50 protein-coding genes (1 of these 50 running past the window's edge) are annotated in these 56,884 nt (G+C 72.3%); 16 read left to right on the forward strand and 34 right to left on the reverse strand.

Annotated features, from left to right (window positions below; genetic code table 11):
- From HD595_RS09800 to HD595_RS09830, 7 genes are all read right to left on the reverse strand, one after another.
- Window positions 1-46 carry the start of a substrate-binding and VWA domain-containing protein gene (locus HD595_RS09800; protein WP_253767751.1) on the reverse strand. Its footprint begins 1,616 nt before the window's first position, so only the first 46 of its 1,662 coding nucleotides appear in the window; it begins with the start codon at window positions 44-46; its stop codon lies beyond the left edge, outside the window.
- A gap of 172 nt (window positions 47-218) precedes the next feature.
- Entirely contained in the window at window positions 219-2,810 is a 2,592-nt protein-coding gene (locus HD595_RS09805; RefSeq protein ID WP_253767753.1) for a bifunctional FO biosynthesis protein CofGH, read from the reverse strand.
- A 56-nt stretch (window positions 2,811-2,866) separates the two neighbouring features.
- On the reverse strand, window positions 2,867-3,760 hold the full coding sequence (locus HD595_RS09810) for a DNA-3-methyladenine glycosylase family protein (RefSeq protein ID WP_253781115.1): 894 nt from the start codon (window positions 3,758-3,760) through the stop codon (window positions 2,867-2,869).
- A gap of 138 nt (window positions 3,761-3,898) precedes the next feature.
- The gene (gene manB / locus HD595_RS09815; protein ID WP_253767756.1) at window positions 3,899-4,978 is read right to left on the reverse strand and encodes a mannose-1-phosphate guanylyltransferase; all 1,080 of its coding nucleotides are present in this window, start codon (window positions 4,976-4,978) and stop codon (window positions 3,899-3,901) included.
- A 32-nt stretch (window positions 4,979-5,010) separates the two neighbouring features.
- Window positions 5,011-6,129, reverse strand: a complete 1,119-nt coding sequence (locus HD595_RS09820) for a glycosyltransferase family 4 protein (protein WP_253767757.1) — start codon at window positions 6,127-6,129, stop codon at window positions 5,011-5,013.
- A 95-nt stretch (window positions 6,130-6,224) separates the two neighbouring features.
- Entirely contained in the window at window positions 6,225-7,118 is an 894-nt protein-coding gene (locus HD595_RS09825) for a lysylphosphatidylglycerol synthase domain-containing protein (RefSeq protein ID WP_253767759.1), read from the reverse strand.
- Window positions 7,115-7,933 carry a class I SAM-dependent methyltransferase gene (locus tag HD595_RS09830; protein WP_253767761.1) on the reverse strand — a complete coding sequence of 273 codons (819 nt, stop codon included), beginning with the start codon at window positions 7,931-7,933 and terminating at the stop codon, window positions 7,115-7,117. The genes HD595_RS09825 and HD595_RS09830 overlap by 4 nt, the downstream gene beginning before the upstream one ends.
- 115 nt (window positions 7,934-8,048) lie before the next feature.
- Between HD595_RS09830 and HD595_RS09835 the strand changes: the two genes are divergently transcribed.
- Complete coding sequence (locus HD595_RS09835; protein WP_253767763.1) at window positions 8,049-9,008, forward strand: lysylphosphatidylglycerol synthase transmembrane domain-containing protein; 960 nt, start codon at window positions 8,049-8,051, stop codon at window positions 9,006-9,008.
- Here HD595_RS09835 and HD595_RS09840 read toward each other — a convergent pair.
- From HD595_RS09840 to HD595_RS09850, 3 genes are all read right to left on the reverse strand, one after another.
- Complete coding sequence (locus HD595_RS09840; RefSeq protein WP_253767765.1) at window positions 8,909-9,970, reverse strand: glycosyltransferase family 4 protein; 1,062 nt, start codon at window positions 9,968-9,970, stop codon at window positions 8,909-8,911. The genes HD595_RS09835 and HD595_RS09840 overlap by 100 nt on opposite strands.
- Window position 9,971: 1 nt before the next feature.
- On the reverse strand, window positions 9,972-10,865 hold the full coding sequence (locus HD595_RS09845) for a glycosyltransferase family 2 protein (RefSeq protein WP_253767767.1): 894 nt from the start codon (window positions 10,863-10,865) through the stop codon (window positions 9,972-9,974).
- Between the two features lie 140 nt (window positions 10,866-11,005).
- Window positions 11,006-13,120, reverse strand: coding sequence for a hypothetical protein (locus tag HD595_RS09850; protein WP_253767769.1), 2,115 nt, complete (start codon window positions 13,118-13,120; stop codon window positions 11,006-11,008).
- Window positions 13,121-13,424: 304 nt separating this feature from the next.
- Between HD595_RS09850 and HD595_RS09855 the strand changes: the two genes are divergently transcribed.
- From HD595_RS09855 to HD595_RS09870, 4 genes are all read left to right on the forward strand, one after another.
- Complete coding sequence (locus tag HD595_RS09855) at window positions 13,425-15,074, forward strand: hypothetical protein (RefSeq protein WP_253767771.1); 1,650 nt, start codon at window positions 13,425-13,427, stop codon at window positions 15,072-15,074.
- Window positions 15,075-15,262: 188 nt separating this feature from the next.
- On the forward strand, window positions 15,263-16,897 hold the full coding sequence (locus tag HD595_RS09860) for an LCP family protein (protein ID WP_253767773.1): 1,635 nt from the start codon (window positions 15,263-15,265) through the stop codon (window positions 16,895-16,897).
- 177 nt (window positions 16,898-17,074) lie between these two features.
- Window positions 17,075-18,544 (forward strand): acyltransferase family protein, encoded by a 1,470-nt coding sequence (locus tag HD595_RS09865; RefSeq protein WP_253767775.1) that lies wholly within the window; start codon window positions 17,075-17,077, stop codon window positions 18,542-18,544.
- Window positions 18,545-18,600: 56 nt separating this feature from the next.
- Window positions 18,601-19,593 carry a glycosyltransferase gene (locus tag HD595_RS09870; RefSeq protein WP_253767777.1) on the forward strand — a complete coding sequence of 331 codons (993 nt, stop codon included), beginning with the start codon at window positions 18,601-18,603 and terminating at the stop codon, window positions 19,591-19,593.
- Here HD595_RS09870 and HD595_RS09875 read toward each other — a convergent pair.
- The gene (locus HD595_RS09875) at window positions 19,590-20,513 is read right to left on the reverse strand and encodes a hypothetical protein (RefSeq protein WP_253767779.1); all 924 of its coding nucleotides are present in this window, start codon (window positions 20,511-20,513) and stop codon (window positions 19,590-19,592) included. The genes HD595_RS09870 and HD595_RS09875 overlap by 4 nt on opposite strands.
- The gene (locus HD595_RS09880; RefSeq protein WP_308211362.1) at window positions 20,510-20,989 is read right to left on the reverse strand and encodes an RNA polymerase sigma factor; all 480 of its coding nucleotides are present in this window, start codon (window positions 20,987-20,989) and stop codon (window positions 20,510-20,512) included. Before HD595_RS09880 ends, HD595_RS09875 begins: the two co-directional genes overlap by 4 nt.
- 68 nt (window positions 20,990-21,057) lie before the next feature.
- Here HD595_RS09880 and HD595_RS09885 point away from each other — a divergent pair, with 68 nt between their 5' ends.
- Window positions 21,058-21,771 (forward strand): acetoacetate decarboxylase family protein, encoded by a 714-nt coding sequence (locus HD595_RS09885; RefSeq protein WP_253767807.1) that lies wholly within the window; start codon window positions 21,058-21,060, stop codon window positions 21,769-21,771.
- Between the two features lie 28 nt (window positions 21,772-21,799).
- Here HD595_RS09885 and HD595_RS09890 read toward each other — a convergent pair whose 3' ends face one another.
- The 6 genes from HD595_RS09890 to HD595_RS46680 all read right to left on the reverse strand — a co-directional run bounded on the left by HD595_RS09890 (window position 21,800) and on the right by HD595_RS46680 (window position 27,755).
- A complete protein-coding gene (locus HD595_RS09890; protein ID WP_253767809.1) occupies window positions 21,800-22,684 on the reverse strand; it encodes a glycosyltransferase family 2 protein in 885 nt (294 codons plus the stop codon).
- A 186-nt stretch (window positions 22,685-22,870) separates the two neighbouring features.
- The gene (locus HD595_RS09895) at window positions 22,871-23,638 is read right to left on the reverse strand and encodes a CDP-alcohol phosphatidyltransferase family protein (RefSeq protein WP_253767810.1); all 768 of its coding nucleotides are present in this window, start codon (window positions 23,636-23,638) and stop codon (window positions 22,871-22,873) included.
- The gene (locus HD595_RS09900) at window positions 23,616-24,656 is read right to left on the reverse strand and encodes an iron-containing alcohol dehydrogenase family protein (protein ID WP_175587950.1); all 1,041 of its coding nucleotides are present in this window, start codon (window positions 24,654-24,656) and stop codon (window positions 23,616-23,618) included. Before HD595_RS09900 ends, HD595_RS09895 begins: the two co-directional genes overlap by 23 nt.
- A 60-nt stretch (window positions 24,657-24,716) precedes the next feature.
- The gene (locus tag HD595_RS09905) at window positions 24,717-25,448 is read right to left on the reverse strand and encodes a phosphocholine cytidylyltransferase family protein (RefSeq protein WP_253767811.1); all 732 of its coding nucleotides are present in this window, start codon (window positions 25,446-25,448) and stop codon (window positions 24,717-24,719) included.
- 78 nt (window positions 25,449-25,526) lie between these two features.
- Window positions 25,527-26,165 carry a DUF5941 domain-containing protein gene (locus HD595_RS46675; RefSeq protein ID WP_308211114.1) on the reverse strand — a complete coding sequence of 213 codons (639 nt, stop codon included), beginning with the start codon at window positions 26,163-26,165 and terminating at the stop codon, window positions 25,527-25,529.
- Window positions 26,166-26,252: 87 nt separating this feature from the next.
- A complete protein-coding gene (locus HD595_RS46680) occupies window positions 26,253-27,755 on the reverse strand; it encodes a CDP-alcohol phosphatidyltransferase family protein (RefSeq protein WP_308211115.1) in 1,503 nt (500 codons plus the stop codon).
- A gap of 92 nt (window positions 27,756-27,847) precedes the next feature.
- Between HD595_RS46680 and HD595_RS09915 the strand changes: the two genes are divergently transcribed.
- Window positions 27,848-29,155, forward strand: a complete 1,308-nt coding sequence (locus tag HD595_RS09915; RefSeq protein WP_253767812.1) for a bifunctional cytidylyltransferase/SDR family oxidoreductase — start codon at window positions 27,848-27,850, stop codon at window positions 29,153-29,155.
- Window positions 29,156-29,209: 54 nt separating this feature from the next.
- Here HD595_RS09915 and HD595_RS09920 read toward each other — a convergent pair whose 3' ends face one another.
- Window positions 29,210-30,250 carry a glycosyltransferase family 2 protein gene (locus tag HD595_RS09920; protein ID WP_253767813.1) on the reverse strand — a complete coding sequence of 347 codons (1,041 nt, stop codon included), beginning with the start codon at window positions 30,248-30,250 and terminating at the stop codon, window positions 29,210-29,212.
- 81 nt (window positions 30,251-30,331) lie between these two features.
- Here HD595_RS09920 and HD595_RS09925 point away from each other — a divergent pair, with 81 nt between their 5' ends.
- From HD595_RS09925 to HD595_RS09940, 4 genes are all read left to right on the forward strand, one after another.
- Complete coding sequence (locus tag HD595_RS09925) at window positions 30,332-31,801, forward strand: LCP family protein (protein ID WP_253767814.1); 1,470 nt, start codon at window positions 30,332-30,334, stop codon at window positions 31,799-31,801.
- Between the two features lie 34 nt (window positions 31,802-31,835).
- Window positions 31,836-32,186 carry an STAS domain-containing protein gene (locus HD595_RS09930; protein WP_301309483.1) on the forward strand — a complete coding sequence of 117 codons (351 nt, stop codon included), beginning with the start codon at window positions 31,836-31,838 and terminating at the stop codon, window positions 32,184-32,186.
- Window positions 32,187-32,319: 133 nt separating this feature from the next.
- Window positions 32,320-33,159, forward strand: a complete 840-nt coding sequence (locus HD595_RS09935) for an LLM class flavin-dependent oxidoreductase (RefSeq protein ID WP_253767816.1) — start codon at window positions 32,320-32,322, stop codon at window positions 33,157-33,159.
- Window positions 33,160-33,259: 100 nt separating this feature from the next.
- Window positions 33,260-34,003 carry a DUF4097 family beta strand repeat-containing protein gene (locus HD595_RS09940; protein ID WP_253767817.1) on the forward strand — a complete coding sequence of 248 codons (744 nt, stop codon included), beginning with the start codon at window positions 33,260-33,262 and terminating at the stop codon, window positions 34,001-34,003.
- Between the two features lie 63 nt (window positions 34,004-34,066).
- Here the strand turns inward: HD595_RS09940 and HD595_RS09945 are convergent, their stop codons facing one another.
- From HD595_RS09945 to HD595_RS46685, 4 genes are all read right to left on the reverse strand, one after another.
- On the reverse strand, window positions 34,067-34,894 hold the full coding sequence (locus HD595_RS09945; protein ID WP_253767818.1) for a hypothetical protein: 828 nt from the start codon (window positions 34,892-34,894) through the stop codon (window positions 34,067-34,069).
- A gap of 95 nt (window positions 34,895-34,989) precedes the next feature.
- Window positions 34,990-35,826 carry an NAD(P)H-binding protein gene (locus tag HD595_RS09950; protein WP_253767819.1) on the reverse strand — a complete coding sequence of 279 codons (837 nt, stop codon included), beginning with the start codon at window positions 35,824-35,826 and terminating at the stop codon, window positions 34,990-34,992.
- A gap of 212 nt (window positions 35,827-36,038) precedes the next feature.
- The gene (locus HD595_RS09955) at window positions 36,039-36,644 is read right to left on the reverse strand and encodes a response regulator transcription factor (protein WP_253767820.1); all 606 of its coding nucleotides are present in this window, start codon (window positions 36,642-36,644) and stop codon (window positions 36,039-36,041) included.
- Window positions 36,645-36,698: 54 nt separating this feature from the next.
- The gene (locus HD595_RS46685; RefSeq protein ID WP_253767821.1) at window positions 36,699-38,594 is read right to left on the reverse strand and encodes a sensor histidine kinase; all 1,896 of its coding nucleotides are present in this window, start codon (window positions 38,592-38,594) and stop codon (window positions 36,699-36,701) included.
- A gap of 237 nt (window positions 38,595-38,831) precedes the next feature.
- On the opposite strand from HD595_RS46685, the gene HD595_RS09965 reads away from it, so the two are divergent.
- The gene (locus tag HD595_RS09965; protein ID WP_253767823.1) at window positions 38,832-39,488 is read left to right on the forward strand and encodes a DUF1579 family protein; all 657 of its coding nucleotides are present in this window, start codon (window positions 38,832-38,834) and stop codon (window positions 39,486-39,488) included.
- Window positions 39,489-39,556: 68 nt separating this feature from the next.
- Here the strand turns inward: HD595_RS09965 and HD595_RS09970 are convergent, their stop codons facing one another.
- Window positions 39,557-40,324: a hypothetical protein gene (locus HD595_RS09970; RefSeq protein WP_253767825.1), complete on the reverse strand. Its 768-nt coding sequence runs from the start codon at window positions 40,322-40,324 to the stop codon at window positions 39,557-39,559.
- On the reverse strand, window positions 40,321-40,653 hold the full coding sequence (locus HD595_RS09975; RefSeq protein WP_253767827.1) for a PadR family transcriptional regulator: 333 nt from the start codon (window positions 40,651-40,653) through the stop codon (window positions 40,321-40,323). Before HD595_RS09975 ends, HD595_RS09970 begins: the two co-directional genes overlap by 4 nt.
- Window positions 40,654-40,797: 144 nt before the next feature.
- On the opposite strand from HD595_RS09975, the gene HD595_RS09980 reads away from it, so the two are divergent.
- Both HD595_RS09980 and HD595_RS09985 read left to right on the forward strand, forming a co-directional pair.
- Window positions 40,798-42,693, forward strand: a complete 1,896-nt coding sequence (locus tag HD595_RS09980) for a sialidase family protein (protein WP_253767829.1) — start codon at window positions 40,798-40,800, stop codon at window positions 42,691-42,693.
- Window positions 42,694-42,892: 199 nt separating this feature from the next.
- The gene (locus HD595_RS09985) at window positions 42,893-43,582 is read left to right on the forward strand and encodes a FadR/GntR family transcriptional regulator (protein ID WP_253767831.1); all 690 of its coding nucleotides are present in this window, start codon (window positions 42,893-42,895) and stop codon (window positions 43,580-43,582) included.
- A 23-nt stretch (window positions 43,583-43,605) separates the two neighbouring features.
- Here the strand turns inward: HD595_RS09985 and HD595_RS09990 are convergent, their stop codons facing one another.
- The 4 genes from HD595_RS09990 to HD595_RS10005 all read right to left on the reverse strand — a co-directional run bounded on the left by HD595_RS09990 (window position 43,606) and on the right by HD595_RS10005 (window position 49,652).
- Complete coding sequence (locus tag HD595_RS09990) at window positions 43,606-45,087, reverse strand: AAA family ATPase (RefSeq protein ID WP_253767833.1); 1,482 nt, start codon at window positions 45,085-45,087, stop codon at window positions 43,606-43,608.
- A 162-nt stretch (window positions 45,088-45,249) separates the two neighbouring features.
- Window positions 45,250-45,861, reverse strand: a complete 612-nt coding sequence (locus HD595_RS09995) for an RICIN domain-containing protein (protein ID WP_253767835.1) — start codon at window positions 45,859-45,861, stop codon at window positions 45,250-45,252.
- A gap of 241 nt (window positions 45,862-46,102) precedes the next feature.
- Window positions 46,103-47,815 carry a hypothetical protein gene (locus HD595_RS10000; RefSeq protein WP_253767837.1) on the reverse strand — a complete coding sequence of 571 codons (1,713 nt, stop codon included), beginning with the start codon at window positions 47,813-47,815 and terminating at the stop codon, window positions 46,103-46,105.
- 673 nt (window positions 47,816-48,488) lie between these two features.
- Window positions 48,489-49,652, reverse strand: coding sequence for an acyl-CoA dehydrogenase family protein (locus tag HD595_RS10005; protein WP_253767839.1), 1,164 nt, complete (start codon window positions 49,650-49,652; stop codon window positions 48,489-48,491).
- A gap of 96 nt (window positions 49,653-49,748) precedes the next feature.
- Here HD595_RS10005 and HD595_RS10010 point away from each other — a divergent pair, with 96 nt between their 5' ends.
- Window positions 49,749-51,092, forward strand: coding sequence for a UDP-glucose dehydrogenase family protein (locus HD595_RS10010; protein ID WP_253781116.1), 1,344 nt, complete (start codon window positions 49,749-49,751; stop codon window positions 51,090-51,092).
- A 216-nt stretch (window positions 51,093-51,308) separates the two neighbouring features.
- On the opposite strand, the gene purE is transcribed toward HD595_RS10010, so the two are convergent.
- The 3 genes from purE to HD595_RS10025 form a co-directional block, all read right to left on the reverse strand.
- Window positions 51,309-51,806 carry a 5-(carboxyamino)imidazole ribonucleotide mutase gene (gene purE / locus HD595_RS10015; RefSeq protein ID WP_253781118.1) on the reverse strand — a complete coding sequence of 166 codons (498 nt, stop codon included), beginning with the start codon at window positions 51,804-51,806 and terminating at the stop codon, window positions 51,309-51,311.
- 14 nt (window positions 51,807-51,820) lie between these two features.
- Window positions 51,821-52,933: a 5-(carboxyamino)imidazole ribonucleotide synthase gene (locus HD595_RS10020; RefSeq protein ID WP_253781121.1), complete on the reverse strand. Its 1,113-nt coding sequence runs from the start codon at window positions 52,931-52,933 to the stop codon at window positions 51,821-51,823.
- Window positions 52,934-53,106: 173 nt separating this feature from the next.
- On the reverse strand, window positions 53,107-53,985 hold the full coding sequence (locus HD595_RS10025) for a hypothetical protein (RefSeq protein ID WP_253767841.1): 879 nt from the start codon (window positions 53,983-53,985) through the stop codon (window positions 53,107-53,109).
- 294 nt (window positions 53,986-54,279) lie between these two features.
- On the opposite strand from HD595_RS10025, the gene HD595_RS10030 reads away from it, so the two are divergent.
- The gene (locus HD595_RS10030) at window positions 54,280-54,759 is read left to right on the forward strand and encodes a GtrA family protein (protein WP_253767843.1); all 480 of its coding nucleotides are present in this window, start codon (window positions 54,280-54,282) and stop codon (window positions 54,757-54,759) included.
- A 19-nt stretch (window positions 54,760-54,778) separates the two neighbouring features.
- On the opposite strand, the gene HD595_RS10035 is transcribed toward HD595_RS10030, so the two are convergent.
- Both HD595_RS10035 and HD595_RS10040 read right to left on the reverse strand, forming a co-directional pair.
- Window positions 54,779-56,056, reverse strand: a complete 1,278-nt coding sequence (locus tag HD595_RS10035; RefSeq protein WP_253767845.1) for a sensor histidine kinase — start codon at window positions 56,054-56,056, stop codon at window positions 54,779-54,781.
- A gap of 3 nt (window positions 56,057-56,059) precedes the next feature.
- Window positions 56,060-56,728 (reverse strand): response regulator transcription factor, encoded by a 669-nt coding sequence (locus HD595_RS10040; protein ID WP_043620820.1) that lies wholly within the window; start codon window positions 56,726-56,728, stop codon window positions 56,060-56,062.
- Between the last annotated feature and the right edge of the window lie 156 nt (window positions 56,729-56,884).

The raw sequence follows: 56,884 nt of genomic DNA on the forward strand, positions 1-56,884 counted from the left end.
CGCCGCCGCCCAGGAGCACCACGAGCGTGCCCGCGACGAGGACCACGGCGGTGACCCCCGCCAGCAGCCCTCGCCGGAGTGCCTTCCTCCGCCGCAGCTCAGCGCTTAACGCGGCGCGGTGTCGACCCAACCGCACGGTGAACCCTCTCTCCAGGGGAGTGATGATTCTCCCAGCGCCTCCGGGGCGAGACGCAAGTGCAAGTTAGAACATGTTATACCTACGCCATCGGCAGGACCCGGCGCACGCTCGTGCAGACGCCGTCGCTGGCGAGCGAGGCGGCCAGGCGCTCCTCGCCCGGCACGCCGTACTCGGTGGTCCGCTGCCGGACCGGCCGCCCGGTCGCGCCCGCCATCGCGCGCAGCTCGCTGATGGTCTTGTACGAGCCGTTCTCCGACCCGGCCATGCGGCTGATCGTCTCCTCCATGAGCGTGCCGCCGAGGTCGTTGACGCCGCCGTCGAGCACCTGGCGGCACAGGTCGTCGCCGAGCTTCACCCAGGAGCACTGGATGTTGGAGATGGCGCCGTGCAGCAGGATCCGGGCCAGCGCGTGGACGGCCCGGTTCTCGCGCGCGGTGGGCCCCGGCCGGGCGATGCCCGCCAGGTAGATGGGCGCGCTGGTGTGGACGAACGGCAGCAGCACGAACTCGGAGAAGCCGCCGGTCTCCTCCTGCAGCCGCCTGATGAGCTTGATGTGCCGGACCCAGTGCCGGTGGGTGTCCACGTGGCCGTACATCATCGTGGACGTCGTCGGGATGCCCACCCGGTGCGCCGTGGTGATCACCTCGATCCACTCGGCGGTGGGCAGCTTGCCCTTGGTGAGCACCCAGCGGACGTCGTCGTCGAGGATCTCGGCGGCCGTGCCCGGCAGCGAGTCGACCCCGGCCTCCTTGGCGGCGCGCAGCCACTCCTCGATCGACAGGTCGGCCCGGCTGGCGCCGTTGACCACCTCCATCGGCGAGAACGCGTGGACGTGCATGTCCGGCGTCCGCTCCTTGATCGCCCTGGCCAGGTCGAAGTAGGCGGTGCCGGGCATGTCGGGGTGGATGCCGCCCTGCATGCACACCTCGGTGGCGCCCGCGGCCCACGCCTCCTCCGCGCGGTCGGCGACCTGGGCAAGGCTCAGGGTGTACGCGTCGGCGTCGGTGCGGCGCTGGGCGAAGGCGCAGAACCGGCAGCCGGTGTAGCAGACGTTGGTGAAGTTGATGTTGCGGTTGACCACGTACGTGACGTCGTCGCCCACGGTGCGGCGGCGCAGGTCGTCGGCGATGGCGGCCAGCTCGTCGAGGGCGTCGCCGTCGGCCGACAGCAGCGCCACGGCCTCGTCCTCGCTGAGGCCGGCCGGGTCGCGCTCGGCCTGGCGCAGCGCCTGCCGGACGTCGGAGGGAGTGCCTGCGCCGGTTCCCGCCCCGGCCGTCGCCGCGGGCCCGGTCGCGGCGGCCGGGTCGAGGCGCTCGCGCAGGGCCTCCCAGTCGCCGTAGACGTGGTCGAAGTCGTCGCGCCGGTCGTGGGTGCGGCCCGTGGTGTCCACCTCGACGTGCAGGTCCACCCGGCCCGAGGCGGTGAAGCCGCCGTCCGGCTCCTGCCACGGCAGCCCGCGCGGCGTCACGTCCTCGCGGGCCAGGCCGGTGTCCGGGTCGGCCAGCGCCTGGACGTGCGCGAACAGCCGCGGGTCCAGCCACGGTTCCCCCGCCAGCACGTACTCGGGGTAGATGGTCAGCCGCTCGCGCAGCCGGAAGCCGGCGTCGGCGGTGCGGGCCGCGAGCGCGTCGATCTGCGGCCACGGCCGCTCCGGGTTGACGTGGTCCGGGGTCAGCGGCGACACGCCGCCCCAGTCGTCGATGCCCGCCCGGATCATCAGCTCGTACTCGGCGTCGACGAGGTTCGGCGGGGCCTGCAGGCGCATGCGCGGGCCGAGCACCAGCCGGGCGACCGCGATGGTGGCGGCCAGCTCCTCCAGGTCGGCGTCCGGCAGGCCGCGCATGGCCGTGTCCGGCTTGGCGCGGAAGTTCTGCACGATGACCTCCTGGACACCGCCGTACTCGCGCGCCACCCGCCGGATCGCGAAGATCGACTCGGCCCGGTCCTCGACGGTCTCGCCGATGCCGATGAGGATGCCCGTGGTGAACGGCACGTTGGAGCGCCCGGCGTCCTCCAGCACGCGCAGCCGCACGGCGGGGTCCTTGTCGGGCGAGCCGTAGTGGGGCTGCCCCTTCTCCTCGAACAGCCGCCGCGAGGTGGTCTCCAGCATCATGCCCATGGACGGGGCCACCGGCTTGAGCCGCTGGAGGTCGCGCCAGCCGAGCACGCCGGGGTTCAGGTGCGGCAGCAGGCCGGTCTCCTCCAGGACGCGCACCGCCATGGCCCGCACGTACGACAGGGTGTCGTCGTACCCGTGGGCGTCCAGCCACTCGCGCGCCTGGTGCCAGCGGTCCTCGGGGCGGTCGCCCAGCGTGAACAGCGCCTCCTTGCAGCCCATCGCCGCGCCCTGCCGGGCGATCTCCAGGACCTCGTCCGGGCTGAGGAACGCCGCGGGCAGCTTGTGCGGCGCGGTCGCGAACGTGCAGTAGCCGCATTTGTCGCGACACAGCCTGGTCAGCGGGATGAACACCTTGCGGCTGTAGGTGATCACGCCTTCCCGCCCCAGCGCGGCGAGCCCGGCGTCCCGGACCCGGGACGCGTGCTCCAGCAGGGTGTCCAGATGGTCGCCTCGGGCGTGCAGGAGCACGGCGGCCTCGGTGACGTCAAGGGTCTTGCCGTCACGGGCGCGGGCGAGCGCGCGGCGCAGCGCGCTGTCACTGACCAGACTCATACGAGGCACACTACGACGGCCTGAGTTCGCGCCCCGCACCCAGGGGTGGCCGGAGGTCAGAAGGAGCGGTAGTCGCGGACGGACATCCGCGGGCCGCGCGCGGGCGGGCGCAGGCCGGTGAGCATGACCAGGACGGAGGCCCGGTGCCGGTGCCCGGCGTACGGCTCCAGCAGCCGCAGCATGCCCGGGTCGTCGGTCTTCTCCCCCGTCAGCGCGTAGCCGACGAGCTTGGCCAGGTGGAAGTCGCCCACGCTGAGCGCGTCGGGGTCGCCGAGGGCGCGCTGGCGCACCTCGGCCGACGTCCACACGCCGACGCCGGGCAGCGCCCGCAGCAGCCGGTCGAGCTCCTCGGTGGTGGCGGCGGCCTCCAGCTTGGCGGCGTGCCAGGCGGCCGTGGCGATGGTCCGGGCACGCACGGCCTCGGCGCCCGCGCGGTGCCAGTGCCACGTCGGGATCTGCCGCCACACCTCGGGCTCGGGCACCACCCGCATGCCCTCGGGCGCCGGGCCCGGCGCGGGCCGGCCGTAGCGGTGCAGCAGCCACCGCCAGGCCCGCCACGCCTCACGGCCGACGACCTTCTGCTCCAGCACGGCCGGCACCAGGGCCTCCATGACGCGGCCGGTGCGCCCGATGCGCAGCCCGGCATGCCTGCGGGCGGCCTCGGCCAGCACCTCGTGCCGCACCGCGAACCCGGACACGTCGTCGTCGGCGCCCAGCCAGGCCGGCATCATCTCCAGCAGCCACCCGGCCCCGGGGCCCCACGCCCGGCCGAGCACCGCGCCGCCGTGGACGCCCACCCGCAGGGTGCCGGGGCCGTCGGGGGTCCTGGAGGTGCGCCACACGGCGCCGTCGGGGGCCTGCCGCCAGGTGGGGTCGCCCGAGCCGCGCCGGTGCGGGGCCAGCGCCAGCCCCACGTCCAGCGGCCCACCGGGCTCCCACCTGCGCTCCATCACCCGTCCAGTGTGCCGCCTCACCGACACGGCCGCGGACGCCGCCTCCCTTCGGTGAGGGATGCCCCTCCGGCGAGGGCACGCTTTCCCCGGTGAGAGGCGGCCCTCCCAGGGGGCGCGTCAGACGCCGGTGGAGGGTCAGACGTCGGTCGAGTAGCGGACGGCCCGCTCGGGCAGCTCGACGTTGGGCCACACGCGTACGCCGTGCTGGAGCTCGTTGCCCGCCCCCACCACGGCCCCGTCGCCGATGACGGCGTCGCGCACCACCGCGCCCGAGCACACCCGCGCCCCCTGACCGACGGCCGAGTCGATCACCGTCGCGCCGGAGTGCACCACGCAGCCGTCGCTCAGCACGCTGCCCGACACCACGGCCCCGGCCTCGACGACCGTGCCGGCGCCGATGGCCGAGCCGCCGTTGACCTTGGCCTCCGGCGAGACCCGCGCGCCGTCGAGCGCGAGGTACTCGCCGGGCGGGCCGGGCAGGGCGGGCGAGGCCAGGCGCCCGAGCACGAGGTCGCGCGAGCCCCGCACGAACGCCGCCGGGGTGCCGACGTCGAGCCAGTAGGTGCGGTCGGCGTAGCCGAGGACCAGTTCGCCCGACTCGATGAGCCCGGGGAACGTCTCGCGCTCGACCGAGACGACCTCGCCGCGCGGGATGCTGTCGATGACCGAGCGGGTGAAGACGTAGCAGCCCGCGTTGATGCGGTTGGTGATGGGATTGGGGGTCTTCTCCAGGAACGCGGTGACCCGGCCCTCGTCGTCGGTGGGGACGCAGCCGAACCGGGTCGGATCGTCCACCTCCGTCAAATGGAGCGTTACAGAGGCGCCCCTGGAGACGTGGTGGCGCACCTGGTCGCCGATGTCGTGCCCCGACAGGATGTCGCCGTTGAGCACCAGCACCGGATCGGAGGGCCCGCAGGTCAGCGCCTCGGCCGCGTTGCGGATGGCGCCGCCCGTGCCGAGCGGCGTCTCCTCGGTCATGTACTCCAGGGAGAGTCCGAACGCGGAGCCGTCGCCGAAGGCCGGCTCGAACATCGACGCCTTGTAGGAGGTCGCGAAGACGATCCGGCGCACTCCGAAGGAGCGGGCGCGGGCGAGCTGGTGCGCCAGGAACGGCACCCCAGCGGTCGGCAGCAACGGCTTCGGCGTGCCGAGTGTCAGCGGACGCAGGCGCGTGCCCTGGCCGCCGACCAGGAGGATCGCCTCGAGGTCTGGCAAAGAGCTCTCCATCACTCCGCGAGGTTACCGAACTATTCGACCGCGCGTTGATAGGAGGCGAGATGCGCTTCCGCGGAGGCCTCCCACGTGAACTCGCGGGCCCGCGCGAGCCCCGCCTCCTGGAGCGCCAGGCGGCGCTCGGGCGAGGCGAGCAGCCGGCCGAGCTCCAGCGCGATGCTGTCGGCGTCGGGCTCGGTGTAGGCGACGGCGTCGCCGCCCACCTCCGGCAGCGAGGCGCGGTGCGTGGTGAGCACCGGCGCGCCGCAGGCCATGGCCTCCAGGACCGGCAGCCCGAACCCCTCGCCGCGCGACGGGAACGCCACCACGAGCGCGCCGCCGAGGAAACCGGCGAGGTCGGGCATGCGCAGGAACCCGGGGCGCACCACCTTCACCGTGGCCTCGACCTCCCGGCAGGCCGCGTCGACGTCGTCCTCGTGGATGCCGCCGCCGAGCACGAGGGCGGGCGGCTCGTCGATGTTCTTGACGGCGGCGGCGAAGCCGCGGATGAGGTTGGGCACGTTCTTGCGGGGTTCGAGCGCGCCCAGGAAGGCGACGTACGGCTGGTCGTGCAGGCCGCACCGCTCGGCCGCCCGGCGCCGCTCCTCCTCGCTCGGCGGGTGGAACAGCGCCTGGTCGACGCCGTGGTAGGCGACGTCGATGCGGGTGGGGTCGGCGGCCAGCACGCGCACCATCTCGTCGCGGGTCGCCTTGGACGGCACGATGACGCGGGCGGCGTGGCGCACGGCGGTGCGGGTCGCCGAGCGGAAGAACGCCGCCTTGTCGGGGCTGTGGTGCTCGGGCTCGGTGAACCAGGTGACGTCGTGGACGGTCACGACCGTGGGCAGCCCGGCGTGCAGCGGGATCGAGTAGTAGGGCGCGTGGATGACCTCGGCGCCCGCCTGGCGGGCGAGCAGCGGCAGGCCGGTCTGCTCCCACGTGAGGCGCGCGGCGCGGTTGGTGAGCGAGACGGGGCCCGGCCGGACGTCGGCCGAGGGCGCGAGGCGGCGGTAGCGTCCGGCGTCGGGTCGCTGGCAGACCACCACGAGGTCGGTGCCGGCGGCGTCGAGGGCGGCCACCAGCCCGTCCACGTAACGGATGAGCGCGCCACGGTCCGCGGGGACGGCAGCCGCGTCGACGAGCACTCGAGGCATTACGAAGATCTTCTCCCCTCAAGATCATCGCGGGAGCCCTGGCGTCCCCCTCTGGGTTCAGCTTATGACCAGCCTCCCCCAAATCGGGGCTCAAATCACACGCCGCCGCGTCGCGCCGCGAGTCCCGCCAAACCCGCGCAGATGAGGTCGCCGATCACGATGATCACCCGGGAGCAGAGCGCCACCGCGATGGCCGATCCCCGATCGAGGACGGGCGACAGCACGGCCACCATGGCGACCTCGCGCACCCCCGCGCCGGCGGGCACGACGAAGGTCAGGATGCCCAGGCACCACGTCAGCGCGAACGCGCCGACGGCGAACACGAGGCTCGCCCGCGGGATGAGGAAGTACAGGTGGACGCCGTAGCACGCCCAGCCGGCCAGCGCCCAGCCGAGCGCGGTGAGCATGCCCCGGCGGGTGAGCGGCCGCTCCAGCGGCTCCCTCTTGAGCTTGCGCAGCCCGAAGCCGATCAGTCCGTTGACGACCTTGGGCTCCAGCATCACCAGCAGCACCGGCACGAGCAGCAGCAGCCAGCCGAAGCGGTCCCAGCCGAGCGTCACCGCGCTGACGAGCAGGCCGGTGGCGAGCTGGATCGGCATCATGAGGAAGAACGCGGCGGCGCTGCGCGCCCGCGGCACGCCGAGGTCGCGGCCCATCTCCATCTGGGCGAGCACCGGCCAGACCGCGCCGGGGATGTACTTGCCGAGCTGGCCGACGAAGAACACCTTGGCCGCCGGCCGGTACGGCAGCGGCGAGCCGAGGTCGGCCAGCAGGGTACGCCAGGTGAGCATGGCCCCGAGCAGCGCGGCCACCACGCCGGCCAGCGAGCCGGCGACCGTCGGCCAGGTCAGCGTGGCGAGCCCGGCCACGACGCCGTCCCACTGGGAGGCCACGGCCCAGCCGCCGAACCCGAGGGCGATCAGCAGGAACCCGAAGCGGACGAGCTTGCGGGCGACCGGCCGCCGCCCGGCGCCGACGTCGGTGCTCACAGCGGCTGCGGGGGTTGCGGCAGCGCGGCGCCCGCCGGGCGGCGCGGCGTCTTGGTGGCCACCCACAGGTACGTGGGCACGAGCGGCAGCGTCATCCGCAGCAGCGCGCGCGGCGCGCGGGCGAGCACCGCCTGCGCCACGCGGCCCACCGCACCCGGGAACAGCTCGGAGCCGGCGAAGCGGGTGGGGGTGGCGAGCACCGGGAGCGTGTAGTCCCACACGTGGAAGGCGCGCAGCATGCGGCGCAGCCCCCGCCGGGTGCGGAAGCGCTCGTAGTAGTGGTCGGCCCGGCCGAAGGCGCGCACGTAGCGGTCGGCCAGCGCGGGCGGCAGGTAGGACAGGAACGGCAGCTTGTAGTGGGGTTCGACGATGCCGAGCCGGTTGCCGAGGCCCAGGTAGAGCGTGCCCTTGTCGGACAGCACCCGGTGCATCTCGGCGACCACCGCGTCGGGGTCGACGACGTGCTCGTAGATGTGGTTGAACACCAGCACGTCGATCGAGCCGTCGGGGAACGGCAGCGCCGTGCCGTCGCCGCAGACGAACGCCACCCGCCCGCCGAACCGGTCGGCGGCCCTGCGCAGCCCCGGCACGTCGATGTCGACGCCCAGCGTGCGGCCCGCGCCGGCCCCGGCCAGCTCGTCGGCGATGAACCCGGCCGAGCAGCCCACGTCGCCCACGACCAGCCCGTCGAGCGGGCCGTGGAAGTGCTCCAGCACCGCGATGATCTTCGCGGCCTTGCGCCTGCGCTTGGCCTCGTCGAGCATCGCCGACTGGAACTCGGAGTACTCGAGCTGCGCGACCCGTTCCTTTCCCACGACGCCCAACAGTACCCGCGCCGGGGCCGCCCGCTCGCCCGGCGCGGATTCCCCGGCTCCCGGCGGGTGGTGCGTCCCCCTACCCGCCCGTGCTGATCACGCGTACCCTTGGCGGATGCTCCGCCGCCTGCTGCGCATCGTGCTCGCGCTGGTCGCGCTCGGTTTCCTCGGCTACGGCCTGGCCCGCAACTGGGACGAGACCACCTCCGCCGTGGCGCGGCTGTCGCCCTGGGCGCTGCCCGGCGCGTTCGCCGCGGTGCTGGCCGGCCAGCTCTGCAGCCTGCTCGCCTGGCGGCGGGTGCTGGCCGGGCTCGGCTCGCCGCTGCCGCTGCCGGTCGCGGGCCGCATCATGTTCGTGGGCCAGCTCGGCAAGTACATCCCGGGCTCGGTCTGGGCGTACGCCGCGACGATGGAGCTGGGCCGCGACCACGGCAGCCCGCCGCGCCGGACGTTCGCCTGCATCTCGCTGTCGCTGGTCATCAACCTCGGGGTGGCGCTGTCGATCGCCGCCGCCACGCTCGCCACCCAGCAGGTCGTGCGCCAGGCGTGGTACCTCCTGCTGCTGGTGCCGGTGATCATCGTGTGCCTGCACCCCAAGGTGCTCACCTGGGGGCTCAACCTGGCGCTGCGCCTGGCCCGCAGGGAGCCGCTGGAGAGCGTGCTGCCCGGCCGCGCGGTCGTGGCCGCCGTGGGCTGGACGGCGCTCGGCTGGTTCGTGTTCGGCCTGCACACCTGGCTGCTGGCCGGCCGCTGGGACCTGTACGTGGTCGCCACCGGGGCCTACGCGTTCGCCTGGGCCACCGGGCTGCTCGCGTTCTTCGTGCCCGCCGGGGTCGGGGTGCGCGAGGGCGCGATGGTGCTGGTGCTGACGCCGGTCATCGGCACCGGGGCGGCGCTCGCCGTGGCCGTGGCCTCGCGGCTGGTGTTCACGCTCGCCGACGTGACCGCCGCGGGCGTCGCTTTCCTGCTGGGCCGTCAGAGCGCGAGGAGCTCCGCGGTGTACGCCGACCAGAACGGCTCGGGATCGACCGCCTTGACCCCCGACCGCAACCTCTCCGGCTCGCCGGAGGCGTAGAAGCGCTCGATCGCCGCGCGCAGCGCCCCGGCGTCGCCCGGCTCGACCAGCAGCCCGTCCACCCCGTCGGTGACGTGGTCGGCCAGCGCGCCGACCCGGGTGGCGATCACCGGCACGCCGTGCTCGTGGCCGAGCCACACGTTCTGGCTCGCGGTCGCGCTCCGGTACGGCAGCACCAGCGCGTCGGCGCGGGCGAACAGCCCCGGCACGTCCCCGGCCGGCACGTAGCCGGGCCGCAGCTCGACCCGCTCGGCCAGGCCCAGCTCGGCGACCAGCGCCTTCGTCTCCTCCAGGCCGCCCCAGAACTCCCCGGCCACGGTCAGCGACACGCCCTCGGGCAGCGCGCGCAACAGCAGGTCGAGCCCCTTGTACGGCCGGACGATGCCGAAGAACAGCAGCCGCCGGTGCACGGTCGTGGACCGCTGGGCGTGGGTGGAGGGCAGGTGCGGCGGCAGCCCGGCCACCCCGACGGGCGCGGAGGTCAGCGACCTGGCCAGCTCGGCCTGCTGCTCGGAATGGGTCAGCACGCCGTCCACCCGCCGCAGCAGCGCCCGCATCAGCGGCCGGTCGTACGGCTTGCGCTCGTGGGGCAGCACGTTGTGGCACAGCGCGACGGCGCGGGCCCGGCGGCCCAGGCCGTACAGGATGCCGAGGTAGGCGGGCACCTGCACGGGGCTGAGCACGGCGAGGACGACCAGGTCGGCGGAGCGCAGCCGGCGGCCGGCGGCCACCCACCCGTCGGGGCGGCGCCAGTCGAGGCGGCGCTCGGTCCGGTCGTACGGCCGGCCCTCGGGCGCGGAGATCGTCTGCTGTCCGGGGTAGAGGAACGACGGGTACTGGGCGCGCCACGACTCGATGACCACGTCGTGGCCCAGCGCGGACAGCCGGTGCGCCAGCTCGGTGGTGTGCTGGGCGCCGCCGCCCTTGTACGGGTACGTCGGGCCGACGATCGCGACGCGCACGCTACTCGCCCCGCGAGCGCACGATCAGGTCGGCGAGGAGCGCGACCGAGCCGATCAGCAGCCCGGACAGGAAGATCATCACGGTGTTGGCCGGGAAGTAGAAGGGGTGGTGGATCATGTCCCAGACGCCCTTCACCGCGCCGATCGCCACCAGCCAGAGCGCCGGCGGCATGAGCACCTTGAGCGGGTTGAAGTACATGATCATCCGCAGCACCTGCAGGATGTAGCGGTAGGCGTCGGAGACGAAGCTGAACTTCGACTTGCCGGCCCGCTTGGCGTACTCGATCGGCAGGTAGTGCACGTCGTGCTGGTTCATCAGGAACGACAGCGTGATCGTGGTGACGCAGGAGAACCCGGGGGGCAGCAGCCGCAGGTAGGGCCGGGCCACCGACTTGCGGAAGGCCCGCAGCCCCGAGTTGAGGTCCGGGATGCGCTGGCCGGCGAGCATCTCGGCCACCTTGCGGATCACCCACTTGGCCGGCACGCGCAGCAGCTTGTGGGAGCCCTCCTCGGTGGTGCGCGCGCCGACGACCTGGTCGATCGTGGCGTCCTTCTCCAGGAGCTGGACCAGCTCGGGGATGCGCTCGTTGGGGTAGGTCATGTCGGCGTCGGTCCAGACGACGATCTCGCCGCGCGCCTCCTGGGTGCCGATGCGGCGCACGGTGCCCGAGCCGCCGTTGCGGTGGAAGGCCCGGATCCTCAGGTGCGGGAAGCGGGGCGCGGCCTCCTCCAGGCGGGCCAGGGTGCCGTCGGTGGAGCAGTCGTCGACCGCGACCAGCTCGTAGGTGTAGCCGCTCGAGTCCATCGCCCGGGTGATCCGCTCGACCTCGTCGATGACGTGGTCCTGCTCGTTGTAGCAGGGCAGGACGATCGTGACGTAGGGCGCTTCATCCACGGTGGTTCCACTCTGGCCGATCTCAGGCGTGCTCACGTGCGTCGAGGGTACTCTGCCCGGCGGCGGCCCGGGTCCACATCACGCCGCGCGCCGCCGCCGCCCGCCGAGCTCGGAGGGCGGTTCGCGGCCGGGACGGCGGGTCAGGCCACGGCCATCCAGGCGCTGATCCGCAGCCCCCACGTGCCGTCGGGCGGGCCCGTCAGCGAGCGCTCGTCCTGCCGCGTCACCAGGCCCATGACCTGCGTCGGCGTGCCGTAGCGCGCGACCTGGCCCTGGTCGGCGGCGAGCACGACCGGCACGCGCCCGGCCGCCCTGATCCGGGAGGCGAGCCGCAGCACCGTGTCGCCGGGCGCGGTCTCGCCCACCGTTCTGGCGACCTTCGCCGTCGGCACGCCGCAGGAGCCCCGCACGACCTGGGTGAGCCGGTCGCCGGTGACGCGCTCGACGATCAGCACCGACGCGTTCGCCGGGAACCGCGCGCACATGGCGGCCACGGCGGCCGCCTCACCTCGCTCGACGGGAGTGAACGCGGTGCCGACGGAGGTCACGGCCGGCGGGACGAGCAGCAGCGCGACCCCGGCGGCGGTGACCCGGGCCGGGGCGCGCGGGCCGTACCGGAGCCACCAGGGCCGCTCGCCCAGCCACCGCAGCCCCCACACCGCCAGCACGATCACGCCGGGGATCACCACGGGCACCAGGCGGCGCGACGCCCACGGGTGGTCGGGCGTGATCTCGGGGCGCAGCAGCGTGGAGACCGTGGTCCAGCCGATCACCGCGAGCGGCAGCAGCCAGGGGAACGGCCGGCCGTCGCGCAGCAGCCGGCGCACCAGGACGGCCGCGGCCAGCGTCGCCAGGATCACGGCGGGCACGCCCACGTACCAGAAGACCCAGCGCAGCGACTGCTCGAAGTAGAGGTGGCCGCCGTCGAGCGGCAGGCCGTTGGCGCGCTGCGTGTCCTCGATGAACCGCGCGGTCAGCCGGTCCGCCTCGGTCACCGGCACGCGCCGCACGGTCTGGAACCACGGCCGCGCGGCCAGCCCCGCCATCACCAGGACCGTCAGCACGGCGCCCGCCGCCGGGAGCCACCGCGGGCGCGGCAGGCGCCCCAGCCACGGGGCGGCCGCCGTGCCCGCCACGGTCAGCGCGAGCACCGCCGCGCAGATCAGCAGCAGCGGCCGGACCGAGCGCGACAGGTACTCCAGGTACGGCCGGGCCAGCTCGTACGCCGCGTACAGCCCGAGCCCCGCGCCCGCGGCGACGCCGGCCAGCAGCGGCGGCCCCACCGCGCCCTCCGGACGGCCCGAGCGGCGCATCGCCACCAGCAGCCCGGCGAACGCCAGCACCGGCAGCACGTCGCGCAGCCCGTCGATCCGGACCAGCACGGCCAGCCCGAACACCAGCCCGGCCACCACTCCCTCGGCCCACCGGCGGCCCGGCGCGCCCGGGGCCGCGACGGCGCGCGACAGCGTGTCGTGCAGCAGGGCCATCCCGCCGAACAGCAGGATCAACGACGGGATCTCGCTCAGCGTGGTGCGCGAGGTGTAGAGCACCGGCTGGCACACGGCGAACGCCAGCGCCGCCGGCACCGCCCACCGCGCTCCGGCCAGCCGCGCCGCCACCCCCGCCACGGTGAGCACCGCCAGGGCGCCGAGCACGGCCGGGGTCAGCAGCAGGCCGCCCGCCCACTGCCCGGCGGCCAACAGGAGCGGCGGGCCGGGCATGAACTGCGGCACCACCGCGCCGTCCGCCGGGTAGAAGCCGACGCTGTCGAACACCAGCGCCTGGTCCGGCCCGCCGAACGCGGCCGCCTGCGCGGGGATCGGCAGCGAGCCGTGGCGGGCCAGCCAGATCGCGTACTGGGCGTAGGTGGCCGGGTCGCGCCGGACGACGAGCTGCTCGCTGTGCAGCAGCGCGTTGAACACGCCGGAGGCCAGCGCCACCGCGCCGACCCCGGCCACCTGCCACCGGCCCGCCCTGAACAGACCCCTGGCCGAGCCCTGGGCGTCTCCCGGGGCTTCGGCGTCATCCTGGGCATCGGCGGCGCCCGCCGGGAGGCGGAGGGCGGCCAGGCAGAGCAGCACGATCACGGGCAGGCCGAGCAGCAGCGCGGGCAGCGGCCGGTAGACCCCGGCCAGCAGCAGCGGCAGGCCGGCCAGCAGCCAGCCGGCCAGGACGAGGGCGGGCAGCACCGAGGCCACGGCGAGCACCCTGCCCGCCGAGGCCCTTCGCGCCTGGTCGAGCCCGCCGGATGCCATCGGTGATCGCGAGGGTATCCGACCCGCGGGTGCGCCCGGTGACGCGACCCGGGGTGACGCGGCCGGGCCATGACCAGGTGGGACGGCGGGCGGCCGATCGCGGGTAGCGTACCGACGTGCGCCACCGTCCCACGACAGACCGGCCCTCCCACCCGGAGGGGCGACCGCTCGCGCCCACCTCCTGGAGCACCCGGTGACGGACGAATCGGTGCGAAACGCCCAACCCACCACCCCTCCGGAGCCCGCCCGCGAGACGCCGCCCGGACAGAGCCAGGGCGCGCCGGAGTCCCGGCAGAGTGCGGGTATGCCGCAGTCCCGGCAGAGTGCGGGCGCGCCGGAGACCCGGCGGAGTGGAGGCGCGCCGGAAGGGAGCGGCGGCGGGAGGCGGCGGGTCCTGGGTGCCCGGCGCGCTCCCAGGCGGATCCTGGCGGACACCCTGGTCCGGGCGCGACGGCACGGGTGGTTCCTCGGGGTGCTGGCCGTCGGCGCGGCGCTGCGGGTGCTCGCCATGCTGGGCTACCGGCCGGTCCTGTGGTTCCCCGACTCCTACACCTACATCGTCACGGTCTTCCACCCCCGGCCCGACCTGGTGCGCCCGGCGGGCTACTCGGCGTTCCTGCGGCTGCTGGAGCCGTTCCACTCCTTCGCCGTGGTGGCGGCGGCGCAGCACCTGCTCGGGCTGGCCACGGGCGTGCTCGTCTATGTGGCCGCGCGCCGGGCGATCCCCTGGTGGTCCAGGCGGCGGGCGGTGTCGCGGCGGGCCGCGACCGGACGGGCAGGGTCGCGGCGGGCCGGTGCCGGGCGGCCGGTCCCCCCGTGGGCGGCGGCGCTCGCGGCGGCGCCGGTGCTCCTCGACGCCTACCAGGTCGAGCTGGAGCACCTGCTCGTCTCCGACACGCTCTTCACGTTCCTGCTGGTCACGGCGGTGGTCCTGGCGCTGGGCGGCCGGCGCCGGGCCGTGGCGATCGGGCTGCTGCTGGCCGCCGCGACGCTCACCAGGACCGTCGGCCAGCCGCTCATCGTGGTGGTGGCGGTGTGGTTCGTGCTGGACGGCCGGCTGCGGCGCGCCGCCGTGATGCTCGCCGCCGCGCTGATCCCGCTGGCCGCCTACGGCGCCTGGTTCCACGGCACGTACCAGCGCACCGGGCTCGTCGGGGCCAACGGCGCGTTCCTGTACGCGCGCACGATGTCGTTCGCCGACTGCGCCCGGATGGACCCGCCCGCCGACCTGCGGGTGCTGTGCGACCCGCGCCCGCCCGGGCGGCGGCCCCCGTCGCAGGAGTACCTGTGGGCCGCCGACTCCCCGCTGGTCGAGCTGCCCGGCATCACGTTCACCAAGGCGAACGACGACCTGGCCGCCCGGTTCGCGACGCTGGCGATCCGCTCGCAGCCGCTCGACTACGCCGCCTCGGTGCTGTCGGAGCTGGGGCGCACGTTCGTGTGGGGCCGTCCGGTCTATCCCGACCAGGAGATCTACGGCTACTACGAGTTCCCGGCCGCCTCGCCTCCCCCGCCGGGGCGCTGGGCGGCGCAGCTCGGCGTCGATCTGGGCCGCAGATACGAGCGGGGGCCGATCGGCACGGAGGTGGCCGAGCCGTACGCCGGGTGGATGCGCGCCTACCAGGACGCGGCCCGGCTGCCCGGGACGGTGGTGCTCGTGATCCTGCTGGCGCCGCCCGTGGCCGGCGCCGTGCGGGTGCTCGGGCGCCGGCGGGCGGCGGACGGCGCCGTACAGGTGCTCAGGCGTGGACGATCGGCCGGGAGCGCCGCCGGCCCTCGGCCGCCCGGCGGCGGGCCGAGGCGGCTGCCGCCGTGGGCGCTGCCCTGGTCGGTCGCCGTCGTGCTGCTTGTGGTGCCGCCGGCCGTCGCGGAGTTCGACTACAGGTACGTGCTGCCGGCCGTGCCGCTCGCCTGTCTGGCCGCAGCCGTTTGCGCCCGCTCTGACCAGCCCTAACGCCAAGAATTTGGCGATGATATTCCACGAAATGTCCAGCTCTGAGTATGCTTTTGGCCGGTAACAGCACGCCCGGGTCACGGCGAATTCCGCCGGTCATGGCTACGGGTACGCCGTACGTGACCTAGTCTCGTGGCGCAGAAAGGCCATGCCGACGCGTGAGGCGCACAGACCAGGCGAGGGGGCGTATGAGTGACTACAGGAGCGTGTCCGTGCAGGACCGCAGGGTCGCCCCGGCCGAGCCCGGCCATCGCATGTCCCGGAGAGCGGCGGCGTCGCCGCCTCCCTCTCCGCCGGGTGACGAGCCCCCGCGAGGCGGCCGGAGGGCCGCTCCCGGCAAGGGCGGCGGCGTCAACAAGATGCGCGTCCTGGCCTGGATCAGCATCGGCGCGACGACGGTGATGGTCGCGGGCGCGCTGACCGGCTACACGGTCTACCGCGACGCCTTCGGCAACATCCACAAGAAGGCCGTCAAGATCCTCACGCCGCGGCCGCCGAGCACCGGCGCGCTCAACGTGCTCCTGGTCGGCTCCGACACCCGCGCGGGCGAGGGCAACGCGAAGTACGGCCAGAAACTGGCCCGCAGCGCCGACGCGGGCGGCAAGCGCACCGACACGATCATCCTGTTGCACCTGTCGCCCAACCGCGACAAGGCCCAGCTCATCAGCTTCCCGCGCGACTCGATGGTCCAGATCCCCACCTGCCAGAACGAGACCACCAAGCAGCCGATGCCGAGCTACCGCGGCCAGATCAACGCCGCCTACAGCTCCGGCGGCGTCTCCTGCACGATGTCCACGCTGGAGACCCTCACGGGCATCCGCATCGACCACTTCGTCGAGGTCGACTTCAGCGGGTTCAAAAAGATCGTCGACGCCCTCGGCGGCATCCAGATCTGCCTCAAGTCCGGCGTCGACGACAAGTACTCCAAGCTCAAGCTGCCCCCCGGCAAGAGCCTGCTGAACGGGGAGCAGGCCCTCGGCTACGTGCGGCTGCGCCACTACGGCGACGGCAGCGACATCCAGCGCATCAAGCGCCAGCAGATCTTCCTCAGCAAGGTGGTGGCGAAGGCCACCAGCGGCGAGCTGGTCAGCAACCCCGCCAGGCTGACCCGCTTCATCAAGGCCGCCGCCCAGGCCGTGACCATGGACCCAGCGCTGGCCGACGACACCGCGAAGCTGCTCGACATCGCCAAGAGCGCCGAGAAGCTGACCGCCAACGGCGTCAAGTTCACCACGATCCCGTGGATCCCCGACCCGGACGACCCGAACCGGGTCGTCTGGAAGCAGCCCGACGCCAACGAGCTGTTCACCGCCATCCGCACCGACGTCGAGCTGCCCGCGGCGACGCCGTCGGCCACCGCCAGCTCGGCGCCCAAGGTCGCGCTCAAGCCCGAGCAGGTCCAGGTGCAGGTGCTCAACGGCACACCCACCGGGGGCAAGGCCCGCGAGGTGGCCGACCAGCTCAGCAAGCAGGGCTTCAAGGTCGTGGGACTCGGCAACTACCAGGCGCCCGGCGGCAAGCCGATCGCCAAGACCGAGATCCGCTACGCCAAGAAGGCCGCCGACGGCGCCGACTACGCCGGAGTGCTCACCGGGATGGTCGTGCCCAAGCCCGCGCCCACCGCGGGCAAGATCAGGCCCACGACCACCGACGCCTACACCTCGCCGGTCGCGCTGCCCTCGGGCGGCACCAAGGCGGCGGGCGCGCCGGTGATCCAGCTGATCGTCGGCGAGGACTTCCAGGGGGTCAAGGTGGAGAAGCTTCCTGACAGCGTCACCAACAACACGATCACCGCCTCGGCCCAGAAGAACGTCTGCACGTGACCTCAGAGTTCCCTGTGTAAGCGGGCGTTCCGGAGCGCGTCGAGAGACAGGACCGTCCCGGCCGGGATATCGTGGTGCGGGTCGGCGACACCGCTCGTCCTCCGCCGTCAGGGCGTCAGTAAGGCGTGGCGGCCGTCGCGTATCCCCCGGCCCCGAGCGAAGCTGAGCGACTCCCCAGTGTCTGAGACCAAGCCGTCGTCCCCGGTCACCACTCCCCCGGACTCCGGGGGCCCCGGTGAGAACGCCGGCCCCGCGAGCACGGGGGCCCGGTGGCCGCTGCCGGAGGAGACGTTCTGGAGCGAGCAGACCGACCCGCACGGCGTCCTGCCCGGTCCTGGCGCACCGAGCGCGCCCGGCGGGCCGGAGGCGTCGCCCGCCAAGGGCCGCGCGGCCTCCCCCGCCACGACGGCTCCGGTCACCGACGACCGCCCGGCCACCGCGCCGGTGAAGGCGCCCGGCGGGCCGGAGACGACACCCGGCACGCCCGAGACGGCGCCCGGCGCGCCGAAGACGGGCGGATCGCGACCGGCCGGCCGCCGCGCCACGGACGCCGCGTTAGAGCGCCCGGCCGCCCCCGGTGGCCCCCGAGGCGCGGTCGCGGCCGGCACTCCGCAGGAGCAGGCCAAGCCCGGCGAGCAGCCGGACCAGCCCCGGCGCAGGCGCGACCCCTACCTCGACAACGTCAAGTTCCTCCTGATCGCGCTGGTGCCCATCGGCCACGCGCTGGTCCCGACGCTCGACGCCGACTCCTCGCGCGCCGCGTACATCTTCATCTACACCTTCCACATGCCGCTGTTCGTGATCATCAGCGGCTACCTGTCCCGCAACTTCTGGAACTCCAACGCCAAGACGAACAAGCTCGTCGACACGTTCGTCGTGCCGTACGTCATCGTGGAGGTCGGCTATGCGGCGCTGCGCACCGCGCTGGGCCAGAAGTGGTCGCTGACGATCATCGACCCGGCCTGGCTCAACTGGTACCTCCTGGCGCTGCTGTTCTGGCGGCTGTCCACACCGGTGTGGAAGCGGATGAAGTACCCCGTGCCGGTGGCCATCGCCATCTACCTGTTCGCGGGGTACTCCCAGATCTCCGGCGACTTCAGCATGGACCGCTTCTTCGGCCTCATGCCGTTCTTCGTCATCGGCCTGGTCATGCAGCCCGAGCACTTCGACCTGCTCAACCGGCGCTGGATCAAGATCGTCTCGGTGGGGGTGCTCGCCTCCGCCGCCGCGGTCGCCATCTACATCGCGCCGAAGGCGACGCTGAAGCCCTTCTACTTCAAGCACAGCTACCAGGACATGGACCTGTCCTGGTGGATGGGCCTCGGCGTGCGCACCGGACTGCTCGTCTGCTCGCTCGCCGTGTGCTTCGCGGTGCTCGCGCTCGTGCCCCGCGGCGAGACCTGGTACTCCGACCTCGGCACCCGCACCCTCTACTGCTACCTGCTGCACGGCATCCCGGTGCTCATCGCCAAGGAGAAGGGCTGGCTGGAGCTGCCGTGGCTGCACGGCCCGCTCGGCGTGCTGGCGATCAGTTCGAGCTGCTTCGCGCTGGCCATCGTGCTGTGCCTGCCGGAGACCCGCACAGTGTTCAAGTGGGTGCTTGAACCACGCCTGACCTGGCTTTATCGGCGGCCGTCCGGAAGTTAAGCGGTAGTTCGGCCCGCATTAACGCTTATGACCTGGTAAGCACCGAGCATCGACGCATGCGGGTATGCGTCGCCACCATCGTCCACCATCCGGAGGACGCCCGGATCATGCACCGGCAGATCCGGGCGCTGCTCGACGCGGGCCACGAGGTGACCTACGTCGCGCCCTTCACCCATTTCAACGTCACACCGCCCATGGGGCTCACCCCGATCGACGTCCCGCACGGGGCGGGGTTGGGCCGGGCGGGCGCCGCGCTCAGACGCGGCCTGCGCGGCGCCGACCTGCTGCTGGTCCACGACCACGCGCTGCTGCGCCTGCTCCCCCACCGCCGCCCGCCGGTCGTGTGGGACGTCCGCGAGCCGGTCAGCGCGCGGCGGCTGGCGCGGGCCGAGCGGCGCCACCACGTCTGCACCACCTCCGTGGTGCCGGAGGCGACCATGGTGGCCGCGGCCCCGCCCGTTCCCGGCGACACGCGGCTGGTCCACCTCGGCCGGCTGTCGGCCGAGCGCGGGCTGGCGGAGCTGATCGGCCTGGCCGAGCGGCTGGTGCCGCACGGGATCCGCATGGAGCTGATCGGCGCCGCCGACCCGGGCGCGCGCCCGCTGCTGCGCGACGCCCAGCGGGTCGGGCTGCTCGACTGGTACGGCCACGTGCCCAACCGGCACGCGCTGCGGATGACCGAGGGCGCGCTGGCCGGGCTGTCGCTGGCCGCCGAGACGGTGACCGGGGTGCCGACGAAGGTCCTCGACTACATGGGCCGCGGGGTGCCGGTGATCACCACGGCGCAGTCCGCCCCGCTGGTGGAGCGGACCGGCTGCGGGATCGTGGTGCCGCTGGACGTGGACGCGGTCGTGGACGCGGTGCTCGACCTCAAGGAGGACCCGGCACGGCGTTCGGCGCTGGGGGTGCGCGGCCACGCGGAGGCCCGGCTGCGGCACCACTGGCCGGACCACGCGCCGGCGTTCGTGGCGCAGATGGAGGCGTGGGCCGGGCTCCCGGTCCCGATCCGGAGCCGAGTCGTCAAGACGCCCCTGTCACGCACGGCCTAGCGGGGGTCATCGAGGTCGAAGGTCACGTCGGCCAGGTGGACGGTGCGCACCCGGGGGTCCTCGATGAGCCTGCGCAGCTCCTTGATCGTCACCAGGTCGTCGACGTAGCCGTACACCAGGCCGTCGGCCGACGCCTTGCGCAGCCGGGCCAGGGACAGGTCGAAGCGGCGCAGGTTGGCGTCATCGTGGTCGCGCAGCATGCCGACCCAGCGGCGGAAGTGCTCCAGGTCCTGCGCCGACTCCTTGTCACAGGACAGGCCCATCTTCTCGCCGGGGAGCGCCCGGTCCCAGGTGGTCGTGTCCCAGGTGATCGGGGTCGCACCGGGACGCCGCTCGTAGACGAGCCGGGCGGTGCAGGCGGCGGGGAACGCGCCCAGCTCGCCCAGCGTGAGCGGCTTGTCGAACTCGACGACGGCCAGCGCGTTGAGGCCGTCCGGCAGCCTCGCCAACACCTTGCGCACCTGCTCCTTCTGGTCGAGGGTGGTGCCGAAGTTGGCCAGTGAGGTGCTGAGCCGCGTGTTGGCGTAGTTGCCGAGCGGCAGGTGGCCGACCCGGCCGAAGAAGTCCTGGGTGATGGTGTACACGCTGCCGGCACGGCCCTCGAAGCCGCCGGCGGCCCGCAGCTCGCGCGCGCTGACGGTGAACGACATCGACAGCGGCGTGGTCTCGCAGCAGTCCCGGACGCCGATCGTGTACGCCGGGTTGTAGATCTTGAAGGCCGTGCCGAGCACGTCCTTCATGCGCTCCTCCCGGTCGCCGCGCTTCTGCACCGCCGCCGACCCCAGCGTCGCGGCGAGCGCGACCGCCACCAGCACGGCCAGCACCAGCGACGCCGTCCTGACGATTCCCCGGCGCACCGACCTGCGGGTCGCCTTGGGGTCGAAGTCCGGCAGCTCCAGCACCGGCTGGTCCTCGTTCATCGCACTCCTCCGTACGTCTCGGCGAACGCGCTGCGCGCGCGCCACACCGCGGTCTTGATCGTCGCGTGCTTCGTGCCGGTCATCGCGGCCACCTCCACCAGCGAGAAGCCTTCGAGGTAGACCAGCGTGAGCAGCCGGCGGTGCCGCTCCGGCAGCCGGTCGAGGGCGTCGCGCACGTCCACGGCGTCCACGTGCAGCGCGGGCACGCCGAGCTCGTCGGCGTCGGGCAGGGCGAGCTCCCGGCGGGAGCGGCGCACGTGGTCGATGAGGACGTTGCGGGCGATGGTGAGCAGCCAGGCCGCCGGGTTCTCCCCGCGCCAGCCGAGCAGGGCGCGGGTGGCCTTGACGAACGTCTCCTGGGCGAGATCCTCGGCGAGGTGGGGGTCGCGGGTGCGGCGCAGGAGGAACCCGCACACGAGCGCCCAGTGCTCGCGGTACAGCTCCTCGATGATGACGGCCTCCGCGGGGTCGGTGATGTCACATCAGCCCAGACGAGACCACCCCGGGAATGGTCACATCGCTTTCCGGTTGATGTACTGGACGCATGGCATCGCACGTGATCCAAGGGCGTACGGTCACCATGCCTGTCGAGGTGCGCGACGCGACCGTCTGCAGCGCGATGTATCCCGTACGGGCCGACGCGGCCCGGGCGGTGATCGCCTACTCCGGGTTGGACGTGGCCGAGGTGTTCCCGGGCAAGGCCGTCTGCGTGCTGACGTTCGTCGACTACCGCGACGGCGACCTCGATCAGTACCACGAGTTCGGCATGGCGTTCATGGTGCGGCCGCCGGGCGTGGCGGGCGCGGCCGGGCTGGCCGACCTCAGGCAGGCCGGGGTGTTCATCCACTGGCTGCCGGTGGACCAGCGCTTCACGCTGGAGGCCGGGCGGAGCATCTGGGGCTTCCCGAAGGAGCTGGCGGACATCGAGCTGCGGCTGTCGTCACCGTACAAGCGCTGCATCGTGCGCAAGGACGGCCGGCTCGTGCTCGACATGCTGGTCAAGCCGGGCGTGCCCGTGCCCGGTCCGGGCCCGATGACGCCGCTCGACGCCTACACGCACCGCGACGGGCTGACCCGGCGCGTGCCGTGGTCGGTGCGGGCGCGCGGGGTCAGGGTACGGCCCGGCGGGGCGCTGATCCGGCTCGGCAACCATCCCATCGCCAAGGAGCTGAGCGAGCTGGGCCTGCCCAAGCGGGCCCTGACGTCGTCCACGGTGGCGCGCGCGGAGATGACCTTCGGCGACGCGATCCATCCCTGACCGCCCCCGCGAGGGGCGATCAGGGGGGTCAGACGATCGGGGGACGGCCGAGCTTCACCATGCGCCAGGCCGTGCTCCAGGCCATGGGACGGCGCTCGCCGGCCGGCGTGCGCAGCCCTTCGAAGAAGCCGGCGAACCACGGCTTGAGCGCCATGCCGGAGCCGCGCTCGCGGATCACGGTCAGCACGATCCAGTCGAGCAGGTAGAGGGCGGCCAGGGGCCACGGCAGGTTGCGCCGCGCCAGCCACACCCGGTTGCGGGCGTTGAGCCGGTGGAAGTCGGCGTGCCGGGTCGGCGGGACCTGCGGGTGGTACATGACCGTCTCGGCGTCGTACTCGATCCGGTAGCCCTCGCCGAGCAGCCGCCAGGCCAGGTCGGTCTCCTCGTGCGCGTAGAAGAACCGCTCGGGCAGCCCGCCCACCTGGAGGAAGGCCGAGCGCCGGATGGCCGAGGCGCCGCCGAGGAACGTGGTGACCGGCGAGGAGCGCTCGGGGTCGCCCGCGCGCAGCCGGGGCACGTGCCGGCGCTGGCCGGTGCCGCCCTCCGGGTCCATCACCCGGAACGAGATGACCGCGAGGTCGGGCTCGGTGGCGAACCGGTCGCGGACGTGGGAGACGACCTTCTGGTTGGCGTACCAGCCGTCGTCGTCGAGGAACAGCACGACGTCGCCGGAGCACTCCTCGACGCCGCGGTTGCGGCCGGCCGGGATGCCGGTGTTGCGGTCGAGCCGGATCGTCTTGACGGTCGCGGCCGAGCCCTCGGGTGGCGTCGCCGACACCGCGGGCACGTCGGCGCCGTTGCCGACGATCACCACTTCGACGTCGCCGTCGATCTGGTTGAGCGCGGACTCGACCGCCCGGTTCAGCTCCGCGACCCGGTTGCCCATGGTGAGGATGACGCACGAGATCTTCAACGAATCATCGTCCTGACGCGTCGAAGGCACGGGCGGAGCATTCTTTCATGATCACCGAGTCTGCTGGTCGCATGGTCCTGATGTTGGTGGAGCTAAGCGTATCGGAACCGGCCGTGAACCCCCGCCGAACGACGGAGGTCCGATCAATACGACGGACGGGACGGGCAACCGGTTCCGGGCTTCTGATCAAGCAAGCCGCCTCGACGCCATGATGCTCACCAGATGCAGCACGACCTGCAGGCCGGCCGCCACGCAGCAGGCGACGACCAGCACCCGCGTGGCCGTGAGGTCGCCGATCACCGTGTCGACGACCATCGCCGCCAGCGCGAGCAGCGACAGCTCGACCGGCTGCATGATCCGGTGGAACTGCGTCGCCGAGAGCACCCGCCGGCCCAGGCTCAGCAGCCCGGAGCGGAACTGCACCCCGGCCGCGTCACTGGCGGCGCCCAGGCCGCCCTTGGCCCGGGCCACCTCCACGAGGTCGCTCTCGGCCTTGATGAGGATCGCGCCGAGCGCCCCGGCGAACCCCAGCACGGTGTACCAGTCGGGCAGCACGGCTGAGGCCCGCCAGCCCAGCCCGGCCAGCAGCGCGGCCTCGGTGAAGTAGGCGCCGACCCGGTCGAGGTAGACCCCGGCCAGCGAGGTCTTGCCGGTCCAGCGCGCCAGCTCGCCGTCGGAGCAGTCGAGCAGCAGGTAGACCTGCGTGAGCAGGGCGGCCAGCACGACGGCCCACGGGCCCGGGAAGGCCAGCACGACCCCGGCCAGGACCCCGATCACCGTCATCAGCCAGGTGAGCTGGTTGGGCGTGACGGGGGTCTTGGCCAGCAGCCAGGTGGCGTAGATGGACAGGCGGCGCATGTAGAGCACGCCCGCCCAGTGCTCGCCGTTGCGGCGCTCCAGGTGGCCCGGGGGCTGGGCCACCTGGCGCAGCTCAGCTACCGAAGGCCCGGACATAGTCCTCAACCCGATCGCGGATCTCGGAGTCGCTCATGCGCAGGTGCTCCAAGATCGTGTAGCGGCCGGGGCGTGTGGCGGGCGCCAGCGCGACGGCCTCGGCGAACTGCTCCGCGCTCAGCCCGATCTCGGCCGGCGACACGGGCAGCCGGTGGCGGCGCAGGCACCCGGTCACCTGCGCGAGCCGGGCCTCGTCCTCCCTGAGGAAGAAGCAGAAGGCGGCACCGATCCCGGCGAGCTCGCCGTGGTTGGAGGTGCCCGGGAAGAGTTGATCCACGGCATGAAGGATCTCATGGTCTCCGCCGCTCGACGGCCGCGAGGACCCGGCGATCACCATGGACATGCCCGACAGGATCAGCGACTCGGCGAGGACCGTCAGGAACGCGTCGGACTCGATGGAGTCGTCGCGCCCGATCAGCGCCTCGGCCGAGGTGCGGGCCATCGAGCAGGCCAGGCCGTCGATCGGCTCGCCGCGCTCGACGTTGCTGAGGATCCAGTCGTCGATGGCCGACAGGTTGCTGACCACGTCGCCCACGCCGGAGCGGACCAGCGACTCGGGCGCGTTGTGCACGAAGTCGAGGTCGACGAGGATCGCCAGCGGCATCGGGACGCCGAAGGAGCCCTTGCCCCCCTCGTACGTCAGCGAGGCCGTCGGCGAGCAGATGCCGTCGTGGGACAGGTTGGTGGCCACGGCGACCATCGGGATGCCGGCGAGCGAGGCGGCGTACTTCGTCGCGTCGATCGTGCGCCCGCCGCCGACGCCCACGACCACCTCGTAGGCGCCCTTTCGCAGGTCGGCGCCCAGCGAGACGGCCGCCTCGACCGACCCGTCGGCCACCCGGAACACCTCGGCCTCGTCGAGCGTGGGCGCGATCAGGCCCTCGATGTGGTCGCCCTGGCCCGGGCCGACCGCCACCGCGACGCGGCCGGAGGTCGCCACCCGGCTGTCGGCGAGCAGCGCGCCGAGCTGCGCCACCGCGCCCCGCCTGACCTCCATGGTCAGCGGCGCCGGCAGCATCCGCGCTAGGAGCGGCATGCGGCCCCCTCAGAAGCGGCTGGAAGCGGCATCGCGGCCCCCTCAGTAGCGGACGGCGATGGTGCGGGCCTTGGCCAGGTCGTCGTGGTTGTCCACCTCGACCCAGTCGACCTCGCCGATCGGCGCGACGTGGATCCGCTCGCCGCGCTCGATCATCTCCTGGTAGCCGTCCTCGTAGTAGAGCTGCGGGTCGCGCTCGAAGGTGGCCTGGAGCGCGTCGGCGAGCCGCTCGGCCGCGCCCGGCCGGATCAGCGTGGCGCCGATGTACTCGCCGTACGCCTCGGCCGGGTCCATGAGCTTGGTGATGCGCTTGACCGCGCCGCCGTCGAGGGTGACCTTCATCTCCTCGTCGGCCAGCTTCTTCACGTCGTCGACGGCCAGCAGGATGTCGCTGGTCTCGGGGGCCGACAGGAGCGTCTTCTCGACCGAGACGGGGTGGACGGTGTCGCCGTTGACGAGCAGCGCGCCCTGCGCGAAGTAGTCGCGGGCGCACCAGAGGGAGTAGGCGTTGTTCCACTCCTCGGCCTTGTCGTTGTGCACGAGGGTGAGCTTGACCCCGTGGCGGCGCTCCAGCTCCTCCTTGCGCTCGTGCACGGCCTGGGCGGCGTATCCCACGATCACCACGACCTCGCGCAGGTCGACCTCGGCGAGGTTGCGCAGCGAGATGTCCATGATCGTCGTCTCACCGTCGACCGGCACGAGCGCCTTGGGCAGCGTGTCGGTGTACGGCCGCAGACGTCTTCCGGCTCCAGCGGCCAGCACCATTCCCAGCAACGTGCACTCCTCAGTCGAGCATGACTACCGTAGGCCCAAAGGTTAGTTGGCTTTCGGGCCTGTGCGGGTAATCCGCCGTCAGTCTTGCGTTCCCATGTCGGCCACCTCGACCGCCGGCTCCGGCGCGGAGCGGGGCGCGGCGAGCCAGCACGTGAGGCTCTCCCAGCCGAAGAGCCCCCACAGGTAGAGCGCGAGGAGCGCGTACCCGAAGGTCATCACGCCGGCGACGCCCGCCAGCGCGATCACCAGCATCCGGCCCTCCCAGCCGAGGCCGAACGTGGACAGCCACGGCGGCGGGTAGACGCGCTGCCGAAGCCGGTACACCAGGTCGTAGTGGTGGAAGGCGAGCGCGCCGAGCAGCAGCATGATCAGCACGGGGTGGACGCCGTGGGCGAACCCGCAGGCCGCGACGAAGGCGTACTCGATCACCCGCAGGACGGGCGGCACGAGCCAGTCGAAGCGGCCGTCGTGCGGGTGGGAGCTGCCCGGCCCGGCCAGCAGCAGCGTCACGGCGGGCGCGAAGAGCGCCAGCCCGTCGCTCCCGGCCACGCCGAGCATGAGCAGGACGCCGGTGACGAACGCGCCGGCCACGACCGGGGGCAGCGGCGGGAGCTGGCCCGCCACGAGCGCGCCCATGCCGCGCGAGAGCGGCCCGTCGTCGCGGTAGGTGACGACCGTGCTCCTCGGCACCGGCGTCATGTGCACGGTGGTCATCATGCCGACCTCGCGATCCGCCCGGAGGGCTGGTAGACGCCGGTCATCGCGCGGACCTCCCGATCCGTCCCACGAGCCGGTGGACGCCGGTCATCGTGCCGACCTCGCGATCCGCCCCGTGAGCTGGTAGAGGGCCGCGACAGAGCCCCAGGTGATGAGCGCCGCGAACGTCACGCGGGCGTTGAACAGCGCGGCGGTCACCGCGATCAGGGCCATCCGCTCGCCGATGGGCAGCACGATCATCTTCTTGGCCCAGTGGATCAGCGAGCCGCGCTCCAGCCGATGGGACAGGCCCAGCACCCCCTGCGCAGGGGCGGCGCGGCCGTCGGTCTCCTCCAGCAGGGAGCGGACCGGCTTGGCCCACAGCGCGCCGACCTTGGCCGCGTCGGCCACCGACCCGCCGTAGGCGAAGTCGATCGCGTGCCGTACGACCTGGAGGATCATCGCGGCGATGGCGAGGTACCAGATCCCGTCGGGGCCGCCGTGCTGCCACGGCAGGCCGCCCGCGTAGCCGAGGGCGAGACCGGCGTAGACGATGTACTCCTTCAGCCGGTCGGCCATGCCGTCGGCCCAAGCCCCGAGCGGCGTGAACATGCGGGTGTAGCGGGCGAGCTGGCCGTCCAGGCAGTCCAGCACGAACGACAGGTAGACCAGCACTGCGCCCAGCACCATCGCGCCCCGCGTGCCGGCCGAGAACCACACCGCCGCCAGGACGGCCAGGCCGACGGAGCAGCCGGTGACCGTGTTGGGGGTGAGCCGGAGCCGCGCCGCCGGGCGCACCAGGTGGCGCGACCAGGAGGAGACGCAGAACGTCGTGAAGAAGCCGTCGCGGTCCTTGACGGCGGTGTCGAGGCGCACCTGGTCCTCGTCCACCTCCGCGAGCCGGGTGATCGCGCCGTCGGCGCCGGCCTGCCCGGTGACCCGGTCGGCGTGCAGCGGGCCGAGCCGGGCCGCGCGGACCCGCGCCCCCGCCCTGACCAGCCCCACGAGCAGCAGGTCGACCGCCTCGACGGCGCTGACGGGGCCGAGCCGGCCGCTCTCGGCCAGGTCGGCCAGCTCCTCCGCGACGTCGGCGAGCCTGGTGAGGTCGGCCTCACCGGTCTGGAGCACGCCGCGGAAGGTGGCGTTGGCCTGCGGCACGGTGTGGAACGAGCTCGCCGCGGCCACCACCCGGCCGCCCTCCACCCGCACGGGCGGGCGCAGCGGCCCGACGTCGGCGTCGGAGGAGACGAGCGCGGCCGAGCCGCGCGCCGGATGCTGGAGCAGCAGGCCGAGCGCGTCGTTGTGGGCGACGAGGTCGGCGGGCAGCACGACGAGCGGCCCCGTCGAGCCGCGGGCCAGCTTGGCCACGGCGCGCAGGTCGGCGCCGAGCCCTCCGGCGTGCACGGCATGCTCGGGCTCGGGCTGCTCGCCGTGCGCGAGCAGCGCGCCGCCCGGCGTCAGCACCTGGACGTCGCGGACGGAGAGCGCCGCGAGCTGGTCGCCGAGCCGGTCGAGCAACGTGCCGTCGGCGCAGGAGAGCCTGCATGCCGGGGTCGTGGCGAGCAGGACCACGGAGGCCGTGGAGCTCGCGCGGGTCAAGGAAGGCGTCAAGCGCAGGTCCTCCCGGTCGTGAGGGAGTGCGTGGACTCAGCGTAGCGAGAGGGCGACGCGATATCACGGACCCAGACCGTTACGCTCCGGGTATGGATTCTGGGTTGCGCGCCGTCGGGGTCGTGCTGGCGGGCGGAGTGGGGCAGCGGATGGGGCTCGGCCGGCCCAAGCAGCTGGCCACCGTCGCCGGGCGGACCATCCTGGAGCACTCGATCGCCCTGTTCGACGGCTCCCCCGACATCGACGAGGTCGTGGTGCTGATGACGCCGGGCCTCGTGGACGAGGCGAGGGAGCTGGTCGCCCGGGCCGGGTTCCGGAAGGTGACCAAGGTCGTCGAGGGCGGGGCGAGCCGTACGGAGAGCACCTGGCGGGCGCTGCGGGCGATCGGCGAGGAGGAGTGCGACGTGCTGCTGCACGACGCCGTCCGGCCGTTGCTGGAGCCCCGGATCATCACGGACTGTGTGCGCGCCCTGCGGGATCACCGGGCCGTCGAGGTGGCCATCCCGAGCTCCGACACGATCTTCGCGGTCGAGCCGGGGCCCGGCGGGGAGACGATCACGGAGGTGCTGGACCGGTCGCGGCTGCGCCGGGCGCAGACGCCGCAGTGCTTCCGGTTGTCGGTCATCAGGGAGGCTTACGAGCGGGCGCTGGCCGACCCGGGCTTCGCCGACCGGCCGGCGACCGACGACTGCGGGGTGGTGCTGCGGTACCTGCCGGACGTGCCGATCCACATCGTGCCGGGCAGCGAGCGCAACCTGAAGATCACCCATCCGGTGGACGCGCGGATCGCGGCGGCGCTGTTCGAGGCGTCGCCCGTTCCGGCGGCGTTCGAGGAGGAGGCGCTGGCGGGACGGACCGTGGTGCTCCTCGACGCGGGGGGCGCGGGTGTGCGGGAGGCGGCGGAGCTGGCGTCCCGGCACGGGGCGCGGGTGGTGGTCCTGTCGTGCGAGCGTGACGGGCTGCGACTGGACGACGTCCGCTCCGTGGCCAAGGCGCTGGCCGGGGTGGGGCGGATCGATCACCTCGTCCTCGCCGTCGCGGCGGCGGGCGGGGGTGGGAGCCTCATGGAGGCGGCGGACGAGATCGTGGCCGAGGCGGCGGTGGCCGGGTACCTGGGGCCGGTCAACGTGGCGCGGGCCGCGTACCCGCGGCTGCTGGAGAGCGGCGGCGGCCTGCTGCTGTGCGTCGCGGCGGACGCCGGAGACCCCCTGGGCGCGCCGGCCGGGGCGGCCGTGACGGCCCTGGCCCGGTCGCTGGCGGCCGAGTGGGCCGGCGAGGGGGTGCGGGTCAACTGCGTGACCGGCGGCGGCACGGCGGAGGAGACGGCCGGGGCGTGGCTGGCGGTGCTGGCGTCGCGCCTCACGGGCCAGGTCGTGGACGCGTCCTCGGGCCCGCGCTGACCTGTGGAGGGCGCGCGTACCCCCGGAAGGGGACGCGCGCCCGAGGCGGGCGGGTCAGTGGAGGGAGAGGTGGCCCTGCTGCGGCGACGGGCGGGCCAGCTTGCGCGGGCTGGTCAGGAAGCCCCAGCCCCACGAGACGTGCATGGTGGCGTACACCAGCGGCAGCCTGGCCTTGACCGCCATCGGGTAGCCGCTGCCGGTGAGCACCGAGCCGCCCGCGATGGCCAGCAGGTAGCCGCCCGGGATGATCAGCCCGAGCGGGAAGAACGGCGAGACGATCAGCCCGAGCGCCATCGCCAGCACGGCGGCCGGCGGCGCGAGGTAGCGCAGGTTGATCGTGCCCTCGTGGGTGCGCGAGACGACGCGCCGCCAGCGGCCGTAGTGGAAGTACTGCTTGGCCAGCGCCTTGACGTTGGGCCGGGGCCGGTAGGTCACGCGCATGCGGGGCTGGAACCACACCAGGCCGCCGCTCTGGCGGATGCGGTGGTTCATCTCCCAGTCCTGGGCGCGCTGGAAGTGCTCGTCGTAGCCGCCCACCCGGTCGAGCGCGGAGCGCCGGAAGACGCCCAGGTAGACGGTGTCGGCCGGGCCCGCCGTGCCACCGACGTGGAAGGCGGCGGCGCCCACGCCGATCTTGGAGGTCATGGCGCAGGCGACGGCCTGCTCGAAGGCTGTCACGCCCTCGGCCGCCATGACGCCGCCCACGTTGTCGGCGCCGGTCTCCTCCAGGGTCTCGACCGCCACCCGCAGGTAGTCGGACGGCAGCATGGCGTGCCCGTCGACCCGGGCGACGATGCCGCTGCGCGAGGCCGCGATGGCCGCGTTGAGCGCGTTGGGGGTGCGGCCCGTCGGGTTGGGCACGACGACGACCCTCGGGTCGGCCGCCGCGATGGCGTCGGCGACCTCCTGGGTGCGGTCTTGGGACGGTCCGACGGCGAGGACGACCTCGATCTCGCCGGGGTAGCTCTGGGCGAGGACCTGGTCGACGGCCTCGCGAAGATGCCGTTCCTCGTTGAGGACGGGCATGACGACGGAGATGGGCGGCCAGCTACGGGTCTCCGCTGGCGCGTGCGGCGAGTCGGGGAACTGCTTCATGGCGGGGCTCACGCTACTGTACGAGCAGGGGAGGAGGGCAATCGAAAGCCCGATCCTCGCGGCGGAACAAGAGGGGGACCGATGCGCGACCCGGGCGGGGAGGACGCTGGGGTGCATGTGGGCGGCGACGCCTACGGCGGCGTCAGGCTCGCACCCGGTCGCAGGCGCAGGCCGGGCCGCGGCGCGAAGGCGCGCCGGCGCAACCTGGTCGTCTCGGGCCTGCTGTCCGCCAGCGTGCTCGTCGGCACCGGCGTGGTGTGGGCGACGCCCCGGCAGATCGGCACGGTGGACGCCGGGGTGACCGAGCCCGTGTCCACCGGCGCGATGAACATCCTGCTCGTCGGCGTGGACAAGCGCGACGACCTCACCCGCAAGCAGCAGAACCAGCTCAAGCTGGGCCGCGAGGTCGGGCAGCGGACCGACACGATGATGGTCATCCATCTGTCCGAGGACCACCGCAAGATCACCGTGGTGAGCCTCCCCCGCGACACCTGGACGACCATCCCGGGCAAGGGCCAGCACAAGATCAACTCCGCGTACCAGTTCGGCGGGCCGAGGCTCGCCAAGGAGACCGTGGAGCAGGTGACGGGGCTGTCGGTCAACCGCTACATCGAGGTCAACGTCCTCGGCTTCATCGACGTCGTCGACGCGCTCGGCGGGGTCACGGTCTGCACCCCGGTGCCCATCAACGACCCCAAGACGGGGCTCGCGCTCACCGCCGGCACCCACGAGCTGCACGGCGCCCAGGCGCTCGGCTACGCCCGCACCCGCGCCACGGCCCGTTCCGACCTCGACCGCATCGACCGGCAGCAGCAGGTGATCTCCGCGCTGCTGAACCGCGCCCTCAGCGCGGGCACGCTCACCAACCCGGCCAAGCTCGCCGACTTCGTCAACTCGACGCTGCGCACCATCAAGGTGGACCCGGACGACGGGCTGACGGGGCTGGTCACGCAGATGCGCGACGTGTCGCTGGACGACGTCGCGTTCGCCGACGTGCCGCTCAAGAACGTCGACTTCAAGGCGCCGACCGGCGAGTCGGCGGTGCTGTGGGACGACGTGGCGGCGCGCGAGCTGTTCCGCCGGATCGCCGCCGACGAGGACCTCGTCAAGCCCGCCCCCTCGCCGTCCTCCTCCGCCTCGGCCACCGCCAAGCCCACGGGCAGGCCCGCCGGCGAGGCGATCCCGCCGGAGCGCATCGCCGTCACCGTCAAGAACGGCACGCTCGTCACGGGGCTCGGCGCGCGGACGAAGGAGGCCCTGGTGGCGGCGGGCTTCCGGGTGCCGGACGTGCCGGGCAACACCCCGAACAAGGACTACAAGAAGACGGTCATCCGCTACGCCCCCGACCGCGAGGACTCCGCCCGCACCGTCGCGGCCGCGATCCCGGGCGCGGAGCTGCGCGAGGCGGGCGACGTCAAGGGCGTCGAGGTCATCGTGGGCACCGACCAGCCCAAGATCCAGAAACCGACCGTGGAGACACCCGGGGCCAAACCCTCGTCAACCGCAACGCCGACCGCGAAAACGGCAACTCAGAACATATGCAAGAAATAGGCATAAGAGTTCTTACTTCGGGCACTGGACCGTCATGGTGGTCAAGTATTGGCGGGAGGACCCCTGTACGGTTGTGCGCGTCGTCGGTGACCTCGACGTGGCCGGAGCCCCGCGCCTGCGGGCGGAGCTCGACCACGTCCTCGCCAGGAGCGACTCGGCCAACGTGGTCATCGACCTGACAGAGGTCCCGTTCTGCGACTCGGTGGGGCTGGGAGTGCTGGTGAGCGCGTTCAACCACGTGCACCACTCACGCGGCCGGATGATCCTCGTCCTCAAGGACGGCATGATCAGGCATCTGTTCACGATCACGAACCTGGACCGTCACTTCGAGACGGTCTCGTCCGTCGAGGAGGCCTGCTCGGCTTTGTCGGCCGCGGCGGCCTGACCGGCGGCCCCCCTTTTCAGACCCGGATGAGTCCCCCATGCCCCACAGGTCCCCTGTGCTGGATACTCGGAGGCCGGACGGCCGGAGACGCACACGGCCGTGCCGCCTGGACGACGTGACACGGGAGGCCGCTGTGAGGCTCGGAGTGATGTTCGACCGCGACCTGGCGCCGGAGCTGCTGGTGCCGTTCGCCCGCGAGCTGGACGGCCTGGGCGTGGCCGACCTCTGGGTCGTCGAGGACCTGGGATGGACGGGCGCCGTGTCCTCCGCCGCGACCGCGCTGGCCGTGACCGAGCGCGTCCGGGTCGGCATCGGCATCACCCCCGCCCCGCTGCGCAACCCGGCGCTGCTGGCCATGGAGCTGGCCAACCTGGCCCGCCTGCACCCCGGCCGGCTCGCCGCCGGCATCGGGCACGGGGTCCAGGACTGGATGCGCCAGGTCGGCGCCGCCGTACCGTCGCCGATGGCGCTGCTGGAGGAGACGATCACCTCCGTGCGGGCGCTGCTGCGCGGCGAGACCGTCACCCTGCGCGGCCGGGCCGTTCACCTGGACGGGATCTCGCTCGTGCACCCGCCCGCCGAGCCGCCGCCCGTGCTGGCCGGCGTGGTGAAGCCGCGCTCGCTCGCGCTGTCGGGCCGCGTGGCGGAAGGCACGATCATCCCCGAGGGCCTGGAGCCGGCCCGCGTCCCCGGCATCCTTGAGCGGATCGGCGCCTCGGGCGGCCACGAGCTGGTGGCGTTCACGTTCCTGTGCGTCGGCGACGACATGCCCGAGGTGATGCGGCGCACGGTGGAGGGCCAGGCCGCGTTCCTGGGGGTGGCGCCCGAGGACGTCTTCATGGCGGCGGGGTCCGCGAAGGAGGCCGCCGCCCGGGTGCGGGAGCTGTGGGAGGCGGGGGTGACGACGGTCGCGGTGCGGCCGATGGGCGACGACCCCCTGTCCCACGTGCGCGAACTCGTCGCCGCTCTCTGAGCCCTCCGGGGGTGTCGCGGCGGAAATGCGGCCGAACGGTGGATCCCCCCTCGGCCGGATGGCCGATGGCGCGGCCGAGCCGCCGGACGATGATCACCCCATGAGACGGATTCTGGGGGCGATGGCGGCGGTGTCGGCGGTGGCCGTGCTCGCGACGGTCACGAGCGGCTGCGGGGTCGAGCTGGACGCCAAGGAGGTGCACGAAAGCCGCGCGTTCGGGCACGCGGGCGGGCAGCTCACGGTCAGGAGCTCGATGGGCGGGCTGCGGATCCTGCCGGGCGAGCCGGGCGCGGTGCGGGTGGACCGCTGGGTGCGCGGCAAGGCGGCGGGCGAGGGCAACGCGTCCTGGTCGCTGAAGGACGGGGTGCTGCGGCTCGGCGCCGACTGCACGAACGTGTTCGGCGACTGCGGCGCCCGCTACCACGTCCGGGTGCCGCCCGGCGTGCGGCTCGTCGTGGAGGGTTCGGAGGAGGGCGTGATCCTCCAGGGTCTCCCCCAGGACGCCGACGTGTCGTCGCAGGGTCCGATCAAGGCGTACGACACGTCCGGCAGGCTGCGGCTGAACGGCGGCGACGGCCTGGTCGCGGGCGAGCGGCTGAAGTCGGCGAGCGTGCGGGTGCGGACCGGCGCGGGGGCCGTCCGTCTGTCGTTCGCCATGCCGCCGTCGCAGGTGGATGTGGTGTCGAGCGACGGGTACGTCAGGACGACGGTGCCCAAGGGGGCGTACCGGGTGACGGCGGAGAGCCGGCACGGCGACGAGCGCTCGGAGGTCAAGGACGTCCCGAGCGACCGGACGATCGTGGCCAAGAGCGCGTCGGGGAACGTGGACGTCCTCGCCCGGTGACGCCGGCCGTCCGGCGGCCGGACCGGGACCGGCCCGTCGGGCCGGTCCCGTCGGCGGGGGTGGCTAGCGGGCGGCCTCGAAGATGGCGGCGTAGTGGCCGTTCTCGCCGTCCACCTGCACCGGCCGCAGTCCCCTGGCCCGGAGCTGGTCGAAGCGCTTCTGGTAGCCCGAGCCGCTCATCTCGACGTAGTGGGCCCACGACTTGAGGCCGTCCTTGCGCCACACGGCCGTGTAGGTGCCGTCGGGCGCGACCGCGATTTCGGTCGGCCGATACCCGCGCTTCGTCCGGGACTTGAACTCGGCCTCGTGCTGGGCGAGCGTCTTGCCGGTGGTGTAGTCCCAGTCGCCGCGCGTGCCCTGCGTCCAGACGGCCACGTACCGGGTGTCGCCGGCCGTGCCGTACGCGTCGACCGAGGTGAGCGCGTACCCGCGGCTCTTGGCCGAGGAGTTGGCCGCGGCGAACTGGCCGCCGGTCAGCCCGTGCTTGGCGAAGAACCTCGCGCCCGTCCTCGCGAACGCGGCCACGAAGCGCGCGCCGTCACCGGCCCCGGTGGCCGACACGGAGACCGGCTGCATCCCGCTCTTCAACGCCTGGTCGAACCGCTGCTGGTAACCCTTGGCCGACATGCCCTGGTACAGCGCCCAGGACCGCACGCCGTCCTTCACCCACACGGCCGCGTACCGGCCGCCGCCGGACACGTCCACGGCCACCGGCCGATACCCCTGGGCGCGCAGCCTCTCGAAGCGCGCCTCCTGCTCGGCCGCGCTCACACCGTGGTAGGCCATGAAGGCCGTCCCCTGGGCGTTCGCGGCGGGCGCCGTCACGGCCAGGGCGACGGCTGCCCCGACGGCCATGGAGGTGGCGACTGCGATCTTCCTGACGGTCATCATGACTCTCCCATGCCGAAAGCTTTACTGGTTTGGGGGATACGGACGACCATAACAGGCTTCACAGCACACCCACCAAGCCCACCAGCACGGCGGCGCTACACCGTGCGGAAGGCGTCGGCGTGAGCGTTCGCCCATTGCTCGAAGGTGCGGGCCGGGCGCCCGGTCACCTTCTGCACCGTGGGATGGACGTACGACTCGTCGAGCGTGCCGTCGGAGAAGAAGCGGAAGAACGCGTCGACGTACGGCACGGGCATGGCCGCCTCCATCTCGGCCCGGGCCTCGGCGTTCGTCAGGCCCTCGCAGCGCAGATCACGGCCCAGCACCTCGGCGAGGACGGCGACCTGGTCGGCGGCCAGCAGCGCCCGCGGGCCGGTCAGCTCGTGGACCAGGCCGTCGTGCCCGTCGTCCAGGAGCGCCCGGGCCGCGACAGCGGCGATGTCGTAGGGGTCGATGGCGGCGGTGCGCACGTCGGCGAACGGCACGCGCACCACGTCCCCGGCTCGCACCTGGGGCAGCCAGCGCAAGGCGTTGGACATGAACGACCTCGGCCTCAGGATGGTCCAGGGCAGGCCGGATGCCCGCAGGGCCCGTTCGGAGAGGGTCATGTAGCGGGAGACGACGTTGGTCATGTCCTCCAGTGCGGCCGAGCCGCCCGTCAGGAGCACGACCCGCCGCACTCCGACCTCGCGGGCGCGGGCCAGCAGCCCCGGCATGTCGTCGTAGCCGGGCAGGAGGAACAGGCCGCGGACGACGTCGAGGGCCCGGGTCAGGCTCTCGGGCCGGTTCAGGTCGCCGCCGACCGGTTCGGCCCCGGCCGGAAGGGCGGCCTCCGCCGGGTTCCGCACCAGTGCCCGCACCTGTTCCCCCGCCCGGAGCAGGGCCTCGACCAGTTCCGAGCCGACGTTCCCGGTCGCGCCGGTCACCAAGATCATCAGAATTACCCTTCGTTCACGGGCGAGGTGCGCGCGGCCCGGAGGAGCCCGGCCGCCAGGACACCGCCGCGCAGCGTGGCCGCAGAACGCGGCGGCGCGTCGGGGTGTTGACGCACGGAGATGGTGGCAGCAGACCGCGAAAGCCCGACAGTGTCCCAGTAATCGGGCGGACGTGCATTTCGCACGGACGATCGGTCGGCGCGGAACTGCCGCTAGATCCAGCCGGACTCGGTGGCGATCCGGATGGCGTCGACCCGGTTGCGGGCCCCCAGCTTGGTCACCGCCGAGGTGAGGTAGTTGCGCACCGTGCCGTAGGTCAGGAAGAGCCGCTCGGCGATCTCTGCGGGCTGCGCGCCCGTCGCCGACATGCGCAGCACCTCGGTCTCGCGCTGGCTGAGCGGGCTCTCCGGCGCCTCCAGCGCGACCAGCGCCAGCGCGGGGTCCACCGCCCGTTCCCCCGCCGCGACCGTCCTGATGGCCGCGGCGAGCTCGGCAGGCCGGATGTCCTTCGGGACGAAGCCCGCGATCCGGGCGCCCAGCGCCCGGCGCAGGACACCGGGCTTGGTCAGCGCCGTCAGGATCAGGACCGCGCATTCGGGCAGCGCCCTTCGCAGCTCGGCCGCCGCCGCCACGCCGTCCATCCCCGGCAGATCGATGTCGATCACGGCCACGTCAGGCCGGCACTCCAGCGCCGCGGGCACGATCTCCAGACCGGAGGCGACGCCCGCCACCACCTCGATGTCGTCGTTCAGCGACAGCAGCTCGACCAGCGCTTCGCGCAGGATGTGCATGTCCTCCGCGACGAGCACGCGAATCACGGCTCCTCACCCTCCCGGCCCTCGAACCGACAACCTGTAGGCGGCAACCCGGACTCAGCCAAGGGAGAGCCGGCTGCCTGCGACGGGGCCGAAGCCTCGTGGGCCGACACCGGGTCCGGCCGGTGCCGCGAACTCGGCGAGCACCTCGAACCTGCCACCGGCGCGGTGTCCTGCCGTCACCCGCCCGCCGGTCCGCTCGGCGATGCTGTCGAGCCCGCTGCCGCGCCGTTCCGGCGGCTCCGCTTCCTCCCGTACGGCGGCGCCGTCGTTGACGAGCCGTAACCGTACGCCGTCCGCCGTGCCCGACACGATGATCTCGCAGGTGCGGGCCTGGCTGTGGCGCAGGACGTTGGTGACGCCCTCTCGCAGCACGGTGGCCAGCGCGGTGTCGACCGCCGCGGGAAGCGCGCCCGTCTCGACGCGCACCGCCGCCGTGATCCCGGCGCTCGCCAGCACCTCGCGGGCGGCGTCGATCTCACTGCCCAGGCGCAGCTTCACCCGGTCGCCGGTGATGGAGTCGAGCTCCACCAGGGCCCGTTCGACCAGCGACCCGAGCGCGGCGATCTCGGCCTCGGCCCGTGCGGGGTCGCTGTCGAGCAGGCGTTCGGCGACCTCGCCCTTGAGGGCGACCGCCGACAGGCTGTAGCCCAGGATGTCGTGCAGGTCGCCGGCGATCCGCAGCCGTTCGCGGCGCACCGCCGCCTCGGCGAGCTCGTGCCGGCTCCGCTCCAGCACGGTGAGCAGTCCGCTCAGCCGCCCGAGGCAGTACACCAGCCACATGATCATGATGTGGCCGCCGAAGTTGGCCAGCGCGGCGGGGACGTCGTCGATGAACAGGAACGTGCGGTCGACGCGGTGCAGGAACCAGGCGAGGTGCCCGCCCAGGACGACCCCGACGATCGCCCACGAGCGCGGCGGCCGTACGTTGAGCAGCAGTTTGCCGGTGAAGATGCTCAGCAGGCGGTCCCAGGCGTCCGGGAGGACCGGCAGGGGCAGCAGGATCAGCAGGCTCTGCGCGACCAGCACCGCCCGCGACTGCGGGAGCATCTGAAGGATCACGATGACGACCAGCAGGACGGCGGCGAAAGCGAAGGCGGGCCAGTCGCCGGGGCGGACGTAGGCCAGGGTCCTCATGACGAGCAGGCATTGGATGACCAGGACCGCGAGCAGCACACGTCGCGCCAGCCGCGGCGACTCGATCGGCGGCGAGACCTCCTCGGGAGCGTCGGCGCGGTAGGCGCCGGCCGTGGCACGCACCTCCGCCAGGGTGCGCCGCGCGAGTTCGATCCCTTCCCGGAGGGAGTGCCGCGCCTCACCCGGCTCCTGCCGGGCCGCTGCCCGCATCCGGAACATGATGGCCTGGAGCTTCCCGCCGACCAGGTGCCGCAGCTCTCCGTCCAGCCGCAGCCGTTCCCTCGACAGGGCCATTCGGGCCAGTTCCTCGCGGGTCCGGTGAAGTCTCGTGACGGCCATGACGAGCCTGGACAGGCCGAACACGATGAGACCGTCGTCCGCCGTGACGATCATGTACCCGAGTGCGGCCTGGATCTCCTGCCCGGGAGCGGCGTCGTAGCCGAGGAGGAGGACCGACCCGCCGGCCGCGGCCACGCTGAGGACGAACAGCGGCCAGGCGATCCGGGCGGGGAGCACGCACAGCGCGGCGGCGGCCACGGTCCATGGCATCCAGTCCCAGGACTCCCCGACGAACGGGAACGGCAGGAGGTAGAGCAGCACCACGGTGGCGAAGAGCCCGTATCGGACGGCCGGCCTCCAGCACCACAGCGACAGCGCGATGAGCGGCGGGTAGGACGCCATCGGGAGGAGCACCCCGAGCGGATCGGCGCCGCCGTCCAGCGCGCCGAACGCACGGATGTAGGCGAGGATGCCGAACGAGGCCCACAACATGGCCCTGGCCAGCCGGAGCGGAAGATCGTCCGCCGATCGCACCACTCGCCGGGACCCTCCCGTGAAGCGTGCAGAATGCACCTCTTGCCGATGACGGGGACACTATCAGGCACGCTTCCCGCAATGTCACGCTCTCGTACGCCGGCGGCTGGATCGCCGGGTGAGTGCCCGGCGCATCCGCGGCACGAGATCGTTCATGTCGGAAGACCCTGCGACGGAGAGCACGGGCGGCGCGGCCACACCACCTCGCCCACCGGCCTCCCGCAGCCCATGGAGACCACCATGCTGAACAGACTGTCCCTGTCCGTCGTCTCGGTCGTGGCCGTGCTCGCCCTGACCGGCGCCCCGGCCGCCGCCACGGCGCCGGTGCCCGCCACGACGCCGGTCGACGCGTCGGCCGTCCGGAGCCACGGCGCGCCCGCCGACCCGCTCGCGCCCGGCCCTTACCACCGGCGGCTCGACCCGCTGGCCGGGACCTGGAAGGCCACCAAGTACAACTACATCCTGGGCCGCGACGGCAAGCCGGTCGTCTCCCGCGACATCACGGTCAGGACCCGGTGGATCGCCAGGACGGGCGGCCGGTTCCTGGAAGAGAAGACCGAAGGAGTCCTCGGCGGTCATCCCTACTACCGGCTGGGCATCCTCGGTTTCTCCACCATCGACCGGCGCTACGAGTGGACGACCTTCGACAGCGTCACCCCCACCGCGATGACCTACCGCGGTCCCGCCCTCAGCGAGATCGGCAACCGGCTGTCACTGCCGGGGGAGTTCACCGATCCCGGGGTGCTCGGCCCCGAGTACGTCGGGAAGACGATACCGATGCGCACCGTGATCACCATCAGGTCCGACGACCGGCACACCTTCGAGCTGTACTTCACCCCGCCGGGCCGGTCCGAGCGGCTGGTCGACCGCGTCGTCTACACGCGCAGGGCCAAGTAGCCGCGGGCGAGGAGTCCCCCCGGCCTCGACAGGTGGGCTCAACCCCGGCGAAGCCCCTGATGCCGTGATCAGCCGGCCGGAGCCACCGGACCGCGGCGGCGGTGGGTCAGGACGGCCGCGGCGGTGAAGGCCAGGGCCGCGCAGCCGAGCTGTGCCAGGGCGGTGGACGCGGGCACGAAGGGCAGGTCGCCCAGGTCGCCGAGGGCCGCCGCGGGCAGGAACAGGATCAACGCGGCCCGCCGCCCGACGGCCGAACGGCAGGCGAACCCGGCCGCCGGCGCCACCACGACCAGCCATGGCACAGCCTTCCACGCCGCGACGTCCTGGTGGAGAGGCACGTCCACCCACCGCACGATGCCCTTGGCGGCCGTCAGCCCGGCCACCGCGAGCGGCCCCCACACCAGGAACGCGCGCCAGGGGACGAGCCTGATCGCGCGGTACGCGGCGGGGAGGAACGCGATCACCGGCGCCGCGGTCTCCGCCAGCAGGACGGGCCCGTGGTTCGGCGCCATCAGCGTGTCCAGGTCCAGCAGGTACGGGTGCCGGGTCGCGTACAGGACGAACGCGACCACGCCGAGCAGCGCGATCCACCGGCGGCCGAGCGACACGGCCAGCACGGGCAGAGCCGCGGCCGCGGACACCGGCCCGAAGGCCCGCCGGCCGTGCACGCGCAGCGCGCCCCACAGCAGGTCGGCGACGTCCGCCGGGGGCGGCCAGGTCTGTCCGGGGCGGGCGCCGGCCAGCAGCACGCCGATCATCTCGTCCTCGTGCCGCGCCCGGTGGTCGCGCGGGTAGCAGGCCAGTAGCCGCCGGTAGCGGGCTTCGAGCGGGTTCACGCCACGCCTCCCGGACCGGCGGGGCGCAGGCGCGCGGTGGCCGCTCGCGCGTGCCTGCGCATCCGCTCGGCCTCGGCCGCCAGCCTGGTCGCGCCGTCGCCGGTCAGCCGGTAGTAGCGCCGCACCCTGCCGTCCACGATCTCCTCCCGGTCCGCCGCGACGAGACCTTCCGCCTGGAGGCGGTCGAGGGCCGCGTACAGGGTGCCGGCGCGCAGGCGGACCTGCCCGTCGGAGATGCGCTCCGCGTCGGTGATGACGCCGTACCCGTGCTGTGGGCCCGCGGCGAGCGCGGTCAGGATCAGGAACGTCGGCTCCTGCATCTGTCTCATGTGATCAATATATATCGATCATCTGCTTATGGGGTGAGGCGGTGAGAGAGCGCGCTGGATTGGGGACGTCCAACGTCTTTCGGACATCCAACGTTGGACGTAGGATGTCCGCTCATATTCTCCTCCCGTCAGGAAGGCGAGAACATGCACGATGGCCACCCCCCGGAGAGCCGCGCCCGGCGCTCCCGCCGCCGCCGTGCGGGCGCCGTGATGGTGCTCGCCGGCTTACTCGTCAGCACACTCACCGCACCGGCGGCCTCCGCGACGCCGGCCGACACCACACCATTCGTCGAGGAGCAGGTCCTCTACCGGCAGGGCGACTTCGGATACGCCTGCTTCCGGATCCCCGCCGTGGTGCGGGCCACCGACGGCACGCTCCTGGCGTTCGCCGAGGGGCGGGTGAAGGACTGCGGCGACGACGAGGACATCGACCTCGTACTGCGCCGTTCCGCCGACGGCGGGCGAAGCTGGGGCCCGCTTCAGGTCGTCTCGGAGGGCAACGGCACGACCCACGGCAACCCGGTTCCGATCGTCGACGAGCGCACCGGTCGCGTCGTGCTGGTGAGCACCCACAACGGCGCGGAGCCGTGCCCGAACGGCTGCGACCGCGACCCCTGGGTGCAGTACAGCGACGACCACGGAGCGACCTGGTCGGCCGCCAGGGAGATGACCGAGGGCAAGCGTCCGGAGTGGAACTTCTGGTACGCCACCGGCCCGATGCACGGCATCCAGCTCAAGCGCGGCCCGCACGCCGGCCGGCTGGTCGTCGGGGCGAACTTCGAGAGCTGGGACCGGGTCGGCAAGCACGTCTACGGCACGCACCTGCTCTACAGCGACGACAGCGGCGCGACGTGGAACATCGGCGCCGAGACCTCCCGCGACGACGGCACGCTCATCGCCCAGGAGGTCACCGTCATCGAGCTCACCGACGGGCGGATCTACGCCTCCGCCCGTGAACGCGGCACCGACGAGGGCAACCGGGCGTACGCGACCAGCAGCGACGGCGGCGAGACGTGGGACGCCCCGTTCCGCACCATGCCGGCGCTGGCGACGACCGACGTCCAGGCGTCACTGCTGCGCTTCAGCGACGAGCGCCTCCTGTTCTCCTCGCCGATGCACCCGGGCGCCCGGGAGGCGATGGGCATCCGGTCGTCCCACGACGAGGGGCGCCACTTCGACACCTGGGACGAGGGCAAGGTCTTCCACTGGGGGCCGTCGGCGTACTCGGACATGGTGCGGCTGGACGGTGACGAGGCGGCCCTGATGTACGAGGCCGGCGACATCACCCCGTACGAGCAGATCCGGTTCGCGCGGTTCAACGAGGCGTACCTGGAGACGCCGAACGGCACCCCGCCCGGCATCCCCGGGCCCCCGGCGCCCGGCCCGACCACGCCGGACGAGTCGCCGTACCGCAACAAGGCGTACGTCCGCGGCGGCGCGCAGACCACCGACGGGCGGTTCGGCGACGGGCTGGCCCTGGACCGGGTGGACGACCGGGTGGAGGTGCCGTTCGACGACTCCATCGACCTCGGCGCGAAGGACTTCACGCTGACCTCCTGGATCAGGTACTCGGACAAGACCGGGGCGCACGCGATCCTGTGGTTCCACCGGGTCAACCGGGGCACCAACCCGCCGGCGCTGTGGCTGCGGGCCGAACCGGCCAGCAACCGCATCCGGGCGGTCCTCTCCGTCGACCGGTTCAACGTGACCGTGCAGTCGCCGAGCGCGTACAACGACGGTCAGTGGCACTTCGTGGTGCTCCAGCGGGTACGCGGCGAGCTCCGGCTCCTGGTGGACGGCACGCAGGTCTCGTCGGCGGCGGCGCCGCCCGGTTCGCTGACCCTGGGCAAGGAGTTCGGGCTCGGAGGGATCCACATCGGGCAGCGGATGGACGGCGTGGACCGCTTCCACGGGACGTTGGACGAGGTCCGCGTCTACCGGCGCCCCCTCACCGGCGTCGAGCTGGACCTGATCCAGCGGCGGAACCTCCCGATCGGCGGCCGGCTCGGGCTGCGGCTGCCGTTCGACCAGGTCGGCTGAGGACGAACCCACCTCTTGGCATGGCGCCCGCCGGATCCCGGCGGGCGCCATCACCGCGTGCCGGCAGCAGGACGACCGGGCCGCGTCGATCCGATGGCCCCTCCATGTCGCCGACGTGAACTTTCCCGCTTCGCCTGGCCTTACGGGACCGAGAGGTGGGATGTTCTGTCACAAGGACTTCGACGATCCTGGAGGCAGCATGCGTACGCGTGACGGCGCGTCGCTTCAAGAGCGCATCGTCGCCCTGATCCACGAGCGCGGGCTGACCCCCGGGGCGCCGATGCCGACCGAAGTCCAGTTGATGGACCTGCTCGGAGCCAGCCGGAACACCGTCCGCGAGGCCGTACGGGCCCTGCAGGCGTTGGGCATCGTCGAGATCCGGCACGGTCATGGGACGTTCGTCGGACACGCCTCGCTCGACGTCCTGACCCCGTCGCTCGCCTTCCAGGTGCGCTCGGGGCCGGGCGGCGGGATCCGCGCCCTGCACGACCTGGTCGAGGTACGTGAACTGCTGGAGACCGAGCTGATCGGCCAGGTGGCCCAGAGCACCAGCGCCGCCCGGCTCGCCGCGCTGGACGCCCTGGTCAACGGCATGGACCGGGACCGGGAAGCCGACCGGGCGTTCCACGCGCTGCTGTACGAGTCGCGCGGCAACGAGCTGGTGCTACAGCTCATCGGCCTGTTCTGGGACGTCTACCACGAGGTCGAGCCGACGCTGGGCCCGCCGGAGGAGCGGGCCGCGGAGATCGTCGTCAACCACCGCCGGATCGTGGCGGCGCTCCGCGCCCGGGACGCCGAGGCCGCGCGGGAGGCGATGCGGCTGCACTTCCGCGACGTCAAGGCGCGCATCGCGCGAGCGGAGGCCCGGCCGGTACCCGCCCCGACCTGACCCGGCCGCCCTCTCCTCGGGTGTTACGGGTGTCCGTAGAGGCGATCCAGACCGACGAGGAGGACCTTCGGGTCGGTCCCGGCCGCGTCGGTGAGGTCCGACGCGAAACCGGACCCGCCATAGCAGGCCAGAACGGTGTCGCGCGTGTCGTACCCCTTGCCTTCGAGCAGTTCCCGCGCCCGCTCAAGCCGCGCGAGGTGCGCACGTCCCATCACCTCGCCCCACTTGGCCTCACCCAGCGACAGGACGCGACGCGGCCGGCCCGGTTCCTGCGCGGCGAGAACGGCCACGTCGATCTCGATCTGGGACCGGCGCGCCGGATCTGGCACCGTCCCCGCCCCGACCTCGGCCGGGAAGTCGCCGTAGAGGTTCTGGTCCGCGTCGACGGCGAAGTCACGACACAGCATCTCGAAGTGCGGACCCACGACCTGCGCCAGAAAGCTCTGCCGGACCGAGCCCCACACGCGCTTCGCCCGATGAATCTCCAGCTCGGACCACCGCCGTCGCATGATGGCCTCGTAGAAGGTGATCAACGGCTCCACGATGCGATAGCGGGCGCGTCCGGAACGGAACAAGTCGGGCTCGCGTGCGACCAGCGCGCAGTCTTCCAGGACATGGAGCGGATGGGTGATCTGATCGGACCTCCGTCCGACGTAGTTGGCGATGCCGCCGTTGGTGGAGTTGCCGCTCGCGATGGCGGCGAGGACGGAGTGATAGAGGGCGGGGTCCCGGATCTCGGACTCCTCGGCCAGCAGGTAGCGCGCCTCGCGGAACAGCGGCGTCTGCGGGTTGAGCACGGTGCGGATCACCCAGGCGTCGAAGTCGTCCAGGTCCGCGGGCACATCACCTTGAGTGAACTCGTACCGGTACGCCGGAGTCCCGCCCAGAACGGCATGGACCAGCACGGCGAGCCTCGGATCCGTGATGCCCCAGAAGTCGGCCGCTTCCCGATAACGGAAAGGATGGATGACGAGCTCAAGCCCCGCGCGGCCACGCAGCGGGGCCTGGCCCGCCAGCAGTCCACCCATCACGGACATGGCCGACCCGCACAGGACGAGCCGTGCCCGACTCTCGCGCCCGCTGCCGCCGGGGCCGAGCTCACGCTGGATGATCGACGGCAGCGCCGGCGAGCTCCTGGTCAGGAACGGGAACTCGTCCACGACCACCGGCACCTGCCGGTCACGAAAGGCTCGGAAGAGGAGGGTAACCGCGTCGTTCCAGTCCCGCGGCGGAATGTCGACGACCTCGCGTGTGTGGCGCGTCAGAGCCTCGGTGAACAGCCGCAACGACTCGGCCTCGGTGGCCTCGGTGGCGGCGAAGTACATGCCGCCCGTGGCTTCAGTCAAGGCTTGGAGGAGGAAGCTCTTCCCTTGGCGGCGACGCCCGGAGACCACGCCGAGAGCCGCGCCGTTCTGAGCTGTGACCGCTCCCCTTCCGGCCACGAACCGGGACAGCCCTTCCCATTCGCGGGCACGGCCGAAGACCCGCTCTGGCCTGGTGATCACTACGCCCCCCTTACGCAAACTCGCAGAAGTACACTTCTCAGAAGTGTACTTCTGCATCAGGGTGTAGTATGGCTTTGAGAGGGCGGGTGCGATTCGGGCTGATGCTGCCGCCACTGGGACCGGGCGCCGCCGGCATGGCTTCGCGCCCGGCCGGCCCGGCTGTCAGTACACCGAATACGCCTTCCACACCTGAGCCTTGGTGTTGTTGCAGGTCCACAACTGAATCCTGGTCTCGTCCGCGAACTTGCCGCCCTTGATGTCGACACACAGCGTGCCGCCGTCGGGCCCGACGGGGACCAGTTCATAGTTGTTGGTGCCGTAATTGAAGTCGAATCTCCAGAGGTTGGAGTACGGCATGTTCGCCCCAGAGCACTCGTAGGCGTTCAGGAGCTGTCCCTTGCTGGTGCTGAGGCGCGTAAGGCACAGATCTGGATTGGTGGCCAGCGAGAAGACCAGGCCGTCTCCGTAGTCGGTTTCGACGGTCTTGCTCATGATCCACCGTTGGGAGGCGTTGTTGGCCCGTGCCTGGCCGAGAGCCAGAACCGTGTTGTTCGTCGTTCTGCCGTTCGCCGTTCCCAGACGCCAATGTCCGCTGGTGGCACCGTCGGCTTCGATGTAGACCTCATCGACGAATTTCGACGCCTTGGCGGTTTGAGCGGCCGACCACGTGATCGCCTGCCGATTGACGGCCGTGGCCGCCGACGCGGGGGACAGAGTGAGGCCGCCGCCGACAGCTGCCGCGGCGATGAGAGCAACGATCTTGCGCATGCGCATGCCCGAATTCCTCTCGCAGATGACGGCTTGCCTCATCGAGACTGCGGGACTCACCATCACGCGGCAAGATCTTTGCACCCTGATGCAATCACGCAGCTCACGGCCATTGACTGGGTGCCGCACCGGCGACGATCGCCGCCTCAGCTCTTGTACGGCTGCACAGCGGTGCTGCGACGCACTCAACTGGAACCCAGGCTGACTCATGTGGTGCGACGGGGTCGGGGCCGCGCCCCGCCACCGCTCACGGCTTCAGCTTGAGCCTCTTCCCCGACGTACCCGGGAACACCACGACCAGGTGCTGCTCCTCCCCTTCCTCGTCGACCCGCACGTAGACACGGAGCCGGTAGCGGCCCTTGCCCGCGATCGCCAGGTTCGGCATCGGGGCGCCCGCGCCCACCTCTCCCTCGCCCTTCTCCGGCACGGTGAGCCGGCCGCTGCGGCTGACGATCGGCACCTCGTTGACCTGGTCCCACCCGGCCAACCGCTGTGGCGGCGCGGTGCCGAACGCCTTCACCGTGAGGCACAGATGGATGACGTCCTCGACGTGCCCGATGAGCACCGCGCTGCCGGCCACCCCGATGAGGGTGCTGTCGTCGTAGACCTTGCCCGTCGCCTGCTCCTCCGACTCGTCGGCGGCCTTGTCGTCGGGGTCGTGGACCAGGTAGCCGGGATCGCCGTCGGCGAACAGGAAGTAGTTGGCCGTGGCCTGGGCGGCACCTTTCGTCCGGGGCCACGGGTCGCGGCATCTCGCGTTCTTCTCGGCGATGTAGGCGGCGTTCGCCGCCTTCTCCTCAGCGGTCGAGCGCAGCAACTCGGGATACATCGCGCCGACGGTCTCCGGGCACACGTAGACGAGGTCCCACGGGTCCGCGCCCGCATCGGACCGCGCGCTCCCGGCCCGCCGCAGAATCGCCTCCTGCTCGTCGCGGTCCTCCGTACGGCACAGCTCCCGCCCGTACGCGATGATCTCCTGGTCCGCCATGCTGTCCGGGAACATGGGCGGGACTCCGCCCTCTCTGCTCCGCGCCCGGCACAGGAACGCGGTGTCGCGTTCCGCGGGTTTCAGGTCGCCGAAGCTGGGCCGGTCATAGCAGCTCATCGACCAGGCGGTGTAGGTGAGACGCGCGGCCCCCTCCGGGTGGATCTGCGCGACGATCGTCAAGACGGCCACGGCCGCCACCGCGACGCGGATCACGCGCCGCCGCGCGGGCGGAGGCTCCGCCGGGCGGTCCCCGGCGCTCGGCTCATGGACGGCCAGCTCACGGGCGGTCGCCGCGATCCACACGGTGCTGACGAGCCCCACCGCGTCCATCACGACCACCATCGCCGGACCGCCGCCGGAGAGGCTCATGATGAGCATGTTGAGCGGGAACCCCAGCGCGGACACGCCCGCCGACAACCACCCGGCGCCCTGCGTGCCGCGGCTCCACCGGCCGTCCCGCCGCTGCCCGACGACCGTGAGGACGGTCGCCACCACGCCGCTCAGCATCAGGCCCAGCATGAGGATGTCGCTCGGGCCGAGCTCGAGGAGGTCGAGTTCGTCGAGCAGCCCGCTCGCCATCCCGGCCAGCTCGACCGCGAACATCGCCCCGGCCGCCGCGCGCAGCACGCGGGACCGCCAGCGGATGACGAGCAGGTAGAGGACGTCGATCGCGGTCCACAGCGCGAGCGAGAAAGTCACGTCGATCGGGCCGGGGAGCAGCGCGATCGGATACCGCAGCACGAGGGTGTACGCCACCGCCAGATACAGCAACCGGCGCAGCGCCCTCGCCCGGCGGTCCAGCGGTCCAGGCGCGGGGGCACGCAGGATCAGCCACAGAAGAGCGGCCTTCACGGGAGCGGCCACGAGCAGCGCCGCAGTCGTCGGGGCGTCGAACCCGTCCTGCGCGTAGAACTCCGCATAGAACGGCGGCGTCCATTCGACGGCCACCCAGAGCCAGGTGTCGCCGAGCACCAGGCCCGCGAACCCCGCCGCAAGAACCAGACTTACTACTCCGATTCTTATAATCCGCCATAAACCATCCGGAAGCATGGGACGCGATCTTAGCGCGGAGCCGCCGCCTGGTGGTCGGGCGCGGCGAGCTCACCGAGCACCTCGGACGCTCCCATCAGAGGTCATTCTTCGCGTTTAGCCCCACATGTTGCCCGGCCTACCACGGCCTCCTGTCTCGGACGTTCTCGATGCGACAATGGCCCAATTCAGTTAAATTGCGCTCTTGAATGATTTCGGCACGCAGGTCGCCTCTTCGTCTTCTACCTTGCCCCCATGTCCAGGGACCGACGGCGGTCGTACGCGTTCACCCCCGTCCGAGAGAGCTGACATGCCATCACCGGATGCCTGTGTCCCGCCACGCGGAGGTCAACGAGCACACGGCCTCCCAGGCTGACGCCCACTTCGACCTGACAGAGCTTGCCGAGCCGGCCGAACGTCTTCGATCTTCTCGGTCTGTGGTCTGCGTTGTTACGGGGCGTCATGGTCAACGGTTGGCGGAGCGGGGTTCGGCTGGGGGTTCGGGGGGCCGTGCCCCCCGATGTGGCAGCCCGAGCCCATACGCGCGAAGCGCGTCTACGCGAGGACCGTGCTTGTGAGCCCGGGCCCTTGAGCCCCCAAGCCTTTCCCGGGGGGACTACTTCAGGAGCTGGCGGGCCATCACCATGCGCTGGATCTGGTTGGTACCCTCGTAGATCTGGGTGATCTTGGCGTCGCGCATCATGCGCTCCACCGGGAAGTCCTTGGTGTACCCGTACCCGCCCAGCAGCTGCACAGCGTCCGTGGTGATCTCCATGGCGGCGTCCGAGGCGGCGCACTTGGCGGCGCTCGACAGGAACGTGAGGTCCTTCTGCGGCTGCCCGTGCATGGCGAGCTCCGACTTGGCCGCCGCGTGATAGGTGAGCTGCCGGGCCGCCTCCAGCTTCATGGCCATGTCCGCGAGCATGAACTGCACGCCCTGGAAGTCCGCCACCGGCTTGCCGAACTGCTTGCGCTCCTTCACGTACCCGATCGCGAAGTCCAGGGCGCCCTGGGCGATGCCGAGGGCCTGGGCGGCGATGGTGACGCGGGTGTGGTCGAGCGTGGCGAGGGCGGTCTTGAAGCCCGTGCCCGGCTCGCCGATCATGCGGTCGGCGGGGATGCGGACGTCGTCCAGGATGACCTGGCGGGTCGGCGACGCCTTGATGCCGAGCTTGCGCTCCTTCGGGCCGAAGGAGACGCCCTCGTCCGACTTCTCCACGACGAACGCGGAGATGCCGCGCGCCCCGGCGGAGGGGTCGGTCACGGCCATGACCGTGTAGTACTCGGACACGCCCGCGTTGGTGATCCACATCTTGGCGCCGTTGAGTACGTAGTGGTCGCCGTCGAGGACGGCGCGGGTCTTCATGGACGCCGCGTCCGAGCCGGCCTCGGCCTCCGACAGCGCGTACGAGAACATCGCCTCGCCCCGGGCGACCGGCGCGAGGTAGTGGGCCTTGAGGTCCTCGGAGGCCGACAGGAGCAGCGGCACGGTGCCGAGCTTGTTGACGGCCGGGATGAGCGAGGACGACGCGCAGGCCCGCGCCACCTCCTCGATGACGATGACCGCGGCGAGCGCGTCCGCCCCAGCGCCGCCGTACTGCTCGGGGACGTGGACGGCGTGCAGGTCAGCCGCGACGAGCGCCTTGTAGACGTCCCAGGGGAACTCCCCGGTCTCGTCGGCCTCGGCGGCCTGCGGGGCGATCTTCTCGTCGGCGAGGGCCCGGACCGTCTCCCGGAGCATGTCGTGCTCTTCGGCGGGCGCGTAGAGAGGGAAGCTCATGCTCAGATACTAGGACGTCCGAGCAGTTTGTTACCAGCGGGTACGGTTTGTGAAATGGCACAGGTGGCACAGAACGAGATAACGCGGGCCGGTAACATGCCCTGGCGCATCGAAAGGAGCCGACACGTGCCATATCGCCTCACGGTGATCGGGACCGGATACCTGGGCATCACCCATGCGGCCTGCATGGCGGATCTCGGATTCGACGTCCTGGGCCTCGACATCGACGCCGACAAGATCGACCGGCTCAACAACGGCGAGCTGCCGATCCACGAGCCGGGGCTCGAACCCGTGCTCCGCCGCGGGCTCGACTCGGGCCGCCTGCGTTTCACCACCTCCTACGAGGAGATCGCCGAGTTCGGCGACGTTCACTTCATCTGTGTCGGCACCCCGCAGAAGCGCGGCGAGTACGCCGCCGACGTCTCCTACATGGACGCGGCCATCGACTCCCTCGCCCCGCTCCTGAACCGGGAATGCCTGGTCGTCGGCAAGTCCACCGTGCCCGTCGGGACCGCCGGGCGGCTGGCCGACCGGCTCGCCCGGCTCGCCCCGGCCGGCGTGCAGGCCGAGCTGGCCTGGAACCCCGAGTTCCTGCGCGAGGGCTTCGCCGTCCAGGACACCCTCAAGCCCGACCGCATCGTCGTCGGCGTCCGCTCCGAGCGGGCCGAGAAGGTGCTGCGCGAGGTCTACGAGCCGCTGGGCGAGGTGCCCATGGTCGTCACCGACTTCGCGACGTCCGAGCTGGTCAAGACCGCGGCGAACGCCTTCCTCGCCACCAAGATCTCGTTCATCAACGCGATGGCCGAGGTCTGCGAGGCCGCGCACGCCGACGTCAAGCAGCTCTCGGAGGCGCTGGCGTACGACGACCGCATCGGCGGCCGGTTCCTCAACGCCGGGCTCGGGTTCGGCGGCGGCTGCCTGCCGAAGGACATCCGGGCGTTCATGGCCCGGGCCGGCGAGCTGGGCGCCGACCAGGCGCTGACGTTCCTGCGCGAAGTGGACGCCATCAACATGCGCCGCCGCGCCCGCATGGTGGACCTCGCGCGTGAGCTGGCGGGCGGCTCGTTCCACGGCTGCACGGTCGGCGTCCTGGGCGCGGCGTTCAAGCCGAACTCCGACGACATCCGCGACTCCCCGGCGCTGGACGTGGCGGTCACGATCGGCCACCAGGGCGGCCGGGTCACGGTCTACGACCCGATCGCGCTGGACAACGCCCGCAAGGCGCACCCCGAGCTCAGCTACGGGGGGTCGGCTCTGGAGGCGGTGCGCGGCGCCCACGTGGTGCTGCTGCTGACGGAGTGGCAGGAGTTCGTGGAGCTGGACCCGGAGGAGCTGGGCGCCGCCGTGGCCACCCGCCGCATCGTGGACGGCCGCAACGCGCTCAACGCCGAGGCGTGGCGGTCGGCCGGCTGGCACTATCGCGCTCTCGGCCGTCCTTGATTTCTTTCGTTACGGCACAGCCACCCTGGCCGCCACCCGCCGCACGGGGCTGACGGCCTCCAGGGAGACGGCCTCTGACCGGATGACGGCGGGCCGCCGTCACGGCGTCTTCTTGGCCATGGCTTCCGTCAGAGCTTGGCCATGGCTTCCGTCAGAGCTTGACCACGGCTTCCGTGAGACGGGGCCTCCGCCCATCAGCGGAGGCCCAGGGCGATCTCAGCCCTCGCCGGCCCCGGCGCCCATCGTGGACGCCTCGGCGCGCAGGCGTTCGCCCTTGGCGTGGGCCTGCTCCTTCAGCCGCTCCTGGAACTCCTCCATGCGGCTTCGCAGCTCCGGGTCGGCGGCGGCCAGGATGCGCACGGCCAGCAGCCCCGCGTTGCGCGCCCCGCCCACGGCGACCGTGGCCACCGGCACCCCGGCGGGCATCTGGACGATCGACAGCAGCGAGTCCATCCCGTCGAGGTACTTCAGCGGCACCGGCACCCCGATGACCGGCAGCGGCGTCACCGACGCCAGCATGCCGGGCAGGTGGGCCGCGCCGCCCGCCCCGGCGATGATGACCTTGAGGCCGCGCCCGGCCGCCTGCCGGCCGTAGTCGATCATCTCGACCGGCATCCGGTGCGCGGAGACCACGTCGGCCTCGAACGGCACGCCGAACTCGGCCACGGCCTCGGCAGCCAGCCGCATGACGGGCCAGTCGGAGTCGCTGCCCATGACGATGCCGACGCTCACGTGTACTCTCCCGTGGTCAGGTAGACGGCGGCGTGGCGGGCGCGGGCGCGGACCTCGTCGAGGTCGTCCCCCAGCGCGGTCACGTGCCCGATCTTGCGGCCGGGCCGCACCTCCTTGCCGTAGAAGTGCACCTTGACGCCCGGGTCGTGCGCCATCACGTGCTCGTACCGCTTGAACAGGTCGGGGTCGTCGCCGCCGAGCAGGTTGGCCATGACGACCACCGGGGCGGCCATGGCGGGCGAGCCGAGCGGCAGGTCGAGCACGGCCCGCAGGTGCTGCTCGAACTGCGACGTCCGGGCGCCCTCGATGGTCCAGTGGCCGCTGTTGTGGGGACGCATGGCCAGCTCGTTGACGACCAGCGCGTCACCCGAGTCGAACAGCTCCACCGCGAGCAGCCCGGTCACGCCGAGCTCGTGGGCGATGCCGAGCGCGATCTTCTGCGCCTGCGCGGCGCGCTCCGGGTCGAGGCCGGGCGCGGGGGCGAGCACCTCGACGCAGATGCCGTCCTGCTGGACGGTCTCGACGACGGGGTAGCTGACGCCCTGGCCGTGCGGCGAGCGCGCCACGAGGACGGCCAGCTCCCGCTCGAACGGCACGAACGCCTCGGCCATCAGCGGCACGCCGGTGGCGAACGCCTCGGCTGCCTCCTCGGCCGAGCGGCACACCCACACGCCGCGGCCGTCGTAGCCGCCCCGGATCGCCTTCAGCACCACGGGCCAGCCGTGTTCGCCGGCGAACCGGGTGACGTCCTCGACGCCGGACACGCGGGCCCAGGCGGGGCAGGGGGCGCCGATGGCGGTCAGCCGCTCGCGCATGACGGCCTTGTCCTGCGCGTGGACGAGCGCGTCGGCGCCGGGGTGGACGGTGAAGCCGTCGGCGGCCAGCGCCCTGATGTGCTCGGTGGGCACGTGCTCGTGGTCGAAGGTGATGGCGTCGCAGCCCTTGGCGAAGTCGCGAAGGTCGGCCAGGTCACGGTAGTCGCCGATGCGCGTGTCGACGATCACGCGCGCGGCGCTCTCGTCGGGTGCGTTGGCCAGCACCCGCAGCTCCACTCCGAGCGCGATGGCGGGCTGCTGGGTCATCCTGGCGAGCTGACCCGCGCCGACCATGCCGACGACCGGGCCGATGGGGCGGTAAGAACTCACGTGTCGTGAGCTTACCCGGCCCGACCAGGCAGTCAGCAGGCGAGTACGGCCTGCTCCAGGGCGGGCCGTCAGCCGGTGACGCCGCGAGCCGTCAGCCGGTGACGCGGCGGGCCATCAGCCTGCGACGCCGCGGGCCGTCAACCGGCGATGCCGCGGCGCGTCCCCACGGTCGTCAGGCCCTTCGTGGCGCTCAGCACGCTGGCCAGCTCCACCAGTTCCGTCCCCTCCGGCGACAGGCCCTTCAGGGGATGCCTGAGAGCCGTCCTCCCGGCCTTGGGCCGCTGCCGGTAGGTGAGCCGTACGACGTCGAAGACGAGCATGGAGCCGGCCGACAGCGCGACCGCGCGGGCCGGCCCGTCGACCAGCTCGACGTCGATGTCCAGCCGGTCCGGCCTGACCTGCGCGGGCCGGGCGAGGATCTCGTCCAGCAGGCCGCGCACGGGGTCGCCGGCGGGGAAGCGCACGCCGTTGACGCCGGCGGGGTCGGTCAGGAACGTGAGGTGGCGTTGCGGCACCAGCGCGGCCTCGGTGACCAGGTCCGGGTCGGCGGTGACGCCTGTGCCGCCGGGCCGGACGGGCTCGCCGCGCGCGGGGATCGGTCCCGCGCCGAGCCGCCATCGCCCGCCCTCGAAGACGAACACGAAGTACGCGGGCGACGGCTTCCTGGCCAGCGCCGCGAACCAGCCGGGCTCGTCCGGCAGGAAGAAGACGGTGTCGCTGTAGAGAGCTGGGCGGCCGTTCCGGGTGCCCTCGCAGGCACGGCCGCCCAGCGGCTTCTCCGCCCACGCGGTGAGGTCGGCGACGCCGGCGCAGTCGTGCCGCTTCCAGGCCTCGTCGAGCTCGGTGAGCACGCCGAACGCGGGCTCGGCCGTGGTCGCGTCCGCCCGAGGCGGCGGGGGGTCCGTGGCCGCGGGCGGCTCCTGCTCGGCCGCCGCGACGTCGGCGGGCGGCCTCCCCCCGCATCCCGCCGTCAGCACGCAGAGGCCGGTGAGCAGCGCGAGCAGTCGTAACGGCACGGTGGGGTCCCGAGGGTCGTGGCCGTGGGAACGGCGATCCGTCTGAGCCCGACATCGACCCGTGAGGACGCGCCGATGATCTGCCTCCGCAGCGTAATACCCAAGATTCGCATTTGTCCGGGCATAAGGGGATATTCGTGGGGCTGTTGGTAGGGGCCCCGATCTTTACCGCTCGGGACCGCGCGAGAGGCGTTCGCCAGTACGCTGGAGTGGTCAGGCCCGGCTGCGGGCAACTGTCACATATGCGGACACCTGGCAGTCAGGACGCAGAGCGGGAAGGACCGAGCCGGAGACGTGGATTTCATCAGGGTCCTCTACCAGCGGTTCTCGTCCCTGCTGCACGAGCTGACCAAGTTCGGGCTCATCGGAGCCGCGGCCTTCGTCCTCGACACGGGCCTGTACAACGCCTTCCTCGTCTTCGACTGGGGGCCGATGACGTCCAAGGTGATCGCCACGGTCGTCTCGGCCACCTTCGCGTACGCGGGCAACCGGTTCTGGACCTTCCGCCACCGTGAGCAGAGCGGGCTCGGCCGCGAGTACTTCCTGTTCTTCCTGCTCAACGGCATCGCGCTGCTGTTCAGCGTGCTGGTGATCGGTTTCACCAAGTACACCCTGCACCTGCACGACCTGTTCAGCCTCAACGTCGCCAACTTCGTCGGCGTCGGGCTCGGCACGCTGTTCCGCTACTGGTCGTACAAGCGGTGGGTGTTCCTGGAGGCCACGGAGCCCATCCCGGCCGAGCTGCCCGACACCGAGGTCCGCCAGGACCGCTGAGCCAGGCAGGCCCCCGGAGTCAGGCGGGCCCGCTCACCACCCGCGTCCGGTTCTCCTCGTCGGCGGGCCGCAGGAAGATCGCGAACGTCGCCGGGCGGCGGCGCACCAGCTCCAGCCGTCCCCCGTCGGCCGCAGCCAGCGCGCGGGCGAGGGTCAGGCCGAGACCCGTGCCGCCTCCCCCGCTCACGTTCCGCTCGAAGACCTTGGGCGCGATGTCGTCGGCGATGCCGGGCCCCTCGTCGGCCACCTCGATGACGATGTAGCTGTCGCCCTGCGTGGTCGTGACGACGACGGTGCCGCCGCCGTGCCGCAGGGAGTTCTCCAGCAGGGTGGCGATGACCTGCCCGAAGCCGCCGGTCGTGGCCAGCGCCTTGAGCCCGCGCGTGCCCTCCAGCAGCAGCGTGCGGTCCAGGCCGCGGAAGACCGGCTCCCACTCGGTGATCTGCTGGATCAGCACCTCGTCGATGGAGACCGGCTCGGCCTGCGCGTGACGCTGGCGGCGGGCCGCGGCCAGCAGCTCGTCGATGACGGCCGTGAGGCGCTCGGCCTGCACGATGGCCGCCTCGCCCTCCTCCCGGACCACCCCGGGCTGGTCGGAGGCGGCGACGATCTCCTCCAGGCGCATGGTCAGCCCCGTGAGAGGTGTGCGGAGCTGGTGGGAGGCGTCGGTGGCGAACTCCCGCTCCCGGGTGAGCAGGTCGGAGATGCGGGTGGCGCTGCGGTCGAGCACCTCGGCCACCTGGTCGAGCTCGGGTATGCCGTAGCGGTGTCTGCTCGGCCGGGCGTCGCCGGAGCCCAGCCGTTCAGCGATCTTGGCCAGGTCCAGCAGCGGCAGCGTCAGACGGCGCGACTGCACGATGGCCAGGCCGACGGCCACCGCGAGAGCCGCGACGGCGAGGGCCACGATCAGCAGCAGGCGCGCTCGGACGTCCTGCTCGACCTGGTCCCGGTCGCGGCTCACCCGGACATAGATGCCGTTCTCCGACTGGGCGTCCTCGGCCATCTGGTGGCCGGGCGGCGATGCCTTGCCGACGATGGTCGCCTTGGGTGGGTTCGCTCGTTCGTAGATCTGGATGTAGCGGCCGGGATACTTCTGTTCGAGCTGCTGAGGGTCCAGCGGCGTCTCCTGGATGCGGGCGTACTCCACCTCCCCCACCAGTCGTGTCGCCTCCGCCCTGAGCTCCTGGGCCGCCTCGTCGACGATCAGGCGGCTGACCACGATGCCCAGGGGGACCCCCAGCAGCAGGACCGCGATGACCGCGACGACCAGAGTGGAGGTGAGCAGGCGGCGGCGCATCGCCTACTCGCGTTCGAAGCGGAAGCCGACTCCCCGGACGGTGGTGATGTAGCGGGGCTTCGCCGCGTCGTCGCCGAGCTTGCGGCGCAGCCACGAGATGTGCATGTCGAGCGTCTTGGTCGAGCCCCACCAGTTGGTGTCCCACACCTCGCGCATGATCTGCTCGCGGGTGACCACCTTGCCGGCGTCGCGGACCAGCACGCGCAGCAGGTCGAACTCCTTGGTCGTCAGATGCAGCTCCTTCTCCCCCATCCAGGCGCGGCGGGAGTCTGCGTCGATGCGCACGCCCTGGACCACCGGGGTCTCGGACGTGCCCCGTCGCAGCAGCGCGCGCACCCGGGCGAGCAGCTCGGCCAGGCGGAACGGCTTGGTGACGTAGTCGTCGGCGCCGGCGTCGAGGCCGACGACCGTGTCGACCTCGTCGACGCGGGCGGTGAGTATGAGAACCGGGGTGCCGTGTCCTTCGGCACGGATCCGGCGGGCGACCTCAAGCCCGTCCATTTCTGGCAGACCGAGGTCAAGGACGATCAGGTCGATGCCCCCCGACAGAGCCCTTTCCAGGGCCTGCGGGCCGTCAGGGCTCACCTCAACCTGATAGCCCTCACGGCGAAGAGCGCGCGCGAGCGGCTCGGAAATCGAGGTGTCATCCTCGGCGAGAAGTACGCAGGTCATGAAGCGATCGTAGGACCTTAGGCGATCGTTTCCCGGGCACAGCGCACGGTTTGACTCGTCGTTGACCTATCCATTGACCTGGGCAAACGCTGATAAATATCGGTTAGCCGGGCTTAAATTACCGCGATTGGCGGCCGGCGCGCGGAATCGGATCGC

The sequence above is a fragment of the Nonomuraea roseoviolacea subsp. carminata genome (genome assembly GCF_024172185.1).
Taxonomy (GTDB): Bacteria; Actinomycetota; Actinomycetes; order Streptosporangiales; family Streptosporangiaceae; genus Nonomuraea; species Nonomuraea roseoviolacea.

Bases quoted from the DNA above. Each gene is read 5' to 3' on its own strand.
- HD595_RS09805 (WP_253767753.1), bottom strand. From the start codon at position 2,810: ATGAGTCTGGTCAGTGACAGCGCGCTGCGCCGCGCGCTCGCCCGCGCC.
- HD595_RS09810 (WP_253781115.1), bottom strand. From the start codon at position 3,760: ATGGAGCGCAGGTGGGAGCCCGGTGGGCCGCTGGACGTGGGGCTGGCG.
- HD595_RS09820 (WP_253767757.1), bottom strand. From the start codon at position 6,129: ATGCCTCGAGTGCTCGTCGACGCGGCTGCCGTCCCCGCGGACCGTGGC.
- HD595_RS09835 (WP_253767763.1), top strand. From the start codon at position 8,049: ATGCTCCGCCGCCTGCTGCGCATCGTGCTCGCGCTGGTCGCGCTCGGT.
- HD595_RS09850 (WP_253767769.1), bottom strand. From the start codon at position 13,120: ATGGCATCCGGCGGGCTCGACCAGGCGCGAAGGGCCTCGGCGGGCAGG.
- HD595_RS09855 (WP_253767771.1), top strand. From the start codon at position 13,425: ATGCCGCAGTCCCGGCAGAGTGCGGGCGCGCCGGAGACCCGGCGGAGT.
- HD595_RS09860 (WP_253767773.1), top strand. From the start codon at position 15,263: ATGAGTGACTACAGGAGCGTGTCCGTGCAGGACCGCAGGGTCGCCCCG.
- HD595_RS09870 (WP_253767777.1), top strand. From the start codon at position 18,601: ATGCGGGTATGCGTCGCCACCATCGTCCACCATCCGGAGGACGCCCGG.
- HD595_RS09875 (WP_253767779.1), bottom strand. From the start codon at position 20,513: ATGAACGAGGACCAGCCGGTGCTGGAGCTGCCGGACTTCGACCCCAAG.
- HD595_RS09885 (WP_253767807.1), top strand. From the start codon at position 21,058: ATGGCATCGCACGTGATCCAAGGGCGTACGGTCACCATGCCTGTCGAG.
- HD595_RS09895 (WP_253767810.1), bottom strand. From the start codon at position 23,638: ATGTCCGGGCCTTCGGTAGCTGAGCTGCGCCAGGTGGCCCAGCCCCCG.
- HD595_RS09900 (WP_175587950.1), bottom strand. From the start codon at position 24,656: ATGCTGCCGGCGCCGCTGACCATGGAGGTCAGGCGGGGCGCGGTGGCG.
- HD595_RS46675 (WP_308211114.1), bottom strand. From the start codon at position 26,165: ATGATGACCACCGTGCACATGACGCCGGTGCCGAGGAGCACGGTCGTC.
- HD595_RS09915 (WP_253767812.1), top strand. From the start codon at position 27,848: ATGGATTCTGGGTTGCGCGCCGTCGGGGTCGTGCTGGCGGGCGGAGTG.
- HD595_RS09920 (WP_253767813.1), bottom strand. From the start codon at position 30,250: ATGAAGCAGTTCCCCGACTCGCCGCACGCGCCAGCGGAGACCCGTAGC.
- HD595_RS09925 (WP_253767814.1), top strand. From the start codon at position 30,332: ATGCGCGACCCGGGCGGGGAGGACGCTGGGGTGCATGTGGGCGGCGAC.
- HD595_RS09930 (WP_301309483.1), top strand. From the start codon at position 31,836: ATGGTGGTCAAGTATTGGCGGGAGGACCCCTGTACGGTTGTGCGCGTC.
- HD595_RS09940 (WP_253767817.1), top strand. From the start codon at position 33,260: ATGAGACGGATTCTGGGGGCGATGGCGGCGGTGTCGGCGGTGGCCGTG.
- HD595_RS09945 (WP_253767818.1), bottom strand. From the start codon at position 34,894: ATGATGACCGTCAGGAAGATCGCAGTCGCCACCTCCATGGCCGTCGGG.
- HD595_RS09950 (WP_253767819.1), bottom strand. From the start codon at position 35,826: ATGATCTTGGTGACCGGCGCGACCGGGAACGTCGGCTCGGAACTGGTC.
- HD595_RS09965 (WP_253767823.1), top strand. From the start codon at position 38,832: ATGCTGAACAGACTGTCCCTGTCCGTCGTCTCGGTCGTGGCCGTGCTC.
- HD595_RS09975 (WP_253767827.1), bottom strand. From the start codon at position 40,653: ATGAGACAGATGCAGGAGCCGACGTTCCTGATCCTGACCGCGCTCGCC.
- HD595_RS09980 (WP_253767829.1), top strand. From the start codon at position 40,798: ATGCACGATGGCCACCCCCCGGAGAGCCGCGCCCGGCGCTCCCGCCGC.
- HD595_RS09985 (WP_253767831.1), top strand. From the start codon at position 42,893: ATGCGTACGCGTGACGGCGCGTCGCTTCAAGAGCGCATCGTCGCCCTG.
- HD595_RS09995 (WP_253767835.1), bottom strand. From the start codon at position 45,861: ATGCGCATGCGCAAGATCGTTGCTCTCATCGCCGCGGCAGCTGTCGGC.
- HD595_RS10005 (WP_253767839.1), bottom strand. From the start codon at position 49,652: ATGAGCTTCCCTCTCTACGCGCCCGCCGAAGAGCACGACATGCTCCGG.
- HD595_RS10010 (WP_253781116.1), top strand. From the start codon at position 49,749: ATGCCCTGGCGCATCGAAAGGAGCCGACACGTGCCATATCGCCTCACG.
- purE (WP_253781118.1), bottom strand. From the start codon at position 51,806: ATGGGCAGCGACTCCGACTGGCCCGTCATGCGGCTGGCTGCCGAGGCC.
- HD595_RS10020 (WP_253781121.1), bottom strand. From the start codon at position 52,933: ATGGTCGGCGCGGGTCAGCTCGCCAGGATGACCCAGCAGCCCGCCATC.
- HD595_RS10035 (WP_253767845.1), bottom strand. From the start codon at position 56,056: ATGCGCCGCCGCCTGCTCACCTCCACTCTGGTCGTCGCGGTCATCGCG.
- HD595_RS10040 (WP_043620820.1), bottom strand. From the start codon at position 56,728: ATGACCTGCGTACTTCTCGCCGAGGATGACACCTCGATTTCCGAGCCG.